Origin of the sequence: Microbulbifer agarilyticus, assembly GCF_019800665.1 — a bacterium.
GTDB classification, from domain to species: domain Bacteria; phylum Pseudomonadota; class Gammaproteobacteria; order Pseudomonadales; family Cellvibrionaceae; genus Microbulbifer; species Microbulbifer agarilyticus_C.
The window spans coordinates 115,344-173,014 of record NZ_JAHVKO010000004.1; the positions used below are offsets into that span (position 1 = coordinate 115,344).

General features: G+C 52.9%; 42 protein-coding genes (1 of these 42 only partly in view). 15 read left to right on the top strand and 27 right to left on the bottom strand.

Translation table 11 applies throughout. The annotated features are described in order from the left end of the window. On the bottom strand, positions 1–1,272 hold the 5' portion of the coding sequence (locus KUV22_RS09910) for an oligosaccharide flippase family protein (protein WP_222230692.1). The gene continues 108 nt to the left of window position 1, outside the view; the window shows 1,272 of its 1,380 coding nt (coding positions 1–1,272); the start codon lies at positions 1,270–1,272; its stop codon lies off the left edge, out of view. Positions 1,273–1,287: 15 nt separating this feature from the next. After that, positions 1,288–2,385 carry a glycosyltransferase family 4 protein gene (locus KUV22_RS09915; RefSeq protein ID WP_222230694.1) on the bottom strand — a complete coding sequence of 366 codons (1,098 nt, stop codon included), beginning with the start codon at positions 2,383–2,385 and terminating at the stop codon, positions 1,288–1,290. A 318-nt stretch (positions 2,386–2,703) separates the two neighbouring features. Between KUV22_RS09915 and KUV22_RS09920 the strand changes: the two genes are divergently transcribed. After that, on the top strand, positions 2,704–4,665 hold the full coding sequence (locus tag KUV22_RS09920) for a PKD domain-containing protein (RefSeq protein WP_222230696.1): 1,962 nt from the start codon (positions 2,704–2,706) through the stop codon (positions 4,663–4,665). A 60-nt stretch (positions 4,666–4,725) separates the two neighbouring features. On the opposite strand, the gene KUV22_RS09925 is transcribed toward KUV22_RS09920, so the two are convergent. Next, a complete protein-coding gene (locus tag KUV22_RS09925) occupies positions 4,726–6,618 on the bottom strand; it encodes an immunoglobulin-like domain-containing protein (protein WP_222230699.1) in 1,893 nt (630 codons plus the stop codon). Between the two features lie 632 nt (positions 6,619–7,250). Between KUV22_RS09925 and KUV22_RS09930 the strand changes: the two genes are divergently transcribed. Further along, entirely contained in the window at positions 7,251–8,441 is a 1,191-nt protein-coding gene (locus KUV22_RS09930) for a glycosyltransferase family 4 protein (RefSeq protein WP_222230702.1), read from the top strand. On the opposite strand, the gene KUV22_RS09935 is transcribed toward KUV22_RS09930, so the two are convergent. From KUV22_RS09935 to KUV22_RS09980, 10 genes are all read right to left on the bottom strand, one after another. Then, a complete protein-coding gene (locus KUV22_RS09935; RefSeq protein ID WP_222230705.1) occupies positions 8,428–9,786 on the bottom strand; it encodes a glycosyltransferase family 4 protein in 1,359 nt (452 codons plus the stop codon). The genes KUV22_RS09930 and KUV22_RS09935 overlap by 14 nt on opposite strands. An 11-nt stretch (positions 9,787–9,797) precedes the next feature. After that, positions 9,798–10,355 carry a hypothetical protein gene (locus tag KUV22_RS09940; protein WP_222230708.1) on the bottom strand — a complete coding sequence of 186 codons (558 nt, stop codon included), beginning with the start codon at positions 10,353–10,355 and terminating at the stop codon, positions 9,798–9,800. Positions 10,356–10,541: 186 nt separating this feature from the next. Continuing rightward, a complete protein-coding gene (locus tag KUV22_RS09945; RefSeq protein WP_222230710.1) occupies positions 10,542–11,819 on the bottom strand; it encodes a hypothetical protein in 1,278 nt (425 codons plus the stop codon). 98 nt (positions 11,820–11,917) lie between these two features. After that, the gene (locus KUV22_RS09950) at positions 11,918–13,183 is read right to left on the bottom strand and encodes a glycosyltransferase (RefSeq protein ID WP_222230713.1); all 1,266 of its coding nucleotides are present in this window, start codon (positions 13,181–13,183) and stop codon (positions 11,918–11,920) included. Between the two features lie 11 nt (positions 13,184–13,194). After that, positions 13,195–14,241 (bottom strand): glycosyltransferase family 2 protein, encoded by a 1,047-nt coding sequence (locus tag KUV22_RS09955; RefSeq protein ID WP_222230716.1) that lies wholly within the window; start codon positions 14,239–14,241, stop codon positions 13,195–13,197. Between the two features lie 9 nt (positions 14,242–14,250). Next, a complete protein-coding gene (locus KUV22_RS09960; protein WP_222230719.1) occupies positions 14,251–15,021 on the bottom strand; it encodes a WecB/TagA/CpsF family glycosyltransferase in 771 nt (256 codons plus the stop codon). A 9-nt stretch (positions 15,022–15,030) separates the two neighbouring features. Next, positions 15,031–16,122, bottom strand: coding sequence for a glycosyltransferase (locus KUV22_RS09965; RefSeq protein ID WP_222230721.1), 1,092 nt, complete (start codon positions 16,120–16,122; stop codon positions 15,031–15,033). Continuing rightward, positions 16,109–17,032, bottom strand: a complete 924-nt coding sequence (locus KUV22_RS09970) for a sulfotransferase family protein (protein WP_222230724.1) — start codon at positions 17,030–17,032, stop codon at positions 16,109–16,111. Before KUV22_RS09970 ends, KUV22_RS09965 begins: the two co-directional genes overlap by 14 nt. Beyond that, positions 17,029–18,030 carry a glycosyltransferase family 2 protein gene (locus KUV22_RS09975; protein WP_222230727.1) on the bottom strand — a complete coding sequence of 334 codons (1,002 nt, stop codon included), beginning with the start codon at positions 18,028–18,030 and terminating at the stop codon, positions 17,029–17,031. Before KUV22_RS09975 ends, KUV22_RS09970 begins: the two co-directional genes overlap by 4 nt. 915 nt (positions 18,031–18,945) lie before the next feature. Further along, positions 18,946–19,722, bottom strand: a complete 777-nt coding sequence (locus KUV22_RS09980; protein WP_222230729.1) for a ferredoxin--NADP reductase — start codon at positions 19,720–19,722, stop codon at positions 18,946–18,948. Between the two features lie 120 nt (positions 19,723–19,842). On the opposite strand from KUV22_RS09980, the gene KUV22_RS09985 reads away from it, so the two are divergent. Both KUV22_RS09985 and KUV22_RS09990 read left to right on the top strand, forming a co-directional pair. Then, positions 19,843–20,724, top strand: coding sequence for a LysR family transcriptional regulator (locus KUV22_RS09985; protein WP_222230731.1), 882 nt, complete (start codon positions 19,843–19,845; stop codon positions 20,722–20,724). Between the two features lie 166 nt (positions 20,725–20,890). Further along, on the top strand, positions 20,891–21,664 hold the full coding sequence (locus tag KUV22_RS09990; RefSeq protein WP_077399241.1) for a FadR/GntR family transcriptional regulator: 774 nt from the start codon (positions 20,891–20,893) through the stop codon (positions 21,662–21,664). 247 nt (positions 21,665–21,911) lie between these two features. Here the strand turns inward: KUV22_RS09990 and KUV22_RS09995 are convergent, their stop codons facing one another. Beyond that, positions 21,912–25,028: a TonB-dependent receptor gene (locus KUV22_RS09995; RefSeq protein ID WP_261319366.1), complete on the bottom strand. Its 3,117-nt coding sequence runs from the start codon at positions 25,026–25,028 to the stop codon at positions 21,912–21,914. Positions 25,029–25,464: 436 nt separating this feature from the next. Between KUV22_RS09995 and KUV22_RS10000 the strand changes: the two genes are divergently transcribed. The 9 genes from KUV22_RS10000 to KUV22_RS10040 all read left to right on the top strand — a co-directional run bounded on the left by KUV22_RS10000 (position 25,465) and on the right by KUV22_RS10040 (position 40,017). Next, on the top strand, positions 25,465–27,735 hold the full coding sequence (locus KUV22_RS10000; RefSeq protein ID WP_261319367.1) for a chondroitinase-B domain-containing protein: 2,271 nt from the start codon (positions 25,465–25,467) through the stop codon (positions 27,733–27,735). Between the two features lie 21 nt (positions 27,736–27,756). Next, positions 27,757–30,000 (top strand): alginate lyase family protein, encoded by a 2,244-nt coding sequence (locus tag KUV22_RS10005; protein WP_222230733.1) that lies wholly within the window; start codon positions 27,757–27,759, stop codon positions 29,998–30,000. A gap of 20 nt (positions 30,001–30,020) precedes the next feature. Further along, the gene (locus KUV22_RS10010) at positions 30,021–30,362 is read left to right on the top strand and encodes a cupin domain-containing protein (protein WP_222230735.1); all 342 of its coding nucleotides are present in this window, start codon (positions 30,021–30,023) and stop codon (positions 30,360–30,362) included. 14 nt (positions 30,363–30,376) lie between these two features. Then, entirely contained in the window at positions 30,377–31,672 is a 1,296-nt protein-coding gene (locus KUV22_RS10015) for an MFS transporter (RefSeq protein WP_261319368.1), read from the top strand. 61 nt (positions 31,673–31,733) lie between these two features. Next, complete coding sequence (locus KUV22_RS10020) at positions 31,734–32,483, top strand: SDR family NAD(P)-dependent oxidoreductase (protein WP_077399226.1); 750 nt, start codon at positions 31,734–31,736, stop codon at positions 32,481–32,483. Positions 32,484–32,531: 48 nt separating this feature from the next. Next, positions 32,532–33,500: a sugar kinase gene (locus KUV22_RS10025; RefSeq protein ID WP_222230737.1), complete on the top strand. Its 969-nt coding sequence runs from the start codon at positions 32,532–32,534 to the stop codon at positions 33,498–33,500. A 359-nt stretch (positions 33,501–33,859) separates the two neighbouring features. After that, a complete protein-coding gene (locus KUV22_RS10030) occupies positions 33,860–36,721 on the top strand; it encodes a TonB-dependent receptor (protein WP_222230738.1) in 2,862 nt (953 codons plus the stop codon). 240 nt (positions 36,722–36,961) lie between these two features. Next, on the top strand, positions 36,962–38,803 hold the full coding sequence (locus KUV22_RS10035; protein ID WP_261319369.1) for a polysaccharide lyase family 7 protein: 1,842 nt from the start codon (positions 36,962–36,964) through the stop codon (positions 38,801–38,803). Between the two features lie 149 nt (positions 38,804–38,952). After that, entirely contained in the window at positions 38,953–40,017 is a 1,065-nt protein-coding gene (locus KUV22_RS10040; RefSeq protein ID WP_222230741.1) for a polysaccharide lyase family 7 protein, read from the top strand. A 150-nt stretch (positions 40,018–40,167) separates the two neighbouring features. On the opposite strand, the gene KUV22_RS10045 is transcribed toward KUV22_RS10040, so the two are convergent. The 11 genes from KUV22_RS10045 to KUV22_RS10095 form a co-directional block, all read right to left on the bottom strand. Next, the gene (locus KUV22_RS10045; RefSeq protein WP_261319370.1) at positions 40,168–42,216 is read right to left on the bottom strand and encodes a M13 family metallopeptidase; all 2,049 of its coding nucleotides are present in this window, start codon (positions 42,214–42,216) and stop codon (positions 40,168–40,170) included. Positions 42,217–42,450: 234 nt separating this feature from the next. Beyond that, positions 42,451–43,137, bottom strand: a complete 687-nt coding sequence (locus KUV22_RS10050) for a hypothetical protein (RefSeq protein ID WP_222230743.1) — start codon at positions 43,135–43,137, stop codon at positions 42,451–42,453. Positions 43,138–43,179: 42 nt separating this feature from the next. Next, on the bottom strand, positions 43,180–43,674 hold the full coding sequence (locus tag KUV22_RS10055) for a hypothetical protein (RefSeq protein ID WP_222230746.1): 495 nt from the start codon (positions 43,672–43,674) through the stop codon (positions 43,180–43,182). Between the two features lie 157 nt (positions 43,675–43,831). Then, on the bottom strand, positions 43,832–45,538 hold the full coding sequence (locus KUV22_RS10060) for a M28 family metallopeptidase (protein WP_261319371.1): 1,707 nt from the start codon (positions 45,536–45,538) through the stop codon (positions 43,832–43,834). A gap of 87 nt (positions 45,539–45,625) precedes the next feature. Next, complete coding sequence (locus tag KUV22_RS10065; protein ID WP_222230747.1) at positions 45,626–46,375, bottom strand: hypothetical protein; 750 nt, start codon at positions 46,373–46,375, stop codon at positions 45,626–45,628. 109 nt (positions 46,376–46,484) lie between these two features. Then, positions 46,485–46,895 carry an ACT domain-containing protein gene (locus KUV22_RS10070; RefSeq protein WP_222230750.1) on the bottom strand — a complete coding sequence of 137 codons (411 nt, stop codon included), beginning with the start codon at positions 46,893–46,895 and terminating at the stop codon, positions 46,485–46,487. Beyond that, on the bottom strand, positions 46,892–47,776 hold the full coding sequence (locus tag KUV22_RS10075; protein ID WP_222230753.1) for a hypothetical protein: 885 nt from the start codon (positions 47,774–47,776) through the stop codon (positions 46,892–46,894). The genes KUV22_RS10070 and KUV22_RS10075 overlap by 4 nt, the downstream gene beginning before the upstream one ends. 172 nt (positions 47,777–47,948) lie before the next feature. Continuing rightward, positions 47,949–48,494, bottom strand: a complete 546-nt coding sequence (locus KUV22_RS10080) for a hypothetical protein (RefSeq protein WP_222230755.1) — start codon at positions 48,492–48,494, stop codon at positions 47,949–47,951. A gap of 172 nt (positions 48,495–48,666) precedes the next feature. Then, positions 48,667–49,899: a hypothetical protein gene (locus tag KUV22_RS10085; RefSeq protein ID WP_222230757.1), complete on the bottom strand. Its 1,233-nt coding sequence runs from the start codon at positions 49,897–49,899 to the stop codon at positions 48,667–48,669. Between the two features lie 125 nt (positions 49,900–50,024). Further along, entirely contained in the window at positions 50,025–50,702 is a 678-nt protein-coding gene (locus KUV22_RS10090; protein ID WP_222230759.1) for a thiol:disulfide interchange protein DsbA/DsbL, read from the bottom strand. Between the two features lie 193 nt (positions 50,703–50,895). Then, the gene (locus KUV22_RS10095) at positions 50,896–51,546 is read right to left on the bottom strand and encodes a c-type cytochrome (RefSeq protein ID WP_222230761.1); all 651 of its coding nucleotides are present in this window, start codon (positions 51,544–51,546) and stop codon (positions 50,896–50,898) included. A 135-nt stretch (positions 51,547–51,681) separates the two neighbouring features. Here KUV22_RS10095 and yihA point away from each other — a divergent pair, with 135 nt between their 5' ends. Continuing rightward, positions 51,682–52,338 carry a ribosome biogenesis GTP-binding protein YihA/YsxC gene (gene yihA, locus KUV22_RS10100; protein WP_222230763.1) on the top strand — a complete coding sequence of 219 codons (657 nt, stop codon included), beginning with the start codon at positions 51,682–51,684 and terminating at the stop codon, positions 52,336–52,338. 731 nt (positions 52,339–53,069) lie between these two features. Here yihA and polA read toward each other — a convergent pair. Then, a complete protein-coding gene (gene polA / locus KUV22_RS10105; protein ID WP_222230765.1) occupies positions 53,070–55,811 on the bottom strand; it encodes a DNA polymerase I in 2,742 nt (913 codons plus the stop codon). 232 nt (positions 55,812–56,043) lie between these two features. Between polA and KUV22_RS10110 the strand changes: the two genes are divergently transcribed. Then, entirely contained in the window at positions 56,044–56,634 is a 591-nt protein-coding gene (locus KUV22_RS10110; protein ID WP_222230767.1) for a hypothetical protein, read from the top strand. A 76-nt stretch (positions 56,635–56,710) separates the two neighbouring features. Here the strand turns inward: KUV22_RS10110 and KUV22_RS10115 are convergent, their stop codons facing one another. Further along, positions 56,711–57,619 carry a metal ABC transporter substrate-binding protein gene (locus tag KUV22_RS10115; protein WP_222230769.1) on the bottom strand — a complete coding sequence of 303 codons (909 nt, stop codon included), beginning with the start codon at positions 57,617–57,619 and terminating at the stop codon, positions 56,711–56,713. Positions 57,620–57,671 lie beyond the last annotated feature (52 nt).

Consider the following 57,671-nt stretch of genomic DNA (forward strand, 5'->3'; position numbering starts at 1 on the left):
GTACTTTAGATATAATTGCAGCGGAACTACCAGCAGCGGATATGTCCCTAGAAACATAACAGCGGCTGAAAACCCGTATTCGTATAAAACGAATGGCAATCCTATGGATATCAGTACCGCTCTGGAAATTGCCACCGGCAGCATCATCTTAGGCCTACCGTCGGCCTGATAAAATAGGCCCAAGCCGCGATATCGATCCGCGAGCAACCCAATTGCGAGTACCGCGAGAAAGGGACCGGCTTCTCTATAACGGGAGTCGTATAATATATTGATTATCTGTTCGCCACTTACAATAAGAAATCCGCATATACCACAAATGAAGAAATCTAGTGGCGACCGAAATCGATAGTAGGTTTTCTTGTAGTCTTCGTTATTTCGTACGGACGTACTAAGCGCTGGAAACATCACTTTTTGCATAATGCTATTCAACGCGCCACGCACTGAACTTACGACGAATATTGCAATGGCATATACGCCCATCTCTCTCGCAGAGATTTCGAATCCGAGGATCATGCGATCACCATTCAACACCCAATATGTGAGAAGTGAGCTCGCAAAGATCCATTTTCCGAAGTGGAATATTTCGCTGGCGTAATCCCAATTCCACTGCCACCGATTATTGGCACCCGGAAGAAAAATATATTCGGCCGATATTCTTACAACGCTCGAGACAATCGTACCCGCGACTAGCGCCCAGATAGAGGGCGATAAAGTAGCCCAGATGATCATTACAGCTATCGCGGATATTTGGGCAAACAAGTCAATGGACGTTATTCTTGTCAGCTGAAGATTTCGGTTGGAAACTGCCGATTTTGTTGACCGAAAGCCGCCTATTACAAGGCTCGCGGCGAGAATACTCAGCACAAGTGGCAGATCTGGATTCGCATAAACACTGTCCGCAGGTAATTTCGAGCTCGTTAGCCATAGAACAATTGCGATACCGCAGACAATTGCGGCAAGTGATACTCCGCGGAAGATCTGTAAAATCCAGGCAGTATTCAGAAAATCTGCACGCGTGCCAGATTTACTCTGAATAATACTCTTTTGGATGCCAACGTCAGTGAGCATCTGGATGCCAGCGATGACCACATTCGCCAAAGCCATGATTCCGAACATTTCCGGTGCCAGAAGGCGAGTCATTATGAGATTGCTGGAGAAGCGCAACACCTGGCCAGTGGCATAACCCCCAAACACCCAATAACTTGCCTTCCGAACCGTAGAACGGCCGAGACCTTTATCTTGTTGCTCTGCAACCGGGCTTACAACACTCACCTGATTACCCCTGATTCATGCGCAAACCGTCGACTCTGCGACGATGCGATCAAGTACGTTTTCAAACGTGCGTGCCGAATTTGTCCAACTACAGTCTCGCACCGATGCAACCGCAGCGGTTGACATCGCCTGCCATTCTGATGAATTCAACTGAAGAATACGTTCAATAGCATTGGCCTGGCCCGCAATATCATCAATATCATTCAAGTAGCCATTGTAGTCAGGCTTAATATATTCAGGCGCACAACCGCTGCGAGTAGCTATCACCGGGCAGCCGCATGCGAGCGCCTCAAGAACAGGCAGACCAAAACCTTCACTTCGGCTGCTAAAAATATAGGCGCGGCAGCTTGCGTATATTTCTCTCAGCTGATCACGACTTGGCAAAACGATGAATTCCACGCCATCCGGGAGAGTAATTTCTTCAGAGAGCGCCTTAGCACCAAACAACTTGAGTTTAATTTCAGGTGCACGCGCCCGGACTTTCTCAAATGCGGCTAGAGTGACATCAACACCCTTAAATGCAGATTCCGAATACATACTGCAAAACGTATTTTCGGAAGTTGCGGCACCTGCGGGACGAAAGAAATCCTTGTGCTCTACCGCATTCGGCACAAGATGCGTATCTTTATCGCCAAATTTATTTGCCATCACCGCCGCGAGCCATTCTGCGATGACTATCTTTGGAAGTTTGGTCTTATACGTGTTCCAAACACGCTCTAGGGGCTGTTCATCATGCGCCTCATAATGTTGGACGAAATAACACTGGATCCCTTTTTTTTCTGGAAGGTCGGCAATCCACTCGACGGTCTTCCACCAGGTCGCAATTAAGATATCGGCGTTGGGATATTTTCTGGGATCTGACAGCTTCTTTGGTGAAACAGTTTCTACCCGAACGTCCTTCAACCCGGAAAAGTGGGAATTCGCGAGGACCGTATTTCTATTTAAGCGCCCGGTTAAAAAACGTTTTGTTCGGTTCGCCAGTCCACCATACATATATCTGGGACATACGATCGTAACTTGATGGCCGGCATCGGAAAGAGCCTGCGCGTAGATAGCAACAACACGACACCCACCCGTCATGGAGGGTCTCGGAAATGCGAAGGTAATTTTCATCCGTGAATTCGCCTTGTGACTGACGTGTAATCTTATCGCTCGCAGTAGGCATGTGCAATTCAATCGATTTAGAGGGCCAGTATATTTTCTTAGTAAATATCACACACTGTTCACAGTCTTATGATCTAATCCGGTAGTACTATGCGTTTGTTAAGGACACCAAGTTAAATACCGACCGCAAGTCCATTGTGAGCTGTTCCCATCCTTTCGCTGGTTTGTCTCAACAGTCTCCGTTACGCGATGTTTGCCTCTCGTGATTTATATATACAACAGGGATTTTGGTGTTTGTTCGAAAACCACTAATAGGGATGCCCTTTCATGAAACATTTTTTCGCAATTAATTTAACTTGCGCACTATTAATTGGCTGCGGTGGTGGTGGCAGCGATTCCAACGGTGGCGATTCGCCCATCAATCGTCCGCCTGTTGCAGAGGCGGGCGCTAATCGCAGCACCAACCTTGGGCAAGCAGTATCCCTTGATGGGGCACAGAGTTCCGATCCCGACGGCGACACATTAAGTTTTACTTGGGAAATTGTTGCTACCGAAGACGGCTCAAATCCGAATCTTTCTTCACCAAATGGTGAAGTAACCAACTTCACTTCGGACGTTGCTGGTAGCTATGACATTCGTCTGACGGTAAATGACGGTTCTGCCTCCGATTCCGATATCGTCACTGTTGCAGTTTTGGATGCTGATACCCTCATTGCGGATGCAGGTACCGGCTATTTTGGCCCAGAGGGCGGGGAAATTCGCCTCGATGGTGGCGCCAGCGCGGCACCGACTGGTGGGATATTGAGTTACAGCTGGTCTATCGTCGCTGCACCGGCAACCTCGAGCGCAACACTTGCCGATTCGAATACAGTGAGCCCGACATTAGAGTCCCCCTCAATCGGAAGCTATCAAGTGCAACTTGTAGTAAGTACTGAGGATGGGGAAAGTGCAACGGATATCGCTAACGTGTTGATCGTGGATTTTCTGCCGATCATGCAATCCGTCGAGCATTACACGCAGATTCTGCCTTCAGATGATACGCGTATTGTCTATGTGAGTAAGTCGGGAGACGACGCGAACGATGGCCTGTCTTCAGAAACCCCCGTGCAAAGTATTCAACATGGTGTCAGCTTGCTGAGAGATGGTTTTCCGGATTGGCTTGCTTTAAAAAGCGGAGATACTTGGGAGACGGGTATCGGCGGCTGGGGAAAATCCGGTCGTAGCCCCGAAGAACCAATGGTTATTACCAGTTATGGCACGGGTGACAGTCGTCCATTACTTCGTACCCATGATAGAACTGGGCTTCGCTATCAAGGCGGTGGTGGAAGTCCTGAGTATGTAGATTATCTTGTGATTCACGGTCTGCACTTTTATGCAGCCTCACGGGATATAAACGATAACGACGCGTTTACAGGCGTATCTAATGATCGCGGCATAAGCTGGCTTCGTGGTACCAACGGCTTATTGGTGGAGGACAATGTTTTTCAACTTTACAAAGAAGGAATTGTTCTCCAAGAAACCGATGGATTCGATATTCGAAATGTCTTAATCAAAAACAACATCTTTTTAGATTCCTATCACACAGATGGTCACTCCCAAGGCATTTACCTGGCGAATACCGATCACGTGCGCATTGAGCGCAACGTGTTCGATCACATTGGCTGGAATGAAGATGTCTCGGGTGCAGTTAAAACGATTTTTAACCACAGCATCTACGTTCAAACCAGCAATCGAGATATCGAAGTCGTCGATAACATCATCACGCGTAGCTCGAGTCATGGTCTACAGCTACGCTCTGGCGGATTAATTGAAGGAAACGTCGCTGTACAGAACCCTATCGGACTAATGTTAGGTGGTGATAGTGCGACAGGTGATCCAGGCGTCATCAAGGACAATGTAGTTTTACATGGGAATGATATCGCTGCTGACGCAGTAAGAGGTTGGGGGATAGACGCTGCTTCGGGCATAGTTTCTGCGGAAGTCACCGGTAATATCATCGCCCACGAAGATAGCATTGCGGAGAACCCCCGTGCATTCAACACAACGTGGCTCACAGATGTCACCGAAAATGCGGTATTCAACTGGGGAGAACAATCGCAACCGGCCAGTAATTTCCGTAACCCGAACCTGACAATCGAAGATTTTGATACAATGGCCGGCGGGCGCGGTTCCATTGATTCGTTTATCGAGCAAGTTCGAACGCATTCGATGAGGAAGCCAAATTCTAATTATGATGTAGAGGAAATTCGCGACTACTTCAAGAATGCCTTTTCTGCACCAGCGCAATAGCCAGCTTCTATATTGACAATATAAGGCCACTCGGATGGTGGCCATATATTTTCTAGAAATCTATTTCGTTTTTTCTTCAAAGCCATCTCGAAAGAATTGCTTTAGGTTCTCGACTGAATACGCAGGGTTCCAAGTCAAGCGTGATTGTGTGCGCAGGCTGCTTATGAATGATTCATAGGTGCCAGTCCCGCCCATCAGCGCATCATATTCCTCGATGGTGCGGTCTGGATCCTGATAATTCATAGGATCATCCGTACCCTCTTCCCACTTATACACAATATTATCGATGTAGGTTGCATTCGGCGACTGCTTTATTGCGAAGCGATTACCAGAATCACTCATAACATGGGCAACGATATTATTTTCTACAATAGCATTATTCTCTGGATTAAAATCGATTCCCCATCCTCTTTTGGCATTATCACTATTAATATCGTTGCCATTTAATATGACATTATTGCGCACGATACCGTCATCGACACCATCATCGTTGAGGCCCAAGAGGATTGATATAGGGTTACGAATCAGGAAGTTACCTAGGATTTCGCCACCGGGGCGTAACTGCATTCCATGACTAGAGCTTCTTGAAATGATGTTGTTTTTTATTTCGACACCTACGTTACCCTTCTGGATATAGACAGAGTGGTTAAACTTGGTAGCCTCAGCTCCTGCGAGCTCTGGGTGCCATCCATTGTGATCAAAAATGTTTTCCTCAATCAGTACACCCTCCGTCTGGGCCAAATACATACCCTGAGAATGCGCACCAACAGCATACGAATCGACAATAATATTTCGCCGAATTACGACACCACTGATGTTTAAATTATCCAGATCATGCATTTGGATACCTTCTTTGTAGTGTTCGATATAGTTATCCTCGAACAGAAGGTACGTGGCTCCGCGAAACCAATTAATCCCCCGGTTGTTCGTCACCTCAACAAATGTCGACGCATCTGGATCGCGTGTTTGTGCATATAAATGCAGCCCACTAAAGACAAGATTATCAATGATCTGCGGTGAGCCGCCTCCACCGGATGCGCGCAAGCCATCTTTGGTACCGCTCATCAACAGCGGTCTTTTTGTGCCTTCACCGTAGGCAGTCACAACCATTGGTTCGGATGCGGAGCGTCCACTTTTTAGCCACTTCCCCAGCCCCTCTTGCCATTCATCACCAATCTTGAGCAACAGCCAGTCGGGGCTTCCATCTCTCAGTAAATCCTTCCCGCGAGTAATACTATTAACTGCTGTTTCAGGAGTCAGTCCGTCGTTTGCATTGTCCCCGGTGCTGCTGCTTACATAGATCAGACGCGAATCAGACGCGGGCAAAATAGTGGTAAAGCCCGCCTTTTCATTGGTGATTGGTATATGTGAGAAAGGGGAACCGACTTGCGTAACGGTTACCACTCGCGTCGTTTCTGCCGTTGCGCTGGCGGAATCTGTGACACTGTAAATCAGTTCGTAGGTGCCTGGCGCTGTGGTATCGACCTCTCCGGCGACATCAATTTGCGCATCAAGATTTCCGTCCTCTGTATCGTTCGCTGTCGCACCCGGATCCGAAAATTCTGTATTCTGCTCCACCTCTAGAGAGGCAGCTCCGTGCAAATTGATCGTAGGCGCGTTGTTTTCAGCGACATTTACCAGTCGCTCGATTGATGCGGATGCGCCATCGGAGTCCGTAACCTGATATCCAATGACGTAATTCCCCGGTACATTGGAAGTAATTGGTAAGCCGGAAACGACTATTTGATCGGTCAAATCCCCATCTTCATTATCGTTCGCTGTGGCACCCGTATCTTCGTACGCTTCACCGTGGTGCAGTTGGACATTGTTGGCACCAATCAGGCGAATCTCGGGTGGACTGTTGGTGTCCCCATCACCGGGGTCCGGTGGATTCCAGCCTCCGCACCCTGTACAAATGAGCATTATCAAAACGTACATTGAATACCTGGACATTCGTTACCTCGTCTCTCGCAGTACAAAAAGCAGAAAAAGTATGGGTTAGCCGCTTTTCTTTGCCAGATTAGGACGAGAATATTTGCTTCGATTTACACATTTTGTGAAACGATTTACTAATCGGTCACACCATTTTCCATTCTATAAGAACAAACTACTAGCTTGCATAACGCGCAAACCGTCAAAATAACTCAAACATTTGTCTCGATGTCACCTACCAGTGTGGTATCCATCGTGGATTAGACGCCTATGCTCACAAGCTCGTTACAGTTCGATGCTTGGTTTGGGCGGGCCGACAACGGTGTAACCCATCCGACAGCGCCATAGCAAAAACTAGCTACATGCACTCCGCGCGAATGCCCAATAATGATGCGCACTTACGCTATCAACTGCCGACCGAACCAATGATCTAGTCGGCATTATGGTATTATCCCATCCAACGTATATATCGATACGGGCTACACGAGACATTTAGTTTTCACTGGCCCATAAGGACCGACTTAATAGGAAATTACCTTCATTCCACTCCCGAGAAGGACGCATCTCAGGAGTATCGTGGTTTTAGTGCTATCGCGTGTTTTCTACGCAATGCGATAGCAGGCAGAAATTGATTATCAAACAAGGATGTTAAGATGCGTGACTGCAGTCGAATGGCAGTTCTTATCCCAGAATTTCCCGGGCAAACACATATTTTCTTTTGGCGTGAAATTCAGGCGCTCCGCGAAGCGGGCATCCATGTCGAAATCATATCCACGCGCAAACCTCGCGCAAAGAATTTTCACGAATTCTTTTCACAAGTTAGTGACACCTACTATCTTACGAAGCTCCCAATCATTGGGCTTATTGCGCACATGCTTCTAAATTTTCCTTGGTTGCTGCGTTCAGTATTATATTGCTTTCGGCTACGAGCCAATTTTTCGGAGAAGTTGCGCACCCTATTGTTTATTCCGCTTGCAGCAAATCTTCAGCTGTATTGCGAAGCAAAAGGGATAGGGCATATTCATGTCCATTCATCTGCAGATGCATCACATATAGTTGCGATCGGTGCCCTATCCGGTAAATTCACATACAGTGTCTGTATTCATGGCAATCTCAATCAGTATGGACAAAACCATCTAGAAAAGTTGTCAGGCACTTCTGCGATCATTACCGTAACAGAACCACTGCGTAGTGAAATTCTGGACGCACTCCCGAACTACCCTGAAGATCAAGTGCACGTTGTACCAATGGGCGTAAATCTGAGCAAATTTTTGCCCCGCACTTACGCGGAATTTGGCACGAAGCCAATCGTCTTGACCTCCGTAAGTCGGTTGGCGCATGTAAAAGGACACACTTATACACTTCAAGCATTAGCACAACTTCCAGAAAGCCTTAACTTCATTTACCAGATCGTCGGTGACGGCGAAATGCGAGAGAAGCTCGAACAGGAAGTAGATGAACTCGGACTCACGGACAAGGTTGTATTCCTGGGCTTCAAAAAAGAGCAGGAAGTTAACAAGATTTTGAAGGCAACAGATATTTTTGTATTAACAAGTTTTGGCTTCGGTGAAGCTGCACCTGTAGCAATTATGGAGGCAATGGCATGCGGTGTCGCTACCGTGTGCTCAATTATAGGTGGAACAAGAGACATGATTACGGACGGGCATGACGGCATGCTTGTTCGGCAAAAAGATGTTGAAGATATTAAACGGGCTATTCTATTCCTTCTGGAAAATAGCGCGCAAATAAAACTAATCTCGGAAAATGCCCGTGCCACCGCGGAAGAAAAATTTTGCCACCGTCGTGTTGCACACCGGCTAGCACAACATATCATCCCTGCGTAACCTGCTCGATAGGATCGATCTCAACCGACGTTATTGCTTGCCTATATATTTTTTCAAGCGCCGAGCCTTTATTTTTCCATGAATATAGCTCGGCTTGCTTCCTTGCCACCAATGCCATTTCGCAAAGTCTCTTGGGGTTCCTCTTCAACAACCTGATTTTCTCAGCCAGCTGCTGAACAACGTGCTCTCGGGATATTGGCTCTATCTTAAAACCACTATTTTCCGTCACGTATTCACCGATTCCGCCATTGTTTACGACGATACACGGTGTCCCTGCCGCCATAGATTCCATCACAACTGCTCCGCCAAATTCACGCACCGACGGAAAACAAAAAAGGTCTGCATCTTTGCACTCGGCGGGTACATCTGAATGCGGGATCCATCCCTTAAAATTTACCAGAGCCGTTAACTTATTATCCGCCACATAATCCATTAATTGTTTTTTCTGGGAGCCATCCCCAACGATAGTGAGCTGTAGATTTTTCTTATCCGTGTCGGAAATTTCTGACAGCGCTTCCAACACCATGTCACAACCCTTATATGGTTCCAGTCGACCCAAAAACAGGAGCTTGAATGTCGAGCTCGGATTATTGGACGTATCATTAGAGAAGCCACCTCTCTCCGCCCCTTCCCCATTTTGCGCAGTGGATGTATAGAACATTTCGTTAGCGGCATTTTCATACATCAAATGCATTTTGGCAGAATGTGATGGAAAAACATTTTTTAACCAGGAGTCTGTGTATGACGAGCCAGTCAAAATTACGTCAGCATTCTTGTATGTCGACCGGTAACCGGGCACCAGCCATGTACCAACACTGCGGATCCAATTGAAGTAACTAAACTCCTGTCTTCCAATGCTGCGAAAGGCTTCTGGATAGGGTACCCCGCCATTTACGGGACCGAGAATAAACTTCGCTTGTCGCTTAGATTTACGGCACGCCGCCGAAATAGAGTAAGGATATCGCGGCATAATTGGCGTCAACGCATGAACGATCTCATAATCACCATTGGCGACACTCTTTGAAAATGCTTTATCAACGAAACGGTCAAAGAAGAAATAGATCGGGAACTGCAACAGATGGCGTAGTGGCCAAACGGTCCGTCCGCGGAAAGTCGTAAGAAAGGCAATTAATTTGTAGTAGAACACCTCTGTGCGTGATTGCTTATAATAGGTAATGTCACTCGTATGTCCTGCACGTTCAAGTGCTTCCTTGTTACGACAGTGAGTTACCAAATGAACATCCGCGAATTGACTTGCCACCTTATAAAAATTGTAACCAACTAGGGGAACGGAGCTCAGCTCCGGATTACAACTCTCAATTACCAACAGTGCTTTAATTTTCATATTTAGCTGGCCTAGTGCTGAGTCATTCCGCTACGTATTCCAGTATTTATTACCGGCGCTCGTTTGCCGAATAGCCGCGTTGTCAACTTCGTTATCATCATAGTTACGATTTTTTTCGGATTAACGGGATAACGTGTTTTGGACGTAGCTTTAAGCCCGGTCAACCTGGATATGCTCTTGACAATCGCGGGGAATTTTTCATGATCCGTCAGTTCATCAAAGTGTACTTCCAAAACATCACTCGATACGCGACTCCAGTATTCAAAAAATTCTTCTACTTTTTCTTTATATAGATCAACATCATTTACCAGCCCCCACGACTGAGTTGATCGAAGCGTTTGGTCTAGCGGCCTACGCAATAGGATGACATGTGATTCCTTTACAAGCTTCTCGATTGTTGCGCGCATATTTTCAGGCGCAGCCTGGGGAAAATGGGTTTTGACTACGCACTCACCGATCTTCAAGCCATTATTTGCATATTTTTCCCGATTTACCTGACTTCTAAATAGCTGGTCAGCATCGACATATAAGGGCTTTTTAGCCAGCTCCGGAAAGTTATTCAACAGCAAGTCTATCGCCAAGTGTGTTCCAGAGCGCATAACGGACGCTACTATAATTGGTTTACCGCTGCTCCTGGGGATTATCCCAGGTGGGCACACTACACGCGGATTGGTAAAAGGCACTAAGTGTGTACCTATTGCATTTATAAGACTTCTAAACATATCCAAGATCTTTTAACAATTTCTCTGAAGACTTTATTGCACTGGAACTTGCACAGCCACCTTTCCAATTGTGGGTTCCCGAGCCGCAGATTCACGTCGACGCAATTTTCGAAACTTATGATTCGCACACATACCGATGGCAGCGCCATACATGAAGAACACCCAGTTGTGTTGTGACGCATTTGGAATCTGATCGACCATCAGCATTGCTATGATCACGCAAAAAGTTGCACATACCTGAGCATGTTGCGGATCACGAATCTTACTCAAAAACGCCTTGCCATTTTTTACTGCTAACATCGGTAGCCCAAGGAACACCAGGTAGCCAAGCAGGCCGAACTGGGTGAACTTGATAATCCAGTACCCGTCTGTAACCACGCCATCAATACGGTTACGGTCCCACCCTCCCCAACCAAACAGCATTTTCTCTTGGCCATGTGCAAGCATGATTTCTTCATGTTCAAACCGAAACCCTAATGAGCCAACCTTATCAGGTCCAAAAACAGCGGCGAGCTCCAATAGTTTGTCGTGAGGGATGTAATTAAACATGGCCAAAATTGGATAGAAAAATACGGCGGAAGCAAGAATATATGCGCCCATCGTCGATAGTCTTGACGGTAGGAACGCAAGCATAAGGAATCCAAGCGTTCCCAGGAGCCACGCCCCAACAGACTTACATATCAATAGGATAAATAATCCATACAGTACGAAGACAATGTTTGGCAGGATGAAGAATTTTTGTTTTGCTTTCCATAGTCCGGTCATTGCAAGCAAGACAACAACCGAAAAATTAGCAACCAATAGCCCGTGCCCCATAAATACGACCGGTCGATAACCCCCAAACCGGATCTGCTGATTAAACGCATGGGGGAAAAACCCATAGATCCATGTGTGCAGCTGTGGGCTCAGTAGCACTTCGATAATCATCAACGGCGAGTAGAGAGCGCCAGCAATTGCGACCAGCCTTAGGACCTTAATGCCATCTTTTATGTCCCTGACAAGACTTGACGCGAGGACAAATGGAACAAGTGCAAAACCCACCTGAAATGTCATTGAGATTAGGTCTTTAGGGGACAATGCGGGTTTCACCCGTACTCCAGTAAACACGGGATCAAGATTTGTAAGTACTGTGAGACTTGAAATTAGCAGGCCGGTAACAAGTAATAACTTGCTACCGAATGTCGGCGGAAAGCGAAACTGTACTTTTTTAATGAGAAAGCAGCCGATGAGTGCGCTGTACGCTGCAACATTTTGCTTGTCTATATTGGGCAAGATAGGAAGTACAAATGCGACCTTCTGAGGCAGAAACATATATGCCCCAAAAATCGTCCAGAACGTAGCCGTCAACGCACTATATTTTCTGTATAGAAGTAAGGATAGAAATGGCCATACTAAAACAGCCAATAATGCTATTGTATTTGGCATGGCTCAAGCTGGAGATTGATATCGAAATTGTCGCGTAAGATTCGCGTGTTTTTCGTGAGATTAAATTCTGACTCTACCTTTGATATCGCATTATTGATTTTCGTTACGCTGCTTTCTGGCGTCTCATTTACGATATTTTGGATTGAGACTGCCAAGGCACCTGCATCAGGTTCAGACAAGGTTCCGGTAATACCATCAACTACCAGCTCAGGGATTCCCGATACCGAAGTTGCAATTACCGGGACTCCACGCATCATCGCCTCCATTAACACGACCGGAATGCCATCCATATCGCCGTTGGAGTCCACTTTCCCGGGAAACACGAAGTAATCAATCTTTTCATACCAATTTGAAACAAGATCGTGCGGTAGGGCACCGCCGAATGAGACACTCTCTGTCAATCCATGACTTTGAACGAGAGCTTTAAGACTTTGCTCCAGTGGTCCATCACCCATGATCTCAAGCTTAATATTGGATTGGTGTGGCGATAGTTTTGCCATCGCATTGATCAATATATCCACACCTTTTTTTTCGACAAGCCGACCTAAAAAACCGAGGACAACCGCTCCACGTTCCTGATTAGATTGATCCCGTGGAGAAAATTGATCGGAGTCTACGCCGCATCGAACCAGCACCATTTTGTCCTCAGGAATGCCTTGGGACTTGAGTACTTGTATGTTGAAGGTAGAAATTGTTGCAACGAATTTCGCACGCTTCCCCTTCTGCCGCATGAGGTATGCACGTTGGAAAATGTCATTCGCGTGGGCGGTAAAGCTAAAGGGTGTATCCAGCAGCATACTGGTATACATTCCAATGTCGGTCGCGATATGCGAAAAATGACAATGAATATGATCGATATTCTCCATGAGCAACCTGTTGGAGAGATAACCAGCCACCAGGAATCGGTAGATCTGGCCTAAAGCACGCTTTGGGTCTTTAATGCAGAGCAGGCTATCCCCTAGACAACGTACCGCGCTCTTAAGGTAGGTTAGCGGGTACTTCGCCAGGAACTTTACGTTCTCAACTAATACATGGTGCAGTTTCTCCTCATACAGGTAGCGGCAATTTTTTGCTATTCGTACAACCTGTTCATCTGCACCACCAGTCTCTACCGAATGTAGTGAAAATGGGAGAACGGTTTTCCCCAGCTTTTCCAGCTCAATAATCTCGTTGTAGACGAAAGTACTGGACTTACCAGGTATTTCAGGAGCGATGTAGGCAATGCGCCCACTATTTTCTATCTGTGCCATGAGGTTCCTTGTCATGCCCCTCGCAGCAGGGATTTGTCGGTAGCGGACGTGGCTACATCGTTAGTATTTGTGTTTTCGGAATTCATCCGCGCTTGTAACAATGCATTTCCCGTGGCATTTGCATCGGGATTCCAGCGCCACGCATTGGTAGCTTCCAGGCGCTCCACCGCCCTATGTCTTCCGACAAGTAGTGAACGAGATTGATACCAGCGGATTTCTTTGATCAATTCTGGATCATCAAGCTGCTTATCTTTTCTAAATAACGCTTTTAGATAGCCGTAGTACATCGCAATGCCGCCGATGACGTATGGGTATTCGATAGCCCTAAACACACAGGTTGCGAGCATGTATAACCAGCCCGTCCCCATAAAATACTGGCCAAATCCGTGACGGGTACGGCCTGTCAGGACTCCGTGTTGGCTGGAACCCATCACGCGAAGATGTGTGAAATTGAGCTCTGGTTCATCCCAGCTCAACGCACGCCACCCCATCTCTCTACATTTGTGGCAATCAATTGCGTCCCACATGACTTCGCGCACAAACCCACCAATCTGTTCAAAGCATTGAATACGATAGAACTTCGTCATCCCTGCTGACATCTCGTCACCGCGGCGCTCACTGACCAGTTTGCCGTCTCGCTCGTTATAGGGTTTGCCACTGCAAGTACCAATTCGCGGGTCCGCCTCCATTTTTTCCATCAAGCGCTCGAAATATCGCGCGGGTAGTTCGAGATCCAGATCCAATTTACAGAGATAGCTGTACTTAGCTCGATCAATGGTTTTTAGGCCAGCATAGAAAGTATCGACAACCCCTGGACCGACGTTGCGATACCCACGGTTCTCGCGGGTTAAAATACGAATGAATGGGTACTTATTCGCATACTCAGCGAGAATTTCACTCGAGCCATCGGTGGACCCGTCATCGACAATGACCCAGAGCTTCGGTGGTGCTGTCTGCGCTACAACACTATCCAGTGTCCGCTGCATATATTCCGCTTCATCGCGACACGGCGAGATTATGACGTAATCCCTATTTTGCACTTGTACATTCCCTTGCATAAATTACATTCAGTTTGCTGCCGGTTCCGCAACACTCTGGGCCAGCATGCGATTAATTCGTGGTAGAACGAGGGCATTTTGGATATAACGTTTCGTGAGCCTTGTAGGATTTTGCAACAAGCGATAAAGCCATTCGAGGCGTGAGTGCTGCATCCACTTCGGTGCCCTTTTTTCCTTATCGGCAAGGAAAAGTATCGACGCCCCAATACATAGTGCAATACCGTGGAATCGAGCCTGCTGTTTTAGCATCAGAGCGAGCTTCTCCTGCTGGGGGGAGCCAACCGCAAGGAACACGAAATCTGGCTGTGCACCTAGAATATTATCGATAACTTTTTTTACTTCATCGCTCTTGTTTATAAATCCCATCGTCGGGTTATGGTGAGTTATCCCCAGATAGGGAAATCTATCCCGAACGATGTTGATGACATCATCCTCACCGCCAAGAATATATATGCGGTCCTTACTGTTTAGTTCGCTTTCAAATAGACGCCGCGTTAGGTCACTGCCAGTCACGACCTGCGGTATCTTGGTACCATGGCGATTGAGCAGAGCTTCTAGAATGCGACTGTCACAAAGTGACAAACTCGCATTGCGATAGATATGCTGAAGGCTTCCCGTGTCATCTTTTCTGGCGAGCCTGGCCAGGTGATCAACATTCGGGGTCACAATGTATCCCGCATGCTTGTTTCTCTGCATTTGACGAATATATTCAATGGCACTGTCCATACTCGCGGTATCAATGCGGCAAAGTCCAATATCGACTGAATGAATATGAGGCATTATTAATCTCTATTTATATTCGATAATCGCAGTTTTTCGCCCGGAGAACTGGCCCATGGCGAATTTCGTCACCCCAAAGAACTGCGGGATCTTTCCAATTTGTGTTAGCACACCGTAGACCAGAGAACGCCGAAATGAGTTTCTACGCTGTAGTTTTCGTATAAATATACGGAACGCCATTGCCGGGTAGACAAGAATTAGGAAGAGCGCGATTGGGGCAGAGAACGGATATATACTTATAATTAGAATTGGGAACACACACGCCCAGAAACAAATACTTGCGACTTCTCTAACACAATATGGATTTTGCTTGGTGGCGTGTAACGCACTGCGCGCAGCATAAGCAAATCCTGCGCGCTTATTTCGTAACCAGAATTGTCGGAAGCTTGTCATTGCTGCGTCATGCGAAGTCATTTCCTCCGCGATTCGCCAGATTTTCCAATTCTTTTTTCTCAGCCTAAAGCACATTTCGGGCTCTTCACCCGCGATCATTTCAGGGTTGAAGCCACCCACCGCGATTATCGCTTCCTTTCTCGCGAGAAAGTCACCGCCACAGGATTTTGTATCGCCTATTGGGGTATCCCATTCCATATCGCACAAAGCGTTATAAATAGTTCTCTGTGGATAGACTTCCCTTCTTCTCCCACATGTGATCGCCACATGTGGATTAACAGACAAAAAGGAAATCGCTTTCACTAACCAGCCGGGTTGTATGGCGCAATCGCCGTCAATGAACTGGATGTATTCAATATTTTGGTATTTTTCCAATAGATAGGCTAACCCGGTATTACGCGCACGCGCGGCGGTAAAACGCGTGGTCATATCGAGTTGTATAACGTCACTGCCTACGCTGTTCGCATACTCGACACTGCCGTCTGTTGAACCCGAGTCAACATACACAACTGGTGGCAAGTTAAGGTTGCTATCCTGATTCAGAGTGTCGTCGTTTTTATGCGCTTCAATTCCTGGGCTGATAGACTGGCGCTGCTCAAGTATTGAGTCGATACAACGGCGCAGCCGGTCTCCCTCATTCCTGCCGATAACGACAAATCCCAGAGTTGGTTCACCAAGCTTGTGTGCGTCATTGTTATGAGTAGGCATGTTCGCCCCCCACAGCAGTATCGTTTTGCTTCGTGCTCCAGTCCAAAGTATCTTCCACAACGCAATCTCTATAGTTGTCTACTGTAATTTCAGTACCCAGTAGATAACCAAGTTCTTCCAAATCACGATTTAATATGTGTTGAATCTTTCTAAGCGATGCTTCAGATAAAATAGGGCGTTTCTTCATCTGCAGACGTGATTTAACTGCGTTACGGAGTGCTCGCGGTACAAGAACTCTGCGTAGAAATTTTAGAACCGGATTTCCAATCAGGAATCTCGTTACAGGATTGGTGCGAAGGCGCTCAGAGGAAACATTGGTTTTAGACAAGTCATCTTGCCAGGTCACCTTACCGGTATAACCAATAAACTGTGCGATTCTCTCTAGTTCAGACTGTGGGTATGCTCTTAGCCGCTCGAAAAATACCGGCAGTATCTTGTCCCGGCCATATCGTTCAATAAATGGGCCCAACTGGCGTGCATAACAGCTATAGTTGACCAACTCCGAATGTTGCTCAATTGCCTGGTTAATATCGACCTTTATATTGTTACAGCTCCATTCGTGGATATATTGCGATATCAGACGCTCAATCGGGTGGCGCATTACATAGATGAGCTTTGCGTTGGGCAGTGACTCATAGAGTCTCTCAACGGTCTTTGGGTAAGTGGGAAGCTTGGTATAGTGGGTGCTTGCCTCACCAAGAATATCGTCCCTTTCGGCGCTCTCGAACAACCCTTTGTACCAGTCTGCACCCCGGGCATACTGTGCATCATCGCTAAAGAAATTTGGCTCCTTCAATTCGGGCATGTATATCCCATCAAGCTTACGCAGCTGCTCATAGATCGTCGTAGTTGCCGACTTCATGGACCCAATGATTACGAAATCTGGAAGAGTTTGCTTCTCTTGAATCATTGGTCTACCACTCGACTGCTTTTTCTTGGTGAGAAAGTAGTGGATGTCTGCGGGGCCAGGAAATCAATCCAGATATCATGCCATTCCCCTGGTATCCGGGGTCCAGGATATTTACCGCGCAGGCACTTCAGCATTCGGATGGCACGTCCGAAATACCACGCCAAATTCGCAATTAAGAGCCTTTTTTTGCCACCTAATAACATAAAATATCGAGTCCGTGACCGGTAGAAGTAGGCAGGTATACGTTTTTTGTTTTTAGCACTTTCTTTTACGCTGGAAGTACCACCACGCAGATGCACAACGCGGGCTCCCAACGCCTGTTCGATGGTATATCCTGCTTTCTGTATTCGTAGACAGTATTCAATGTCTTCGAAATACATAAAGAATTGCTCATCCATCAAGCCGATTTTTTTGATGACCTCTGCTCTCAGCAGGACACATGCAAAGCTTACCCAGTCAATCTGTTGCTCGGGTTCGTCAAGCTCTATAGGCGTATTTTTTCTACGCAGAATGTGTGAAATAAGTTGAATTTGTGCGCCGCGTATAAACTCACTGGTTACACCACGGCGTCGGAAGCGGCTGACCTGCGGCCTCCCGTCCAGATACTCAAGTCGGGGGCCAACTGCTGCGATTTTTGTGTCTCGTTGAATACGATCCATCAGGAGAGAAATAGCACCAGGACGAACGATCGTGTCGCTATTTAGCAACAAATAGAATTTCGCTCGAAGGCGCTTGATCCCGAGATTATTGCCGGCCGAAAACCCTCCATTGGCTGGAGATGCAAGTAAATGTACTTTTTCAGCAGTTGCCGCGTCAGTGCCGTCGATCCAGGCCTGGAGTGTTTCGATAGAGTGATCGCCAGAGGCATTATCAACCACGACCACGCCGGCACGGCTCGGTAGCTGTGGTACCAAGCTTTCCAGGCAATCTACGACGAGATCAGGTGTACGGTAGTTAACGATGACTACCGCAAGAGCTAAGGGAGCGCGACTTTCCATTGTCTGCTTCTATATGAGAGACCACTTCGCAAGGAAATGACCGAAATTCCATTTTAGTTATTGCAACGACTAGTGATCTTGGACTCGCAAAGTGCGTGCCAGTCCGTTCCATTCACTAGTAACTGGTGTATTGCTAGAGTTGGCCTTCCTATCCGGCCAGATAGCTACCTTTCAGTAATTTACATCCGGTGTACCCGAGCGCAGCGGTATCAATACCGTGCACTTTCCCCTGTCGCCGGTGCTGAAAGGTTCTCCAATACGAGATGCGGGTCACACTTTACCAAGAATTGATGACATTTCAAAAATTAACATCAAATAATGATTTATACGCCATGGTGGACATGCAAATAACTGAGAAAAATTTTGAGGGGATTAATGAAACAAGAATTCAAACTATCGAAAGTTAATAAAGCTGGCTCCCAATCGGTGCTACCTGGAAACCCCCGGTAAAGAAAACTGAAATTAAGGCTAGGTTTCACACACGTTTTACCCAGTGCAAAATTTCATGTGTGCCTGATCCAGACCAGTGAGAAAGATGGACTAAAGTCCCGAATCATTTCTTGCAGGTTTTGGAGTCTACTCGTTGTACATTTTGTACAAACTGGATGCATTACTCATCCAATACTGCCATTTACCGCGATCTGGTACGGTACAGCAACGTGCCCCCCCCTTGGCCATATCTTTTATTAATTCCAAGTCCAGTGGGTGGGTACAGGCTTTCTAGGCATAAAAAAACCACCCGAAGGTGGTTATCAAACAGGGTAAAACCCTTTCACTGGTGTGGTGCGGCCGATTCTTCGGCAGGGCACCGGGGTCGACACTTGGGAGTGGAGAAAACCTTTTCTGTCCTTGCGCAATCCCTCACGCAATCACTCCTAAGTACCGACGCCGCTGCCCTGCCCGGTCAGCAACTACTTACTTCTCAACGAATGCGCGCTCGATGACGTATTCGCGCGGGATACCGGCGCGGGTTTCGCTGAAGCCCCAGTCGTCGAGAATTTTGGTCAGGTCCTTGAGCATGGCCGGGGAGCCGCACAGCATAAAGCGGTCTTCTTCCACATTTGGCGTGGGCAGGCCGAGGTCGCTGAACATTTTGCCGGACAACATCAGGTCGGTGAGGCGGCCATTGTTGCGATAAGGCTCGCGGGTCACTGTGGGGTAATACAGCAGGCCGTTCTGCACCATTTCACCGAAGTACTCGTGCTCCGGCAGCTCCTTCTCGATGTAATCCTGATACGCCAGCTCGGACTTGAAGCGCACACCATGGGTCAGGATCACCTGGTCAAAGCGCTCATAAACATCCGGGTCCTTGATGATGCTCATAAATGGCGCCAGGCCGGTACCGGTGGACAGCAGCCACAGGCGCTTGCCCGGCAGCAGGTGATCGGCCACCAGGGTGCCGGTCGGCTTGCGGCTGACAAAGATTTCATCACCGGGCTTAATTTTCTGCAGCTGCGAGGTCAGCGGCCCATCCGGCACCTTAATACTGAAGAATTCCAGCTCGTCCTCATAATTGGCACTGGCAATGGAGTAGGCGCGCAGCAACGGGCGCCCATTGGGCTGCTCCAGCCCAATCATGGTGAAGTGCCCGTTTTCGAAGCGGAAACCGGGGTCACGACTGGTTTTGAAGCTAAACAGCGTGTCGTTCCAGTGATGGACCTCAAGCACCGTTTCTTTATTCAAATTAGACATAACAATAGAACCGCTTATTCCTCAATTTCTCGGTGCATTCTAATGCTGGCAAACCTATTGGCAAAATGGGATATTTTGATACTCGTTATCTAATTTATCGATACTCGGAGACTGGCACTTATGCGCTATTCCCTGCGCCAACTTGAAGTGTTTCTGGCCTGTGCCCATCACGAAAACGTCAGCCGCGCGGCGGAGAGCCTGAGTATGTCGCAGTCCGCGGCGTCCACCGCGTTGAAGGAATTTGAACAGCAGTTTGACCTGCGCCTGTTCGAACGCACTGGCAAGCGTTTGCGCTTGAACGAACTGGGCCGGCAGTTGTGGCCGCGTGCGGAAGAATTACTGGAGCGCGCGCGGGAGCTGGAAGCCACCCTGATGGTACACAGCGACCTCGGCCGCCTTAAGATCGGGGCCACCCTGACCATCGGCAACTACCTGGCTGCAGGCATTATGGCGCGCTACATGGAAGAGCAACCCGAGGCCCGGGTAGAACTCGAAGTTGCCAACACCGCGGCGATTGCCCAAGGCGTAGTGAACTTTGAACTGGATCTGGGTTTGATCGAAGGCGAACTGAATCATCCGGATCTGGAAATGATTCCGTGGCGGGAAGACGAGCAGGTGGTGTTCTGCGCACCGGACCACCCTCTGGCAAAGCACGCACAATTAAGTGACGAAGATTTGCGCGAGGCCACCTGGATTCTGCGGGAAACCGGTTCCGGTACCCGCCAGACCTTCGAACGCGCGCTTGCCGGATTACTGCCCGAACTCAACATTCGTCTGGAGCTGCAACACACCGAAGCAATCAAGCGCGCGGTAGAAGCAGGGCTCGGCATCAGCTGCCTTTCGCGGGTTTCCCTGACCGATGCGTTTCGGCGCGGCGCGCTGGTGGAATTGCCGGTGCCGCAGCGGGATTTCAGCCGTGAATTTTACTTTGTGCTGCACCGGCAAAAGTACCGCAGTGCCGGTATTGAGCGCTGGCTCGAGCTTTGCCAACAGGTGCAATAAAGACGGCAGAAATACACAGAAAAGCCCTATATCTCACGCACCGGAAATGGAGCTATCAACCCTAGCCATCTGGCCAATAAATATTGCCTGTAAGACCAATTGTGATAGACTCAGAAACGTATTTAGGCCTATTGGGCCAGCAAGACAACGATAGAATTTACGTGCTATGAAAAGCGATTTTTCTGGAAACTCCCGCCGCATTTATCAGCAGGTGGTAGAAAAAATGTTGACCCTTCTCGACAGTGGCGAGTACCCACCCGGTGTGCGCCTGCCATCCGAACGAGAGCTGTCAGAGATGTTCGAAGTAAGCCGCCCCAGTATTCGCGAAGCGATTATTGCGCTGGAAGTAATGGGCCGTGTTGCTGTGCGCACCGGTTCCGGGGTTTACGTCATCGAACCGGTTAATTCGTTTTCTGACTCCAAGGATTTCAGTCCGTTTGAATTGACCGAAGCACGTGTTCTTATTGAAGGTGAACTGGCAGCACTTGCGGCGACCATGATCACCGAAGAGCAACTGGAAGACCTGCGTCTTGCCTATCGCGATATGGTGCGCGAGAACGAGGAAGGCAACCTCACCTCTGAGCGCGCCGACCGCAAATTCCATGAAGTGATTTCCCGGGCGACCAATAACCGGGTCTTAATGAGCACCATCGACAAACTGTGGGATATCCAGGGGCACTCTCCGGAAATCCAAACCGTGCATAAGTCTGTGTGTAAAAAAGACGGACAAAAACGTTTGGCAGAACACAAAGCGATTCTGCAGGCACTGGAAAATCACGATCCCAATGCCGCGCGCAAGGCTATGCGCCTGCACTTCAACCGTTCATTGAATGCGCTGCACGATGCATCTGAAGCAAAAGCCGTTGAGGTGGTGCGTCGCGAAGTATCTGAACGCCGCAAACGTTTCTCCATCGATCGCCTGGGCGAGTCTGCCAACTAATCCGTTTCAGCACGCTATTCCAAAGGCCATTCCGTATTGCGGTATGGCCTTTTTTATTGCTTACCTTTTCTCAACCCATGATAAACACCCAAACGCCAGGCACAAAAAAGCCCGCACTAGGCGGGCGAATCATGTCCGACAGGCGGCACCTGGTCGGATGGAGAAGAGACAACCAATCAAACAAACCGAAACCTGCAGCCCTCTACCGGGGTATTAGACCGCAGGCTTCCTATGCCTTGGATAGCGCTTAGAACTTGGCTTTCAGGCCAAGGAATACACGCGGTCCGTAGCTATTCAGCTCACCCAGGTTATCGCGGGTGTAGAAGTACTGCTTCTTCGGCTCATCAAACAGGTTGATGGCTTCGAGGCTCAACTTCACATTGTCGGTCAGCTGGTAAGACGCCTTCGCTTCCCATACACCTACGTCGCCAACGAAACGCAGACGCGTGCCATTGCTGGTGTAAGGCTGGAAGTACTCGCTGCGGTACTTATAGATCAGGCTGGTGTCGAAATCGCCGATCTGGTAGTACAGCTGACCGGAGAATACGTTTTCGGAGAAGCCTGGGATGTTACCCGGCTCCAGAATACCGATATTCTCGGAGACAACGTTGCCGCTCTGATCCAGCACCACGGAATCACCGTAGTTGCTGTCTTCGAATTCGAAGTTGGAATCGGCGTAGTTGTAACTCGCCTTCACACCCAGACCACTCCAGTAACCCGGCAGGTAAGAGAAACGGTGAGTACCAGTCACTTCGAAACCAGTCAGAGTGCTAGTCTCGTCATCAGTACGAGTAATAAAGAAATCTGCAGCCAGAGTTTCTCCATCGACTTCAAAAGTCTCTACTACCTGTGCAGTTTCAAATCCACCCTGGAAGCGCTTGTGATAAACACCGAACGCCAGCATGGTGTCTTCGTTCGGGTACCACTCGATAGCAGTATCGAAGTTCCAGGAAGTCAGCGGCTTCATGTCTGGGTTACCGTCACCTTCCACACCATCGAGCAGGTCTGCAACGTCGAGGATGTCGTCGGAGCCATTGGTATCAAAAGTTCGCTTATATCCCAGATCGGATGGATCCGGACGGGACAGGCCACGATAAACCGCACCACGCACCAGCACATCTTCAGCTACATCTGCTACCACATTCAGGCTAGGCAGCACTTCGGTGTAGTCACCACCGGCACTTACGCGCTCCAGATCAGCACCATCAATGGTGTCCATGGAGTAGGTACCATCAGTGTTCATGGTAATAGTGTATGGCGTTCGGTAGCCAACGGATTCCACTTCAGTCTGCACGATACGCACACCAAAGTTACCGTTGATAGGCGTACCCGCCAGAGCACTACTGAAGTCAGCCATTACGTAGGCAGCAGTAGTGGTCTCAGTGACGTCAGTAACACTCGCACTTTTCTCTTCCAGCTCCGGGTAAGCAAAATCTTCACCAAGATGGGACAGGACCATGTCCGCAACACACTTGGTATCGAAAGTGGCCCACTCGTTCGCGGTGCCAGTAACGTTACCATCCTCATCAACCATCGTGATCAGGCTACCGTCACTTTCACTGTTTAGGAAGTCACTTTCAGGGAAGGATGCAATCGAGCATGCCTCGTTAATGGCAAGCAATGCTGCCTGATCTGCCGCTTCTACAACGGGATCATCGTCGTCGCGATCAATTTCATAAGTATCACGCGCGCTACCCAGGTCTACGTATTCCAGCTCGGAAAAACGCAGTCCACCACGCACCGCGGTAACAAATTCGCCGTCGAGTCGCAGGTCGAAATCCGTGCGGAAGGCTTCGTTGGTGTTACGACGGTCCACATCGTTATCGATACGCACCCGATACTCGTCTGAGAATAAGGAATGATCGTTAACATCAAAATCAGTGATAGTGTACTGACGGATCTCGGAATCCATGTCCCACTGAACACGCGCCCGAGAACCGCTGGTGGATTCACCGTAGATATCACGACTGTCCGACTGGGTGCGCAGCAGGATCTGGTTTTCGGTACGGGTAGTCTCAGAGAAAGAGTAATCTGCAGATACGGTCAGGTTATCGCTAAACGCATAGGAAACGTTAAGGCCATAACCCAAATAATCTTCCGCGCGCTCGTAAGTTTCACTGTTGGACTCGATTCCGGTGTCACCTTCCCAGTTCAGCACGGTACCGCTGTCGGTAACCACCAGTGAATCTGCAGTAACGCCAGCAGTAACACGCTTCATATTATTGAAGTTCAGATCGTGACGCTGTTCAGACTGCACACGCTCAGACTGCTGAAGATCAAAGTTGATGTCGGTTTTGTCATTGGGCTGGAACTGCAGCGCAACGAAAACGGAATCACGCTCATCCCGGGTATCGTTCTGACGGTAACCGTTGGAGCTAGTCGCGAAGGCATAGGGAATGCCATCACTGTATGCTCGACCAGTTTCTGGATTGACCTCGGTGCGATAACCCATATTGCTTTCGGAGAAGTCGCCATCACCGTCGTGGTCGTATGCACCATCTCCATTCTGGTCTTCACAATCACCGGAACTGTCGCGGTAGTAACCTTCGTTCGTTACGCTAGGGTCATTCAGACATGCCCAACGAGAAGAACCGGTAGGGCTGGAAGAGCGCATTTCAGATTCAGGCTGGGAAATATCGCTGCTCTGGAAGCCCAGAGAAACACCGAATGCCATGCCGTTATCGAATTCAAACTGGTCTACATAGCTCGCGGTACCGCGGAAGCCGGTATCGCCGGCCATCGGGTCATCGATGTTGGACTGGTTCGGGTTGATGTTCGCTTTGGCATCGATCTGGATACGCTGCTCGCCGTATTCCAGCGGCTTCAGAGTTTCCAGTTCGATCAGACCCGCTACACCACCTTCAATCAGGCTGGCGTCCTGGGTCTTGCGAATGGCAACTTTTTGCATCAGTTCAGAAGGGAACTGGGAAAAGTTTACTGAGCGGTCACCACTACCGTTGGTGGCAGCGCGGCCATTAAAGGTAGTAGCACTCAGGTAAGGGCCCATACCACGGATGGAGATTTCGGTTGCACCACCGTTTTCGCGGTGAGAAGAGGCACCGGTAACAGATTCCAGTGCTTCACCGATAGACAGTGCCGGCAGCTCACCGATTTCGGTGGCGGACAGGCCGTCTACGATTGTTACAGAGTTGCGCTTGATGTCGATGGTGGACTGGATTGTGGCGCGGGAACCGGTAACCACTACTTCTTCCAGAGCCTGGTCAGAAGATGCTGCTTCCTGACCGTGAACAGCACCTGCATAACCCACATAGGTAACTGCGGCGATAGCGCTTACAAGAAGCGACTTTTTAAAATTTTTCTCGTTAGCCATTACATCTCTCGCGTCTTTATTATTATCACGCATGATTACCCCCAAGGATGTCTGCGTTCGTTGATAGTAACAAGGGCGCCCTGTTATGGCGCCTTCTTCATCGCTCATCTCGCGGTTTTTTTTATCAGCCTATCGACCAGTAACAACCTCTTTTGGGTGGGCTGCCCGCGATCTGGCATGCACAAATTCTCACCCGCCTACACCCCAGTCAACCAATTTTCAGAAAAACTTCACATTTTGGACTGACCCCTGAACACTTTTTGTGCATCTTTCCGAAATATCCTGCGGAACGCACCAAAACCGCACAAAATTCTGACAACAACTGGTTAACCCGATTGGTTGACAATTATTTTTTACCAATTTAGTCTGGCCCCATAATAACCCCGCGATCCCGGCAAACGCACTTCGTTGGTGCAACTGGACATAGAAATTGCGGCCGACCAAACCCAGAAAAACAAAACAGGTGATCATGAGAGCTTCAGGAATCAAACCACTGCTGGCCGCCGCACTGCTGACTTGCGGGCAGGCATCCCTGTTTTGTGTTCAGGCGTCCGCTGAGGAATTCCTGGTACACGACCAAGCGGCGTACGCCAAAGTGGCTAAAAATCTCGAAGCCGGGGATACCGTAGTACTGGCGAATGGTGTTTGGAGTGATTTTGAAATCCTGTTCACCGGAAATGGCGAAGAGGGGAATCCAATTACCCTGACCGCGCAGGAAAAAGGCAAGGTCTTCATTAGTGGCCAGTCGAACCTGCGCCTCGCCGGTGAACATCTGGTGGTATCGGGGCTGGTGTTTAAGGACGGCTACACACCAAGCAGCGAAGTGGTGGCATTTCGTCGCAACAAGGAACACCTGGCGAATAATTCCCGGGTGACCGAAATCGTGATCGAAGACTTCAGCAAGCCAGAGCGTATGGAGTCGGATTACTGGGTAAGCATTTACGGCAAGAACAATCGCTTTGATCACAACCACCTTGCCGGCAAGCGCAACAAGGGTGTGACCATGGCGGTGCGGCTGAACAGCGAAGCCAGCCAGGAAAACCACCACCGGATCGACCACAACTATTTCGGCCCGCGCCCAGCCTTGGGCTCCAACGGTGGCGAGACCCTGCGCATCGGCACCAGCCACTACTCCCTGAGCGATTCGTTCACGGTGGTCGAGAACAATTACTTTGACCGCTGTGACGGCGAGGTGGAAATCATCTCCGTCAAATCCGGCAAAAATATTCTACGCAACAACACCTTTTTCGAATCACGTGGCACCCTGACCATGCGTCACGGCAACGGCAATCTGATCGAAGGCAACGTGTTTCTCGGCAATGGCGTAGATCACACTGGCGGTATCCGCGTGATCAACGCGGACCAGCGAGTGCGCAACAATTATCTCGAAGGTCTCACAGGCTATCGATTTGGGAGCGGGTTCACCGTAATGAACGGTGTTCCCAACTCTCCCATCAACCGTTACCACCGTGTGGTCAACGCGAACATTGAAAACAATAGCTTTATCAATGTGGAGCACATTCACCTGGCCGCAGGCGCCGACCAGGAACGCAGCGCGACACCGCAAGACTCAACGATCTCCGAAAACATTTTCTACAACGAGAATGGAAAATCACCCTTCTCCGTATTTGATGATATTTCCGGGATCACCTTTGCCAACAATGTGTCCAACGGGTTCGTCGACCAGAAGATTCACCAGGGTATCGAAAGCGGTGTGGAGAAGCTGCGCCGCGCAGCCAATGGGCTGCTCTATCCAGAGGACACATCCACTGCCAGAAAAGGCGCGAGTCGGGACCTTGCAGTCACCACCAAAGAGTTGACTGGCGTATCCTGGTATCCGAAATCAGAGCCGGTTACACCGTTCGATAGTGGTAAAACCACGCGTGTTAGCCCCGGCGAAGATGCACTGTTCGATGCTATTGAGCGCGCCGAAGATGGCGACACCCTGGTGCTGGAAAGCGGTAGCTACAATGCGCGCAAGCGCCTGTCCGTGAACAAGACGCTGACCATCAAGGCCAAGCGGCAGGGCAAGGTGACAATCACCGGCGAACGCCCGGTAATGTTTGAGATTCAGGACGGCGGCAGCCTGGCACTGGATGGCCTGGTGATCTCTGGCGCAAACAGCCCGGACAACGCTGGCAATATCCTGATCCGCACCGCGCCCTGGGGCATGCTGGAAAACTATCGCTTTTCCATGACCAATAGCCGCGTGGAAAATCTGGATATCAACCACTCGTATCACTTTTTCGACTCTGGCCATCGCGCTTTCGCGGACACCATCACCCTGGTGAACAATCACTTTGAAAATATTACCGGTGATCTGCTCAAGCTGAATAAAGAGAAAGATGACCTGGGTATCTACAACGCCGAGTATGTGACCGTCACTGGTAATACGTTTACTCAGGTACAGGGTGCCCTGGTTGATTTGTACCGCGGTGGCACCGATGAGAGCACTTTCGGTCCGCATCTCGATTTCAGCAACAACGTGGTCGCCGAGTCCTCGCAAGGCAAGCGCAATAAAGCGAAGGCGCTACTTAAGTTGCACGGCGTGCAGGTGTCCGATGTGCGTGACAACCGTATTGAAAGTAGTGCCGGCATTGTTGTCGAACACACGGTAGGTGAACCGGTGACCCGCATCGCCAATAACCAGTTTTTCAAGGCACCGCTGCCAGACGTGAAAGAACTGGTCGCGGAAGGTCCGCACACTGCGATTCTTGCCAATAACGAAGCTAAAAACTGATAAGAGCCAAGAAGTATTGCCATGTTTGCTCAATCCGTTTTCAACAAGCCAAAGACCCTCGCCGCCTGCATCGCACTGGCGGGTGGGGTCGCTGCGGCCGCGCTTGGCGTATATCCGCTATCCGCCAGTGCCGCTTCCCATCCAAACTTGGTGATCGATGCGGCCGATGTCGATGCCATGCAGGGTGCGGTGAAGGTTCCCGGGCGCTTCCGCAACGCATTTTTGTCGACCCAATCCTCTGTGGATAAGGCCCTGCAACAACCCTTTGTTGTACCAGTCCCCGCAGACGCTGGTGGTGGCTATACCCACGAGCAGCACAAGAAAAACTACCAGCTGATGTACAACGCCGGGGTGCTCTTTCAGATCACCCAGGATCCAAAGTACGCGGAACGCGTACGCGATATGCTGCTGGCCTATGCAGATTTGTACCCGACACTGCCGCTGCATCCGAAACGCCGCCCCGGTGCCGATAACCCCGGCAAGCTTTTCTGGCAGAGCCTGAACGAAGCGGTCTGGCTGGTCTACACCATCCAGGCCTATGACCTGATCCGGCCGGCCCTTAATGAAAGTGAGGCGGAAAAGATCGAACAGGGCGCGCTGCGCCCAGTGGTTAAGTTTTTGTCCGTAGATTCCCCGGCAACCTTTAATAAGGTGCACAACCACGGCACCTGGTTAACCGCCGGCGTGGGAATGGCCGGCTACGTGCTGGATGAGCCCGAGTGGGTGGAACAGGCACTGCTGGACCTGGATAAGGCTGGCAAGGGCGGCTTTCTGCGCCAGCTGAATACCCTGTTCTCCCCCGACGGCTACTACAACGAAGGCCCCTATTACCAGCGCTACGCGCTGATGCCATTTGTGACCTTCGCCAAGGCGATTGAAAACAACGAGCCGGAGCGGGGTATTTTCGAATACCGCGACGGCATCGTGATGAAGGCCATCGATACCACCATCCAGCTGAGCTACAACGGCCTGTTCTTCCCGCTGAACGACGCCATTAAAAGCAAAGGTATCGACACCTCTGAATTGGTCCTCGGTGTGACCATCGCCCACGGGGAATCTGCGAACCCGCAATTGCTCGATATTGCCGCGCAGCAAAACCAGGTTTTGCTTACCGGCGATGGCCTGAAAGTGGCGCAAGCGCTCGACGCGGGCAAACAGCAGCCCTATCAATTCAAAACTACCGCGTTCCGTGACGGCAAAGACGGCGATGAAGGTGCGCTGGTGGTGATGCGCCAGCAGGCCAATGGCGATCAGGCACTGGTATTCAAACCGGCTGCGCAGGGCCTGGGCCACGGTCACTTCGACAAATTGAGCTGGCAGTTTTATGACCGCGGCGCGGAGATTGTCACCGATTATGGTGCCGCGCGCTTCCTGAATGTCGAAGCGAAAAATGGCGGCCGCTACCTGCCGGAAAATGAGACCTGGGCAAAGCAAACCGTCGCGCACAATACCGTTGTGCTGGATGAAACGTCTCACTTTGACAACAACCTGCAATTTGCCAATCAGCACCACCCGACACTGAAGTTTTTCCATGCGGATGATCAGGTAAAAATCAGTGCAGCAGAAATTGACTCCGCATATCCCGGCGTCACGCTCACCCGCACCCTCGCGCTGGTGAACAACCCGGATGACCAATCCAGTTATGCGATTGACCTGTTCGCGGTGACATCCGGGAAAGCCCACCAGATTGATTTACCCGTGCACTACAGTGGCCAGCTGGTGGATACCAACTTCACGCTGCGCGGCTTCACCGATGGTATTTCGGCACTGGGTAAGAACAACGGATATCAGCACTTGTGGTTGAAAGCCACTGCCAAGCCCAGCGCTGGTCTGGCCCAGGTAACCTGGCTGAATGACAACGGTCGCTTCTACACCCAGTCGAGTTTGGTAGACGGAGATACCCAGTTGTTGTTCACCGAACTCGGTGCCAACGATCCTGACTTCAATTTGCGGTCAGAGAAATCGTTTATCGCTCGCCGCGAGAATTCGCAGGCACACACGTTCGTGAGTGTGCTGGAGCCACACGGTGAATACAATCCGGCCAAAGAATTTACCCTCGAGGCAGAGAGTGGCATCGAGGGACTGTCGCATAAGCAAGTTGGCGAAATAGAACTAGTGGCCATCGACAGAAAGAACGGCAGCACCCAACTACTGGCGTTTAACCGCAGTACCTCGACCAGCAGTGAACGCAAGAGCCAATTTGAATTCCGCGGTAATCGCTACGCATTTAGCGGCCGCGCCAAACTTTTCCAAATCACTAACTAACGGATTTAGCGGAGAACGATATGCCCGCAACTGACGCATTTGTCCAAGCCCAGGATGTCGAGGTCGAAGACCTCGGTGGTGGCATCAAGCGGCAGATCCTCGGCCACGATGACAACCTGATGATTGTCCGCGTTTGGTTTGAGGAAGGAAGCATCGGCTACGTACACAAGCACCCACACACACAGGTTAGCTATGTGGAAAGTGGTGAGTTTGAGGTCCAGGTCGATGGCCAAAAGAAGCTGCTGAAAGCAGGAGACAGTTTTTACATCGCACCGCACCTGGAACACGGTGCTGTGTGTAAAAAAGCCGGTGTATTGCTCGACACCTTCAGCCCTTACCGGGAAGATTTTCTGAATAACTAATCAGGATAATAATAATGAAGAACTTACGCTGGACCATTGTGTCCCTGGTGGCACTAGCCACCATTATTAACTACATCGACCGCACCGCGCTTTCCGTTATGTGGCCCGGCATTGCCGATGACCTCGGTATGGACAGCCACGACTACGCGAACATCATGAGTGTGTTCCTGATTGCCTACGCAATCGGTCAGGCCGTATTTGGTCGCGTCTTTGATGCGATCGGTACACGTCTCGGTTTTATGCTTTCCATTATCGTGTGGTCAGTGGCAATTGCCATGCATGCACTGGCGACTTCCGTGGCGTCCTTCAGCATTTTCCGTACGCTGCTTGGTTTCGGTGAGGCCGGTAACTGGCCGGGCGCAACCAAGGCCAACGCCGAATGGTTCCCGGCCAAAGAGCGTGCGCTGGCGCAGGGTATTTTCGGTGCAGGCGCTTCCGCCGGTAGCATCATTGCGCCGCCGCTGGTTGCCTTCCTGTATGCGTTCCTTGGCTGGCAGGCGACTTTTGTTGTCGTGGCGCTGCTCGGCTTCATCTGGCTGGTGCCCTGGATGATTATTTACAAGAGTGGTCCAGACGCGCACCCCTGGATTACCCAAGAAGAACGTGAGCTGATCCTTTCCGGACAAATTGCTCCTGAGAAAGATGAAGACGAGTATGTGCCGACACTGCGCGAGCTGCTGTCTCACCGTCAGAGCTGGAGCGTTATTTCCGCACGTTTCTTTATCGAGCCAATTTGGTGGCTGTTCGTGGCCTGGCTGCCACTGTACCTGAACGACAAATTCGGTTTTGACGTGAAGGCGATCGGTGCTTCCGCGTGGATCCCTTACTGCGGTGCCGCGGCTGGTGCGATCTTTGGCGGCTGGCTGTCCGGCAAGCTGATCAGCAGCGGCTGGAGCGTAAATAAATCCCGTAAGTTCGCCGTGGTTCTAGGTGGCTGTTGCATGTTGCCTGCACTGCTGGCAACCACCGTTGCAGCAACACCCGCAGCAGCACTCGCGCTGATCACCGTGATCCTGTTTGGTTTCCAGGCAGCGATCAACAATATCCAGACACTGCCAAGCGACTACTTCTCTGGCAAGAGCGTAGCCAGCCTCGCCGGTATCAGCGGCGCGGTCGGTGTTATCAGTGTAATCACTGCCATCCAGATGGTTCCGATCATCACCAACGATGGCACCTATTACCCACCCTTCTTCATTCTCGGCGCATCACTGGTGCCGCTGATGTTGATTTCTGTCCTGTTTGTTGGGGGGCGTATCGGGCCGGTACGCAGCAAGCAGGAAAAGAAGCAACTCGCTGAAGCAGCGAGCTAAGACAAACGTTGATCACTCTTCGAAAACTATTCGGACGAAAAAAATACAGTTAGGAGTAATTATGAAACTTCAAGGCAAAGTAGCCATCGTCAGCGGTGGGGCACGAGACATCGGCAAGGCGGTGTCTTTGAAGCTGGCAGCAGAGGGCGCGAAAGTAGTCGTGAACTACTTCAGCAATAGCCAGACTGCAGAGGAAACCCTGGCCGAAATCAAAGCGGCCGGTGGCGAAGCCATCATCGCACAAGGCGATATGACCAAGCAGGCGGATGTTGACGCAGTGGTTGCTGCAGCACAGGAAGCTTACGGCTCCAATATCGACGTTCTGGTAAACGTTGCTGGCGGTCTGGTTGAGCGTAAGACCCTCGGCGAAATGGACGAAGACTTCTTCAATAAAGTGATCGCGCTGAACCTGAACAGCACCTTCCTGCTGACCAAAGCGGTTGTTCCGCACATGGACGGCGGCGCTATCGTAAACCTGGCGTCCCAGGCTGGCCGTGACGGCGGTGGCCCCGGTGCTTCTGCCTACGCTACTTCCAAAGGTGCGGTAATGACCTTCACCCGCGCTATGGCGAAAGAGCTGGGTCCGCAGAACATTCGCGTTAACTCTCTGTGCCCGGGTATGATCAGCACGACCTTCCACGACGTCTTCACCAAAGATGCCGTACGTACCAACGTTGCCAATGCCACTCCGCTGAAGCGTGAAGGTAAAGCACCGGAAGTTGCTGACGCAGTTGCCTACCTGGCGTCTGACGAAGCTTCTTTCATCACCGGTACCAACATCGACATCAACGGTGGCCTGTTCTTCTCCTAAGCGGGAAGAACAGTCGAATAGAGTATTGCGGTAAACAGGCGGAACACCATGCACAAGCGCATAGCGGTCATCGGCGAGTGTATGCTCGAAATGAACCTCGGCGACGATTGTCGCAGCCATCACAGTGAGTCGCGCCTAAGCGCGGGGCTCGCTTTTGGTGGCGACACGCTAAATACAGCCTTGTATATGTCCAGGCTCGGCGCCAGCGTCGAATATGTGACAGCGCTCGGTGACGATCACCTGAGTGATTGGATGGTCCGCCAGTGGCAAGCCGAAGGGATCGGTTGCGAACTGGTAAAGCGCGAGGCGAACGGTACGCCCGGGCTTTACCTGATCGAGACCGACGCCAGCGGTGAGCGTACTTTCCACTACTGGCGAGATCGCGCACCGGCCAAGCGGCTGCTGGATAATCCACAGGCTGCCAAGCAACTCTTTGCAGAGCTGAAAGGCTTCGATGCGGTATACCTCTCCGGTATTTCCCTTGCGATTCTTTCCCCATATGGCCGCGAGTGCCTGTTCGAATTTCTGGCGGAATTCCGCCAGGGTGGTGGGCAGGTCATTTTTGACGGTAATTACCGGCCGCGGCTGTGGGGTAGCGAGACGCTCACACGCAAGGCGTATGAACAGGTACTGCGCTTGACGGATATTGCCCTGCCGACGTTTGAAGATGAACAGCTGTTGTTCGCCGATAGCGACACCGATGCCGCCCTGGCGCGCTTCCAGGAATATGGGGTCGGTGAAGTAGTGTTGAAGTTGGGCGCCGAGGGCTGCCTGATCGTACAGCCACATCGCGATCCAAAGCTGGTTCCCGCGAACAAGGTCACACCGGTCGATACAACTGCCGCGGGCGACTCATTTAATGCGGGCTACCTTGCCAGCCGTCTCGGCGGTAGCAGTGCCGAAGAGGCCGCCCTCTGCGGGCACAAACTGGCCAGCATCGTCATCCAACATCGCGGCGCCATCATCGCGCAAAGTGCGATGCCGGCAATGCCTGTTACTGAGGCGGACCCCGCATAAATATTTTGCGGTTTCCGTGCTCGAAAAAGCGGCTTTTTAGCCGCTTTTTTTTATGCCTGTAGATTTCCCAAATGCGTATATCCACCTCATACACACGGCACATCTATCAACCAAATTGGTTTGACCTCTTGATACTTCAAAGAGACACATCACAAAGTGATAAATAAATCGCATTTATCTTTACGCCCACTAAAACCAAAAAAATAGATATAAAACAAACATTTAAGTTAAATCTAACAAAATCTGTATGACCAATATAAAAACCAATGTGATTGACAGGTTTTTATGAATTGGTTTAACTCCGTCTGCTGCGAGCTAATAAAAATAAAATCGTTCTTACAATGAGAGGAAACTGTTAGATGGATAACTATAAGAAGTTTGATAAGCAGAGCGCTGTACGGGACCTCAGCGTGCTGATGCTCTCCGCCTCCGCCATGGCATTTGTGCCAATGACGTTTGCCCAATCGGATGAGTCCACCGTGATGGAAGAGGTGGTAGCAACCGGCATCCGTCACAGCATGGAAGCCGCCGCCGATGCCAAACGCGACGACGCACGAGTAGTCGATGCCGTAGTGGCAGAAGACATCGGTAAACTCCCCGATAACAACATCGCAGAAGCCCTGCAACGCGTTACTGGTGTTTCCATTAACCGCGACTTTGGTGTGGGCTCTGAAGTTTCTATTCGCGGTCTTACCCAGAACCGTGTAGAAGTAAATGGACGTTCCGTTCTCGGCGACAGCCGTAGCGGAATCGACTTCCAGGACTTCCCCGCCGCCTTCCTGGAAAAAGTGGAAGTAATCAAGTCACCGACCCCGGATATGACCGAAGGCGCGCTGGGCGGCACCATCAGCCTGAAAATGGCGCGCCCGCTGGACTTGGACGGCCCTCTCGCCGCGGTATCGGTACAGGGCGAATACGCCGATAAAGCTGATAACCTGGCACCCATCATGAGCTCAGGGGTAGGCAACACCTGGGATCTTGGCGACGCCGGCACCTTCGGCGCTATTGCGTCCCTGTCTTATCAGGATCGCGAGCTGCGTCGCGACGAATCCCTCTTGCAGTTGCAGGTAGGTGAGGTAGAAGGTCTGGCGCCCGCGCAAAATACCCCGAGCGGCAACTACGTATACGGCCGCGAGCACACCTTCAACCCGCGTACCGAAGAACGCGAGCGCACCGCAATCAACCTTTCTTTCCAGTGGGCACCCGCCTCTGAACAGGGCCAATTTTATCTGGACCTGAATTCCGTTGAACGCGCTGGCAGCCAGGAGACCTTCTCCCTACTGCATATCCTCGACACCCCGACCGTAATTCCTGGTGAAACCTACGAGGACGCAAACGGTCAGTTGCAAAACTTTATGTACGATGAAGTTCAGCCATTGCAAACCGCAGGCTCCAGCTTCCGCAATAGTGACTCGTTCAGCCATGCATTCGGTGGCGAGTGGGACTTCACCGACAAGCTGACAGTAAGCGGCGAATTTTCCTACGCTGAAGCCGACAGCTACACCCCCTTTTCCGAATTCCGCTTCCGCGGTATTGACCGTGCACTGGAAGGGCAAGGTGCCGAGGGCGAAAACAAGTGGCTGGTTCCGGTGACCTTCGAGAACAGCAACAACAGTGCACCGACGATTGATTTTGCCGACGGCTATGTATTTACCGATCAGCAAAACCAAGCGTTCCGCCGCTACGAAGACACCCGTACTTACATCAATAATGAAGAGACCGCGTTTAAGTTCGACGTAGAGTATGCCGAGCCGTTTGGTCTGGATTGGGTATCGTCGGTCAAGAGTGGTGTGCGTGTGACGTCCCGCGATTTCGAACAGAATCGCTATCAGTTCCGTATCACCAACATCTTCAAAAACCTGGAAGATGCGGACGGTAATCCCGACATCATCTGGATGGAAGACATCGCCGCCCAATTCCCGGACGTGATCAAAAACTACGATTTCAGTGGCGATGCGTTCGAACACACCGGTCGCAGCGGCGCCTATGACCTGGCCAAAGTGACCGCGTACGATGTGGGCCTGTTGCAGAACCAGCAGGCGACCTTTGACATCGTGCAGCAACTGCTGGCCGGCACCAATATGGAAATCAGCGGTAGCCTTGCGGACAACCTCGAGTACCAGGAAGGCAGCTACTCCGAAGTCAACGAAGAAACATCCGCGGCTTATATTCAGGCAAACCTCGACTTCGGCGATGTGCGTGCGATCGTCGGAGGACGCTATGTATCAACCGACATCAGTTCCAGCGCCTATCAAGAGGGTGAAATTGTTTCCGATGGCGCGAACTATGACGACTTCCTGCCTAGCCTGAACGTTACCTGGAGCCTGACCGACGATACCCAGCTGCGCTTCGCCGCCGCCAAGGTAATGCGCCGCGCGGACTTCAACGAGCTGAGCCCGGCCTACAACTATCGCGACGCGTACATCGCTGCCAGCCGCGGTAACCCGGAGCTGGAACCTTACCGTGCAACCCAGTACGACCTTGCTGCAGAGCATTACTGGGACAGCAACATGGTCTCCGCAACCCTGTTCTACAAGGATGTTGAGTCTTTCCTGACTCAGACATTTGAGTGTGAAAACCAGCCGGAAGTTGTCAGCACTCTGACCAACACCTCTGACTTCGACAAGATCTGCCTGTGGCAGGCGGATGGTATTCAGTACGCCAACGAGAACACACCTATTTCTGACATGGGTATTCTCACCGACTTCATCACCAACGGTGAAAACGGCAAGATTCAGGGCCTGGAACTGGGTTACCAGCAAGCCTTCGACTTCCTGCCCGGTCGCTGGTCTGGCCTGGGTATGAGTGCTAACTACACCTATGCGGATAGTGAAGACCCGAACGGTACGCCGCTGGAAGACATTTCCAAGAACACCTTCAATACGCAGTTCTACTACGAGTATGAAGGCCTCGGGATTCGCCTGGCTTACACCTACCGCGATCGCTTCCTCGACGAGGCGCAAACCAAGCGTGTCTTGCCATTGGGCGAACTCGTACTGGGCGCAGGTTCTGACGACCCAACCCTGGGTAACAACTACCGCGAAGACCTTTCGCAACTGGACCTCTCTGCTAGCTACGATGTGACCGATGACATCACCGTTATCGCGAACATCACTAACCTGACTGCAGAACCCACCATCAACACCGGTTCAAACGGTACCGCTTTCCAGATTATGGAAACGGACCGCCGTTACGTACTGGGCGTACGTGCGAAGTTCTAATTTAGGACGAGTACAAAAAGCTACTGGAATACGGTAGTGATTTTACAGTCGGCGGTTTTACACCGCCGGCTGTATGCGTTGACCAGATTTACCGCTCTTTTTCGCTATTTTCCCACACGCAGTAGATCGCATCGGACACAACCGGGGCCATTACCGTGGTTAGAAAATTCGGTAAACGACGCAGCGGTGGTTTTACGCTGCAAAATCGAAAACCCTACAAAAACATATAATGAGGGTCACATGAAACCAACATCTTTAGCGATGAAACTCAGTTATGCCGCAGTGCTGTCGACCTGTATTGCCAGTGCCAATGCATCCATTCTCAACCCCGGCTTCGAAAGCAGTTTCGAAAGCTGGACCGACATCGATCCTTCTGCCATTTCCAGCGTGGCCAATAGCGGGACAAAGTCTGCAAAAATTTCTGGTAGTGGCGGCCGCGTGGAACAGGATGTTCCGGTGGTATCCAATACCAACTATCGGTTAACCGCCTATGTACGCGGGGCTGGTACTTTAGGTGCGCAAGTAAGCGGTAGCACTTTCGATACCAGCGCGAGTAATTCCGACTGGCAGCCGGTGTCTGTGGAGTTCAATTCCGGTAGTGCCAGCAGCATCACCGTTTTCGGTACCTATAACGGCGCCGAAGGTCGTTTCGATGACTTTGCTCTGGAGAATCTCGGCTCAGGATCCAGCTCCTCCAGCTCTTCTAGCAGCTCTTCCAGTTCCGGTGGTGATAGCTGCACCTCCGGCAGCAACCTGCGAGTTATGGCGGCGACCGATGATGGCACCAATGACGGTAACGGACCGGAAAACGTGCTCGACGGTAGCTTTGCCACGCAATCTCGCTGGTCCTCGCAAGGTATCAAGTGGATCACACTGGACCTCGGCGCGGCGCAAACCGTGGAAGCGATTGATATTGCCTGGTACAAGGGCAATCAGCGCAGTAGCTTCTTCGAAGTAGAAACTTCAACGGACAATAGCAACTGGACCGTCGTGCTCTCTGGTGGCCAGTCGAGCGGTACCACTGCCGATATGGAACGCTATGACCTGGCCGACACCAGCGCGCGCTACGTTCGTGTCACTGGTAGCGGGAATACCAAGAACAATTGGAACAGTATTCTGGAAATCGATGTGATCGGCTGTGCTGGCGGTGGTAGCTCCAGCAGTTCTGGTGGCGGCTCGTCCAGCTCCAGCTCTTCAAGCTCCAGCAGTTCCGGTGGCAGCAGCGGTGGCTCCGGCTCCGGTGGCGGTCTGGACCCGAACCTGCCCCCGTCCAGCAACTTTGACCTAAGTGCCTGGTATCTGAGTGTACCGACCGACAACAACGGTGATGGCAAAGCGGATTCCATCAAGGAAAATGAACTGAATGCTGGCTACGCCGACGGTACTTACTTCTATACCGCAGCGGATGGCGGCATGGTGTTCCGTTGCCCGATTGACGGCTACAAAACCTCAACCAGCACCTCGTACACCCGCACCGAGCTGCGTGAAATGCTGCGTCGCGGCGATACCAGTATTGCCACCCAGGGTGTAAACGCCAACAACTGGGTGTTCGGTTCTGCACCGCAAGAAGCGCGTGATGCGGCCGGTGGTGTTGACGGCATACTGCGTGCGACTCTGTCTGTCGACCATGTCACCACGACCGGCGACAGTGGCCAGGTTGGTCGCGTGATCGTTGGCCAGATCCATGCCAACAACGACGAGCCCCTGCGTCTCTACTACCGCAAACTGCCCGGCCACAGCAAAGGCTCCGTGTATATGGCACACGAACCGAACGGCGGCAGCGACAGCTGGTACGACATGATTGGTAGCCGCTCCAGCAGCGCTTCCGATCCTGCCGACGGTATCGCACTGGGTGAAAAATGGAGCTACGAAGTGAAGGTTGTCGGTAATACCCTGACCGTGACTGTCTCCCGCGAAGGCAAGGCAGACGTGGTACAGGTGGTGGATATGAGCAACAGTGGTTATGACGTTGCCGACCAGTACCAGTACTTCAAAGCCGGTGTGTACAACCAGAACAACACCGGCAATGGCAGCGATTACGTACAGGCTACCTTCTACGCGTTGGAACAGTCTCACAACTAATCCAAAGCAGCCTTTCTAAATCGCGTGAAATGGGCGGCCCGCCCCAAGCATCGAACGGCCGCCCAGCAGAAGCTTCCCGGAGCAGGTGAGAGCCACTTCCCCGCCGCTCCGGGCTTTTTCATTTTGGGAAGACCAGAGGCCGATACAAAATGTCGTTAAGGATTCTTCGTGCTGTTTGGAAGCAATTCCTTGGTCTGTCGATCTTCTTACTTGTATTGACTGGTTGTAGTGGTGGCGGAGATACCGGTAGCAATAACACCAGCTCTTCGAGTTCAAGTTCCAGTTCAAGCTCTAGTTCCAGCGGCGGTTCCAGTAGCTCGAGCAGTTCTGGTGGCAGCTCCGGTGCCGATTCCACCCCATACGGTAATCTAGACCCCCTCTTACCACCCTCCAGCAATTTTGATCTCGCCGACTGGTATCTCAGCGTACCAAGTGACAACGATGGCAACGGAAAGTCCGACACCATTAGCGAAAATGAACTGAGTAGTGGATACGGTAATAGCGACTATTTCTTTACCGGGGACGATGGCGGCATGGTGTTTCGCTGCCCAGTTGCCGGGTTCAAAACTTCCACGAATACCTCCTATACCCGCACGGAACTACGGGAGATGCTGCGCCGGGGCGATACCAGCATAAAAACCCAGGGTGTAAATAAGAACAACTGGGTTTTCGGTTCAGCGCCAGAGAGTGCACGTAACGCCGCAGGTGGCGTCGACGGCACATTGCGTGCAACACTCGCAGTAAATCATGTCACTACCACCGGTGAGGCATATCAGATCGGCCGCGTTATCGTCGGCCAGATCCATGCCAACGACGATGAACCGGTGCGGCTTTATTACCGCAAACTTCCGCAAAACACCAAAGGTGCCATCTATATCGCCCATGAAATAAAAGGGGGCGAGGATATGTGGTTCGAAATGATCGGTAGCCGCGCTAACGACGCAGTAAATCCTGAAGACGGGATCGCACTGGATGAGTTATTCAGTTATGAGATTAAGGTGGTCAGTAATACGCTTACTGTGACCATCATCCGGGAAGGAAAAGACGATGTGGTACAAGTGGTGGATGTGAGCAGCAGTGGCTACGACGTCGATGATCAGTATCAATACTTTAAGGCTGGGGTGTATAACCAGAACAACAGCGGTGACGATACCGATTATGTACAGGCTACTTTTTATGCTTTGAAGAATAGCCACGATGGTTATGCTTTTTGAGATCAGGCATAGCCACTAATGTCGGCATAAATTTATTGTCGGAATTTGTATTCGATATATGAAAAAAGCGAACCAGAAATATGGTTCGCTTTTTATTTGAAGGTTAATGTGGGCAGAACCCCGCATTAACCGACCAATACAGCCAAAAAATTACCAGATTTTCACACGCTGCTCCGGGTCGAGGTAAAGGGCATCGCCTTCCTTGACACCAAACGCACTATAAAACTCCGGCACGTTGCGCACAGCACCGTTGATGCGAAACTCGGACGGTGCATGGGGATCTGTGTTAATCAGGTTGCGCATTGCCTCTTCACGATATTTACCCTGGAAAATCTGCCCATAACCCAGGAACACACGCTGCTCACCGGTAAATCCATCGAGCACCGGCGCTTCTTTTCCATCAAGGGACATTTGATACGCAAGGAGCCCAATACTCAGACCACCCAGATCACCGATGTTCTCACCGAGGGTAAACTCGCCGTTAATATGGAGATCGTCAAAGGGTGCGAAAGCACTGTACTGATCAATCAGCTGTGCAGTGCGGGCTTTGAATTCGGATTTATCTTCTTCCGTCCACCAGTTGCGCAGTACACCGTTACCGTCGAAGGTGCTACCGGAATCATCGAAGCCATGGCCGATTTCGTGGCCGATCACTGCGCCAATACCGCCGTAATTCACGGCATCATCCGCTTCCATATTGAAAAATGGTGGCTGCAAAATTGCGGCGGGAAATACAATTTCGTTTAAAGGTGGGTTGTAGTATGCGTTTACCGTCTGGGGCGTCATGGCCCACTCATGCTTGGCAACCGGCCCTTTTTGTTTCTCCAGCATTTCGGCGTAGTTGAACAGTGCGGACCGCTGCATATTGCCATACAGATCGTCACCACTGATAGTAAGTGCAGAATAGTCTCGCCATTTATCCGGGTAGCCGATTTTCGGGGTGAACTTGGAAAGCTTGTCGAGGGCTTCCTGCTTGGTCGCTTCGCCCATCCAGTCGAGTTCCTTGATACTAACCTCATAGGCTTTGATCAGGTTGGCAACCAGTTCCTGCATACGCGCTTTGGCTTCCGGCGGGAAGTGCTCTTTTACGTATACCTTGCCGACAACTTCACCCAGGTGCTCGTTCACGAGGTTCACGCCACGACGCCATAGCTGGCGCGGCTCTTCCACACCGTGCAAAGTGCGACTGTTAAAGTCAAAATGCTGGGCATAGATGGCCTCATCGAGATAAGGCGCGGCATGGCGTGCAGCGCTCCACTTCAGGTAAGGCTTCCAGGCGTCGATACTGGTCTCGCTGATAATGGCATCCAGTTCTCGCATATAATCGAGCTGGGTCACCACCAGATTTTCCAGCTCAGTAATACCTGCCGTGGCCACAAACCCCTGCCAGTTAAAATTGGGCATCAATTCCGGCAACTCAGCCAATGCCACCGGGTTGTACAGCGCAACCATGTCCCGGGTCTTTTCCTTCTTCATGTGTTGCGCGGCGAGCGTCAATTCGAGATCGTAAATGTGCTGTGCGACTTGACCACTGGATTCTTCACTGCTGATGCCGGTGAGCGTCAACATTTTGGCGATATGCTCCAGATAGGCGGCGCGCACCTGCTCCGACTTCTCGCCCTCTTTGAAGTAGTACTCACGATCCGGCATACCCAGGCCACCCTGCCAGGCGTAAATCATGTATACATTAGGATCCTTAAAGTCCGCGTACTGGCCGACGGTAAAAGGCAGGTCGTGTCCCAGCTTATTAGCCTGGGCAAAATAGACAGCGAGCTCCGCATGGCTAGACACTTCATCAATGCGTGCGAAACTTTCGATGAGCGGCTGCGCCCCAAGCGCATTGCGCGTTTCCAGATCCATAAATGAGCGGTACAGGCCACCCACCTTCTGCTGGTCGCTACCATCCTCATGACTGGCTGCCGCAGACTCTTCGATAATTTTTCGCACATGCTCTTGTGCCTGGTCGCGCAGGATATGGAAACTACCGTAAGTGGCCTTGTCGGCGGGGATCTCGGTATTCGCAAGCCAGTTGCCGTTCACATAGGCGTTAAAGTCATCGCCCGGGCGCACGCTGGTATCCATATTTTCCAGGTTGATCCCGGATTTTAGCGCCGCTGTCTGGGGCTGCGGGCTTTCTACTTTCTGTTCACATCCTGCTATTGCCAGCAGGAGTGTGCTGATTACAAAGGCTTTTTTCATTATTTTTTCCTATTCAGGATCTTCTTCCCTGTCAGTACAGGCACATTATTTGTACTACTTCTCGATAGTCTCACAGGTGCAAGTGTTGTGCCTACCGGTGTGCGTTTTGCGGTAATGGGTTTGCGACGGGGCGAATTAACGGCATAAAAAAAGCGAGCCTCTTGAGAGACTCGCTTTGCGGTCGTACACGGGGCAACGGCTCAAGCCTTCACTCCGCCCTACCAAAAACCGGGATTACTCCTCGGTCTTTTCCGCCAGAATGGTTGGCGCTTCGCCACGCTGCTCTGGGTGAGTCCACGCAGGCAGCAGGTTCTTGGCAATGGCCTGGCTGGCAATGTACGGATATTTCGCCTTCAGGGCTTCCATATCCGCATCGTAGTTATCGGTAATGCTGACTTCGAAGGTACCGTTGGAGAAGCCCGCTACCGCCTGGTCGATCAGCGGAATAACTGCACCAGCGCGTGGAGCATCGCCTTCGCGCGGCTTGATGGTGGCGGTGATGTTACCAACGTATACCACTTCATTCGCCGGCACGTCGATTTCGTATTCAAACGGCAGGTCGGCCATTGCATTGATCAACAACGGAACCTGACGCATGAAACGGGCCAGCTTAATGGTTGCCTTACCGGGGGCCACGTCCATGCTGATAAAGTACTCCTTACCGCCCTTATCCAGATCTGCGATCAGGGTAGGTTTGGTAAAGGAATAGTCTTTTTCGTTCTGGTTTACGAATACAGCAAGCAGGTTCGGCTGATGGCTGGGCTTGTTGTCGTTACGAATAGATAGCTTCGCCACCAGGATACTTTTCTCAGAAGTATCGATTGCGGCAACTTTGTCGTTCAACGGCATTTTGCTGACGCTTGCACAACCAGCAAACGCAACCACGGTTAACATCAAAACTACACGAGAGAGTACTTTCATAGATAACCCCAAAATTATTATTGGTGTGTTTAGGAAACGAAATTAGTTCAGCGGAATCAGCTGCGCTTTGGCTTCGTCAGTCAACTGGTGAACGGAAGCGATGGACAGGGTCTCAAGACCGGTAGCCGCAGTTACAGGAGCCAGGGAAACGTTGGCGGATTCCGGCAGCTTCCACATAGCGCCAGTGGCCGGGTCAACAATCAGCATACCGATCAGACCGCCGAACAGGATGTTACCGATGTACCAGCCGTCCATACCGGCGCTCAACTGGAAGCTCTGCTCTTCGAAACCGGCCATCTGGAACTTCACCACATAGCTCGCGGAGGAGAAGAAGCCGTCAGAGGCAGACAGGGTGATGGTGTCTGGAGTAACGCCGGTGTGAACATCGAAGCCAGCTTCATTCACAACAACAAAGTTGGCACCCGCCGGGTTGCTGTTGATGGTTACAGGGTAATTACTGTCACTGAGGATGCTCGCACAACCAGATACCAGCCCGAGACCCGCAATTGCCGCCACTAAAGTAATTTTTTTGAACATGATGAAGCCTTAACAATATTGTTTTTGTATCGTTCGCTGGACGAATGCTCCGCCAGCGGTCGGCAAGGCTATCACGAAATCTGGTAAGTAGGTCCCAAATAGCTATTACATGTCATTACAGGCAAGTATTGCTCACATTTTAATCAAAACTTGTTTCTTACTCTTTAGCAAACAACTCGCCAAAAAAATCACCGCGATTCCAGTGCGGTTTCTGCGCGGAATCCGCCACCTTGCGCGCGATTGCATAATTGACTTCCGCAAACTGCTGCGCCGCAACGTAGTTGACCCCTGCATCCGCCTTGTCGCTGGGACTGTGATAGTGATTACGCAGGAACTGGATCTGCGCGCGCGCCCCGTCGACCTCGCCGTCGATAGGCTCGCGGCCGGTGATCAGGTAAATCGCCGGGATGCCCTGGCGTACGAAACTGTAATGGTCGCTGCGCACAAAGATGACCTGCTCGGGCATGGGGTCTGGGCTGAGCTTGAGACCTGTGTGGCGGGCCGCGCGGGCGGCGGTTTTACCCAGGCTCGAATGCTCGGCACCGAAGGCGATTACATCGCGGAACGGATACAGCAACATCGGCATGTCGAGGTTGATGTTGGCCACCATGGACTTGGGGGCAACCGGCGGGTGCTGGGCAAAGTAGTCGGAGCCGAGCAGACCCTCTTCTTCCGCAGTTACCGCCACAAACAGAATCGAACGTCTGGGCGCGCGGTCCGCGGCAGCAAACAGCCGTGCCACTTCCAACATCACGGCGATGCCGGCGGCATTATCCTGTGCGCCGTTGTTAATAAGCCCCGAGCCGGGCTCAATGCCAATGTGATCCAGGTGCGCAGAAAAGATGATGTACTCGTGTTTGAGCTTGGGGTCGCGCCCCGGCAGCAGTCCGACCACGTTCGGGCTGGAGATACGCTGGTGCTTGGCGCTGCTGGTGAGGGTGGCGGTATACGGCAGGGCAAATCCCTGCGGTACCAGGCCGTTCTCAATTTCGGTGAAGATGGTATCGAGACTGCGCGTGGCGCCCATAAATAATTGCTTGGCAGCCGGGATATCGAGCATGACGCCCGGTTGCAGGCGCTCGATGCTGTTACCGGGCGTGCCGTCGGCACGCAGCCAGTCCCAGCGCGGGTCCTGCACATGCTTGGCAGAAGCGGCAAACGCGCGGCGCAGCTCGCGCATGGGCGTATTCAGGCTAATGGTGCCGACTGCTCCACGACGCGCGGCCGTCTGCTGTTTGGTGCGGTTGGAAGCGAAGTGGGCACCCACCTCATTCGGCAGGTACTGGGGGCGACCAGAGAGGTATACGACTATTTTTCCCTGCACATCCAGCCCGGCATAGTCGTCGATGCCATAGGCGGGCGCATCGATACCGTAGCCAACAAACATCAGGGCAGCGGTCGTCGCACTGTCCCGATGTGCCGTGGATGGGGAACCGAGAAAATCCGCCCCCAGGTCAAAGGTAATGTCACCTTCACGGCTATGTAGCACCAGTGTTGCCGCACCTTCCCCCCAAAGCGCTTTACGCAGGGGCACCTGCTGGAAGTAGTCATCACCGGTGATGGAAGTCAGCCCGAGCTTGGCAAATCGGTCTGCCACATAATCTGCTGCCTGCTGATAACCAGCAGAACCGGTTTCCCGCCCCCGCAGACGGTCGTCTGCCAGAAATTCCACATCCGCACGCATGCTGTCCATGTCGGCACGGGGTGTCTCTGGCAGCGGCGCGAGACCGACGCAGGCACTCAGTAATCCTGTAAGCAGGAAGGAAACAAGCCATGCTACCGGGCGATATGGTTGCGGTACTTTTATAGAGTTTGCGCGGATCGCACTTTTGACGGTTGCGCGGATGGCACTGAAGCGGGACATACTGGGCTCATTCTAATGCTCGAATCGCCAACAGCTTATCACGACGCCGCACGCGACACCGGCGATTGCTCAACACAGGTTTTGCGATCAATGCCGCGTATTGAGCGATGCGGAGAAACGCGCGGATACGGCGCGCTCGGCGAGTTCGTGGGCACGGTCAGCACAGAAATCGCCGTGACCGGCAAGCATATGCTGAAACGGAAGATCGAGCAGTCGCGCAAAGTCGGTGGCGAGCCAGCGCTGAGAGTTTTCCCCTTCCGGGGTGGCACGGCGGCACCAGGCCGGCGATACCTGCATCCCTCGATGCATGCCGCTCAGGCGCAGCGCCCAGCGTCCGGCCCAGTTACAGGCCGTCCAGCTGCTCCAGTATTGCAGTGAGTCCCCGGTAAGCAGCAGCCCCCCGGAGTTGGGGACATACAGTGCCGCCTCCGGAATCTCGCTGTGGCTAAATTCAAATACCTGGCCATCCGGCACCGGACAGCGGCCACCCTCCTTCAGGAATTCGTCAGCAGCTGGGACTGGGTAATAGTCGGAGTGGTGCTGTCGCCAGAAAAATACATTAAAGCGATCGCGATAGTAGAGATCATCGCAACCAAAGAAATATCCGAGACGCACCGCCTGGCGTACATTGCCGAGATCGCACAGGCGCTCTTCCTGCAAGCGGCCGAGACGTATCGGGTTGACCAGCAGCAAATCGTCACCGCTGCGCACGATGCCCATATTGCGATTGACCAGCACTCCCGGTGCAACCCGGGCCTGGCCGCGCACCACAAAAAAATCCGGCAACAACTGGCGGATTGGGCCGTGGGGCAGTGGCGGCGGATAGGCGATATGCATGGTCGGCAGCGCACTCCTCTTTAAAAATTTCTTAGGCGCGCTCCCTGCCATCGGCGAACCCCGCCCAGACCTACAAGTCTGGACGGAGAATAGAAAAGGTCTCTACTTCCTAGGAGTACTGCAAACGGTTACTGATGCCATAGAGGATCTGCATCGCACGTGTGGCGTCGCGGGCACGTACCAGAATGTGCTCGTGATAGCGCGCAGAAACCACATTGGCCTGAATCCCGGCATCGGCGAGTTCACGCAAAATTGTGGCGGTGAGTCCGGGCGCTTCCACACCGTCAACGAACTGCAGGGTAATCTGGCGGTAGTCGTCACTGACCGGTAACTGTCCCTGCTCGGCAAGGTGCTTTGGCAGTAACGCCGTAATACCTTCTCGCTCGCGAAAAATACACCGGCAATGCGCCAGGTGTTCCCTCAACTGGGGCTCATCCAGCACACACAAACCCAGTACTTCGCGATCGAGAATCGGGGTCAGCCGCAATAACAGCTGGTCGATTTTTACCTGTGCATTCATCGGCGGTCTCTCCTGGATTTGTCTTTCACCCGCGCCTTGGCGGATTTACTTTTTGATGATGTTTTCTGGCCGGGAACTTTGCCCTTGGGCTCATCCACTGCCGGGCCAAAGTCTTCACCGGTAAATTCCGGCTCCCCTTCTACCGGGGTGGTATCGACCAGTTGTTCGTGTTCGCTCTGTTGTGCCTCCTGTTCCCAGCGGTCCAGCGCCAGGTCGATATCTTTTTCCACATCCATGCGCGGGAAAATCGGACAGGGAGCGTTTTTTTCCGGGTTGTGCCAGCCGGACAGGGGCGCGACGAAAACCACCAGGGATTTATGCAGGTAGTTGCGACCGATACTGGCTTCGGTCCAGGTGGTCTGCCAGGCAAACTTGCCTTTTACGGCGTAATCACTCTCGTAGGATTTGAGCGTGAGGAAATAGGGATAAACGCGACCGCCCCGGCACACAATACGGCGCTCGGTTTTGATATTGGCCATCTGGGTATGCGGATCGAAATACCAGCTTATGTCGTAGCCATAGGCAAATTGCATTTCATCGCCGTGACGATTGAACGCATAGGAGCGACCGGTGCCGTCTTTGTTCAGGCTCCACACGTGCTGCGCTTCGCCGTCGCGGGAAATCAACCAATTTCCCACCCACTGCTCGGCCTGCAAACGCGACTCCACCTCCCAGCCGGGATACTGGCCCGGTTGCTCGCGGGTGGAATTCTGCGGTGATTGTTTAGGTTGCAGCTCCTTGGAAGGGCCAGGAGCGGAAGAAGAACCAGCTGCAGAATCTTGTGCCGAAACCACCGCTGTCGATGACAACAATACGACGCCCGCCGCGATCAGCGTGTGTCTGCTGGTGACCAGTAGCTTGTGAATAAAGCGTTGCTGCATGACTGCCAGGCTCCGCTTGCGCTTTATTCTTCCCTGAGATGAATACCTGTCCCTATGGCCTGGGCCGCAAACTTCCTTTCCCGGCCGCAGGCTGGACGCCTTCTTTGCCAGCACGCTGGTCTGTACTTTGATCAGTACCACTTTGATCAGCACTGCCTTGTGCGCTCTGGCTTCAATTGCCGGCCGAGGCGGTCTGCGGGGTCTCTTTGCGATCGCGATCGTACAGGTTGGGACACTCGGCGCCATGATTAGGCGTTTCCCAATCGGCGAGACGGCGCTGGAAGGCCAGGATACCGCCGTTGTGCTGGCGCCAATGACGCCCGTCGATCACGTTGAAGTCTAGGGTGACCGCGCTCCAACCGGTAAATTGCGCGTACACCATGCCGCTGTTGCAGTGCAGCGTGCCGCCGGTGCGGATACGCACCGTATCGCCGTTGATGCGCCAGGAAATCGCAAAACCATGGGTTAATTGACCGTCAGCACGGAAGCCGTGTGCAAAGCCGGTGCCGTCGGCGTGGAGCTGCCAAACCAGCTGCTCATCCCCCTGCCCCACCACCAGCCAGTTGCCGACCCAGCTTTTGGCCGCAGCCTGGTTGCCGGTCTGCTCCTGTGCGGAGGCGAATGCGGGGAGAATCAGGAACACTGCAAAGGTCAGGGCATAGGATTGCAGCAGGGATACGAGAACGGGACGGAAGGACAACTGACGCAACAACTTCATGCGGCACTCTTCTCTGTTGGGTTCAACGACAGGCGGTTATTTGCACAACCTAATTAAAAGCCTAGTCGTAAATCTCAACAGTGGCAGCGAATGCGACAATTTTCTTTGTTTTCGCGTCAAACCAGCCTAAGAGGCTATATGGTCACCCACCAAAGGGATCGGCGTTGCTAACCTACCTTATGCGCCGGCGACGCAAGCCAAGCCACAACAACAGCCCGAGCGCCAGCGCGGCAACAAACAGTATTCCCGCCCACACATAGATGACGCTGCTGCTGGTGGGCTGCAATAACTCCCTGCCCTTCACCACACTGGCGAGTAAGCGCTGGAACTGCTCGATCACCTCATTGGCCGGTGCGCGCGCGAGAATGGCCTCGCGCAACGCCTGCCACTGTTGATCGAGCTGGGTTGCGAGCGCCGGATCGCGTTCGGCCAATTGCGCGCGCGCCGGCAGATAGCCGCTGCGCAGGGCCAGCATCAGTTTGTGGTAGGCACCTGCCGGGTCGCCACCGCGATAGGCAATCTGCGCCAGATAGATCAGGCCCGCGGCCCGGGCCAGCGGGTGCTGCAATGCGCGGGTCTGCTCCGGGTGGGCGCGCCACCACATCAGCGACGCGCGCGCCGGCTCGGGAAGCTCTGAAGGGCGCAACACCGCCATGCCCGGAAGGCCGACCAGTGCCGGGTACTGCTCGGCAAGTTTGCGTGATGGCGCCACCTGTGGCGCGCTGAAGCTGGCCACCTTGACCGCCAGCGCCCAACGCTGGCGACTGCTGAGGTCACCGTCCACGGCCTCGTCGTGGGCATCGTTACGGGTAGGCTCCAGCACATTGTAAAAGTCGTACAGACTCAGGTTCACCATGCGCGCGGGATCATTCAGGGCCCGCTCCGGTTGCTCGGCAATACCGTCTTCGCCATGACACTGCTGGCAGCGGTCGCGATACAGAGCGTTGGCCTCACTCGCAGCGGGCAGGGGCTCGGCCGGGGAGCGGGGCAATTGATAGAGGGCGGCCAGGCGGTCTGCGGCTGTGTTGGCGCGGCGCCGCACCAGGTCCGCGGCGTCTTTGCCAGAAATTGCCGCTTGCAGCGACTGCAGCGTATTGAGCAGCTGGGCCCGCCCCGGCCTGTCGGGGAGCCCCGCCACCAGATCGGCGGCCAGTTCCGCGTTTTCGCGAGTCTGTCGATACAGTCCGCGATCCCGCACACTGCCCTCGGAGACCGCCTCCGGATAATCCACCGCGACAAATGACAGCAGGCTCACCGCGCGCGCCGCAATATCCACGGGTGTCTGCTGCTCGGGCAGCTGTTCTTCGATCGCCTGCTCCTCAGGAATCTGCGCCACGGCCAGCAGCCACCCACCCCAAAGGCTGAGCAGCAGAGCAATCGATACTGGCGGGGGCAAGTTGCGCATTCTGGCACTGGCGAAATTGGTGGCGGTACCCATTGTTAGCCTAGCAGTGAGGCGGCGCAGGGATACTCAGGCATAAAAAAACCCCGCGGTTGCGGGGTTGTGCGAGCGGTGCGAGTTGGGCGCGATCAGCCCTTCTCGGCGCGCTCTTTTTCTACCAGGAAGTCCACCACGTCCAGCATGATTTGCTGACCGTTGGACTTGCCCTTGATACCCGGCAGCGAGGTGCTGATGCGGTATTTGCCGGCAACAACCATTTCCGGGGTGCCGGTCAGTTTGTAGGCACGCTGTTTCGCCTGGCCCTGCTTGACCTTGCTGTTGATCGCGAAGCCATTCATCAGCTTCACCGCTTTGGCGCCGTCGGCACCGGCATCGTTGAACAGCGCTTCGATAGCCGCATCATCGGCTTTCCAGTCGCGACCGTCGCGGGTAGCGAACATTTTGCGCTGCTGGGCGATGGCGGCGAAGATCGGGTCGTGCACCTTGTCCAGTACACCCATGGCGTCTGCGACGTAGAACATACGCGCGTGGATCTCCATCACCGGCTGCCAGATGGCCGGGATCTTTTTCAGCGCCACATCGGCGGGCATGGTTTTCTGCCACTTTTTCAGCGGAGACTCAAAGTGGTAGCAGTGGCCACAGCCGTACCAGAAAAGCTCGGTCACTTCGATCTTGCTGTCGTCATCCTGGGCAACGGCCTGCGGCAGTACTTCGTAGTGCTGACCGGCCTTGAATTTGCCCGGGGCTTCCTGGGCGCAGGCTGCCAGGCTCAGCAGCATGGTAAAGAGTGCGACGACGGCTTTCATAAAGGGTTACTCCAAAAATTTATTCTGTGTGCCTGCATCAGCATGGCCCCATTATGCTCGGGCTCAGCTGACTCCTGGCTGAATATAGACCGCGGAAATTATTGAAGTTCCCGACGGTCGGTGCAAGCTGGGTTCGGCAGGCGGAAACAAAAAGGCCGGTCAGTGACCGGCCTTTCTCGCAACTGCCTACCGATTACTCGGTCAGGCCCGCTACGTAGTTCGCAACCGCCTTGATTTCGGCGTCGGACAGCTGGCGAGCCACGGTGCGCATGGTACGGGTATCACCGTCGTTGGCACGGGTGCCTTCACGGAAAGCCTTCAGCTGCTTCTCCACGTATTCTGCGTACTGGCCGGACAGGCGCGGGTAAGCCGCGGGCGCGTTGCCCAGGCCGGTCGGTGAGTGACAACCCATGCACGCGGGGACACCGGTTTCGCTGTTGCCAGCGCGGTAGATCTCGCGACCCAGCGCCAGGCCGTCCACGTTATCGCCATTGTTCAGCATCACGGAGAAGGCGGTGGAACCGGAAATCTGGATGTTCTGCGACGCGTAGAAGGCGGCGATATCCTGCAGGTCCTGATCGGTCATGTTGTCGAGCTGGCCGGTCATTTCTGGAATGGACCGCGCACCGCTCTTCACGTCACGCAACTGCTTGAGCAGGTACTTGTCGCCGAGGCCGGCGATTTTCGGGAAGGTCGGTGCCGGGCTATTGCCGTCCGCACCGTGGCAGGCTACGCAGGCAGCGGCCTTGGTCTGCCCTGCACTGGCGTCACCGGCAGCGTGTCCCATCTGGGCAAAAGCGATCATCCCCAAAGCCAGAGCGGCCTTCTTTATAATGCTGTTCATACGTCGTCCTGTTGCGCGCTGAAGTTTTGCACCCATCTTCGCTGCTGGCGGCACCCAAACGCCCTTAAACCATCAGCGACGATAAAACCGCGGCATTATATACTTGCGCGCCATCTGAGTGTACCGGGAAGTCCCATGTCTGAAGCCAATGTTAAACGAATCAATTTCCGCCACGCTGAATTTCTGATCAGCGCACCCACCCTGGCGGAATGCCCGGTGGATTTTGGCGCCGAAGTGGCCTTCGCCGGCCGCTCCAATGCCGGCAAGTCCAGTGCGATCAACGCACTCACCGACAACAATAAGTTGGCACGGACCTCCAAGACGCCCGGACGCACCCAGTTGATCAACTTCTTCAGCCTGAGCGAGTCCCAGCGTCTGGTCGATCTGCCGGGCTACGGCTACGCCAAGGTGGCACGCGCGATGAAGGACGAATGGCAACGCAATCTGGCGTTTTATCTGGAGAACCGCCAGTGCCTGAAGGGGCTGGTACTGTTAATGGACATTCGCCAGCCGCTGAAAGAATTCGATTTGCAGATGCTGAACTGGGCGGTCAAGTCCGGCCTGCCCGCACATATCCTGCTGACCAAGGCCGACAAACTAAAAAATGGCCCCGCCAACAACACGCGCTTTGCCGTAGAGAAGGAATTGAAGGCGCTGGAGCTGGACCACAACGTTACGGTACAGATCTTCTCCGCCCCCAAGCGCAAGGGCCTCGACAAGCTGGAGCGTCAGTTGAATCAATGGCTGGCCCTGCCGCAGGACGACACCGAGGCAGAACAGGCAGACGGGTGAATTGCACCGCCAAATTTCGTCTAGACTGAATGTAAGCCGCTTGTTTTTTAGCCAACCCCAGGGCGATGAGCAGCTCACAGGATGTTTTCCCGGGTCTCACTGGCCTGGGCCACGCAGTAACGTTTAACGCGTTACGTTCAAGAAATTGCTTTCAAGACAGGGACTTTCCAGCAACTTGGAGGCAAAAAAAAGCCGGCAGATTGCAGCTGCCGGCTAGGGGTCAGTGCCCTTGGGGAGGGGCACTTAGGAGCTGCGCCCAGGGGGACGGGCGCAACCTTGGGTTCTCACCCAAATTCCACTGCATCCATTGCGATGCCTTCAAACCAAATCCTATAGTCCAAAGACTAAGCTGGGCCTGAAAGGTTCCCCACTCTTTTTTCGCGATTCGGACGCCGCAACTGTATCCCACCCATCGCCGTTTTGCGGGCAAAAAATTCTGTTTCTGAGACTTTATTCCTCGCAGCGCGTCAAAAAACTCTGTTTCCGCTTATTTAATAATCAGGTCCTTTTGACGCGCACTGAGCGCCTCAGCCGCCTCACCCGAGCTACAGGAATAAAAATTCAGGCAAAAAAAAGCCCCGATGGGGGTATCTTCGGGGCGAGGGGCTTCTGACTAAGCTTTGGGGATGATGTTGCAATCCAACGATCTTGTTTAGTTAGAGGGGCCCCCTATCGAGTAGTTCCGCGGAAATTGAAAAAATCGCAAAAATTTTGAAAAAACTTCTGCCGGCTCAGTGCGCCTCGTCCCAGTTGGCACCCTCACCCAGGTCGGCAATCAGCGGTACATCCAGCTCGGCCGCAGCCTGCATCAACTCCGGAATCCGCTGCACCACAAGCTCACGCTCATCGGCCGGTACTTCCAGTACCAGTTCATCGTGTACCTGCATGATCAAACGGGTCTGCAGCTGTTCCTCGCGCAGCCACGCATCCACGCTAATCATTGCGCGCTTGATGATGTCGGCCGCGGTACCCTGCATGGGCGCGTTGATCGCGGTGCGCTCCGCAGCCTGACGCTGCATGCCGTTGCGGGAATTGATTTCCGGCAAATACAGGCGGCGACCGAACAGGGTCTCCACGTAGCCCTTGTCGGCGGCCTGTTTGCGCGTATTTTCCATATACGCAAGCACGCCCGGGTAGCGCGCGAAATAGCGGTCGATATAGGTCTGGGCGTCCGCGCGCGGGATATCCAGCTGCTTGGCCAAGCCAAACGCGCTCATGCCGTAGATCAGGCCAAAGTTAATCGCCTTGGCACGGCGGCGCTGCTCGTCGGTTACCTCGTCCACCGGCACCTCGAACACCTCCGCGGCGGTCGCGCGGTGAATATCCGCCCCGTGGGCAAAGGCATCCAGCAGCCCCTTGTCACCGGACAGGTGCGCCATGATACGCAATTCAATCTGCGAGTAATCCGCAGCCACAATCGCACTGCCACCATTGATGCGCGGGTCGGCGACAAATGCCTGGCGAATGCGCCGGCCCTCTTCGGTGCGGATCGGGATGTTTTGCAGGTTAGGGTCCGAGGATGACAGGCGCCCGGTTGCCGCCACCGCCTGATGATAGGAGGTGTGCACCCGCCCGGTCGCCGGGTCGATCATCTGCGGCAGCTTGTCGGTATAGGTGTTCTTGAGCTTGGCCATGCCGCGGTACTGCATAATCAGCGCCGGCAACTTGTGCGAAAGTGCCAGTTCCTGCAATACCGGTTCGGCGGTAGACGGTGCCCCTTTCGGGGTTTTTTTGATCACCGGAATTTCCAGCTTTTCAAACAGGATCGCACCCAGCTGCTTGGTGGAGCCGAGATTGAATTCCTCGCCGGCCTCGTCGTACGCCTGCTGTTCCAGCGCGCGCATTTTCTTGTCCAGCTCGTCGGACTGCTGTTTCAGCATCGCCGCATCAATGTAGGCACCGTTGCGCTCGATGTGCGTCAGCACCGGCACCAGCGGCATTTCAATCTCATCGAGCACCTTTTCCAGGCTCGGCTCTTGCGCCAGACGGCCGCTCAGCTCCTGGTGCAGACGCAGGGTAATGTCCGCATCTTCCGCCGCGTACGGGCCGGCCTTGTCCAGCTCGATCTGGTTAAAGGTCAGCTGTTTGGCGCCCTTGCCGGCAATGTCTTCGAACTTGATCGTGGCTTCGCCCAGGTATTTCTGCGCGAGGCTGTCCATATCGTGACGGCTGCCGGTGCTGTTGAGCACATAGGATTCGAGCATGGTGTCGCGGGCAATACCGCGCAGCTCGATATCGTAGTTGGCGAGAATGTGGCTGTCGTACTTGAGGTTCTGGCCGACCTTTTTGTAGTCGGCACTCTCGAGAATGGGTTTCAGCTTGGCCAGCGCCCGATCAAAATCGATCTGTGCCGGTGCACCCATATAGTCGTGGGCCAGGGGCAGATAGGCGGCCTCGCCGGCTTCCACCGCAAAGCTCACGCCCACCAGTTTGGCCTGCATATAGTTGAGGCTGGTGGTTTCGGTATCGAAGGCAAACAGGTCCGCCTGCTTCAGCTTTTCCAGCCAGGCATCCAGCTCTTTCTCGTCGAGGATAATACTGTAGTTGCGTTCTACCGCGGCCGCAGCCGCGGTGGCTGCCTCGCCGTCGCCACCCAGTTCGTCGACCCAGCTGCGAAACTCCATTTCGGAAAACAGTTCGCGCAGTTTGTCGGTGTCCGGTTCGCTGTTGGCGAGGGTCTGCGGCTGGTAGTCCATCTCCACGTCGGTCTTGATGGTGGCCAACACGTAGGACATATCCGCCGCGTCCTTGTGCTCTTCCATCTTCTTGGCCAAGGTCTTTGAGCCGCGGAAGCCGAGCGGCGCAATGCCGTCGAGATTGGCGTAGATATCCTTGAGGCTGCCAAGCCCCTGCAGCAGCGCCAACGCAGTTTTCTCACCCACACCGGGAACCCCCGGGATGTTATCCACCTTGTCGCCCATCAGCGCGAGGAAGTCGATGATCAGCTCCGGGCCCACACCGAACTTGGCTTTCACTCCCTCCACATCCATGACTGTATTGGACATGGTGTTCACCAGAGTCACGCCGGGGCGCACCAGCTGGGCCATATCCTTGTCGCCGGTGGAGATGATCACGTCCATGCCCTGCTCTGCACCCTGCAGCGCCAGGGTGCCAATGACGTCGTCTGCCTCAACCCCATCGATGACCAGCCGCGGCAGGCCCATGGCATCGATGATGTCGTGAATCGGCTGGATCTGCGCGCGCAGGTCATCGGGCATCGGCGGGCGGTGCGACTTGTATTCCTCGAACAGCTCATCGCGGAAGGTTTTGCCTTTGGCGTCAAAAACTACCACCACCGGGCTGTCCGGGTGCTCCTTAAGGTGCTTGCGCAGCATGGAGATCACCCCGCGCACGGCGCCGGTAGGCTGGCCGGCGCTGGTCGCCAGCGGCGGCAGGGCGTGGAAAGCGCGGTAAAGGTAGGAAGAGCCGTCCACCAGGATCAGTGGCGCAGAAGAGGTCTTATCGTTGCTCATAGACAAATAGAAATTCGGTTGGCGATGACAGATAGATGAATGCGATGTGGCGCAGTTTGCGCAGGGCGACAGGATACCTGCCTTGAGAAATTTTCGCTCGTACAGCGGCGGCGGAAGTTGCCTCGCCCGACTCCATTTGTCGATGCCGCCGCGCGAGTCATCGCAGTGTCACCCCCACTCAGGCAACAGCTTCTAGGCTTGCAATAGGGAAGTTGCAGAGAGGCATGAAAAAATGAAATCCCGCATATTGATCCACCTCGCGGTGGTTTGGGGGCTCGCCGGCGCCGCTGTCGCGCACGGTCAGGCACCCACCGCCACTGAGGAAACCACAAATGGCTCTGCTTACGCGGCGGAGACCATGGAACACGTGGAGGCCACCGCGTATCCGGTGCCGGAGTTGATCGCTGAAGAAGAAGTGAGCGACAACAAGTACCTTATCCAGGAACAGCACCGCGAGCAGTACCGTCAGGAAATGCTGCGTGATCCAAACCGAAAGGCCCTGCTCAACAATGTACGCAGCATGCAGCAGCAGCAGGTGGAGGCGTTGATGCGCGAGGCGGAGGAGCAGCTGGCACAACAGCAGGCACCGCAGGAAACGCCGACGCAGGAAGAGCTGGAAACATCCGCGGCGGACGCCGCAACCACTGAGCAAGCGCCCGCAGAGGCGCTCACTCAGTCGGTGTCCGATTCGTCAGAGTCAACGGGTGAAACATCGCTTACCCCAGCCGTATTGCCAGAGCAGGAAGCCGACCGGGAAACACCAGCTAATGAAATACAGCTGGAGCAAGAGCAGGCAAACACCTCGGAGGAGGAACCCAGCTGAACCGTGCACGCGTCCGCAACCAACGCCTGCCATCAACACCCGCAATCAAGGGCTGCGATCAGGCGCAAACGTTAGGCTAGGCGCTACGATCAGGAATAGTACTCAGGCAGCGGCGCGCATCCGCCAGCAGCTTTTCCATCAGCGCACGATAGCCCGCATCTTGCGGCAGCGTACTTCCCAGAGGGTCCAGAGCCTGGTAGCCCAAATTCAGATGACTGGCGGTCTGTCGATCGCGGTCGTTGGCGGGGACCTCACCAAACAGGCAGCCGACCGGCCCACCATTCCCTTCACTTCGAATCTTGTCCAGCATAGTGCGCGCGCCATGGGCCTGCTTTGACCCACCGCTGAGGCTTTCCACCGTCACTCCGGCGGGACCGAAGAACTGACTGTACGCCTTGTGCGTGGAGACGATGGGCACATCTTTATACGCCCACAGCGCACGATCCTGAACCTTTTGCAGATTGGCCATGGCGCGCGAGAAATCGCGGGCGCGCTGGCGGTAGCCCTCGGACTGTTGCGGATCCAGGGTGCTGAGTCGATTGGCGATTTGCGCGGCGATTGCCGCGGCATTGCGCGGGCGCAACCACAGGTGTGGGTCGGCGGGATCCGAGTCATCGAATTCAAACAGGGTGGTATCGTTCAGCAATGGTAATTGCCGCTCTGCAGAAACCAGCGCCATCTGTCGAGCGAGTACCGACTCCAGCGCGGGCCCCATCCACACCACCAGCGGCGCGCCCTCGATGGTCAGGCGGTCATTCACTGAAGGCGCGTAATGATGGGGATCGCCGCCCTGCACCAACAGGCGGACTTCGGCTGCGTCCCCCGCGACTTCGCGCGCGAGCATCGCCAGCGGCGCAATACTCGCAACAACCACCAGCTTTTCAGAACTGTCAGCATCCGGGGACTTTGTGCCACAACCAACACTCGCGATTGACGCAAAAATCAACGCGAGCGCGATAACAAAACCCAATGGCTTCTCGAACATATGTAAACGAACCAACAGTACCAAACTCAGACCAAAACTAGGCGACCGGGAT

Excerpts from the sequence above, each read along its gene's own strand:
- KUV22_RS10065 (WP_222230747.1), bottom strand. The coding sequence starts at position 46,375 with ATGCATATCGCCTATCCGCCGCCACTGCCCCACGGCCCAATCCGCCAG.
- KUV22_RS09965 (WP_222230721.1), bottom strand. The coding sequence starts at position 16,122 with ATGCCTACTCATAACAATGACGCACACAAGCTTGGTGAACCAACTCTG.
- KUV22_RS10115 (WP_222230769.1), bottom strand. The coding sequence starts at position 57,619 with ATGTTCGAGAAGCCATTGGGTTTTGTTATCGCGCTCGCGTTGATTTTT.
- polA (WP_222230765.1), bottom strand. The coding sequence starts at position 55,811 with ATGAGCAACGATAAGACCTCTTCTGCGCCACTGATCCTGGTGGACGGC.
- KUV22_RS10000 (WP_261319367.1), top strand. The coding sequence starts at position 25,465 with ATGAGAGCTTCAGGAATCAAACCACTGCTGGCCGCCGCACTGCTGACT.
- KUV22_RS09930 (WP_222230702.1), top strand. The coding sequence starts at position 7,251 with ATGCGTGACTGCAGTCGAATGGCAGTTCTTATCCCAGAATTTCCCGGG.
- KUV22_RS10040 (WP_222230741.1), top strand. The coding sequence starts at position 38,953 with ATGTCGTTAAGGATTCTTCGTGCTGTTTGGAAGCAATTCCTTGGTCTG.
- KUV22_RS10110 (WP_222230767.1), top strand. The coding sequence starts at position 56,044 with ATGAAATCCCGCATATTGATCCACCTCGCGGTGGTTTGGGGGCTCGCC.
- KUV22_RS10055 (WP_222230746.1), bottom strand. The coding sequence starts at position 43,674 with ATGTTCAAAAAAATTACTTTAGTGGCGGCAATTGCGGGTCTCGGGCTG.
- KUV22_RS09915 (WP_222230694.1), bottom strand. The coding sequence starts at position 2,385 with ATGAAAATTACCTTCGCATTTCCGAGACCCTCCATGACGGGTGGGTGT.
- KUV22_RS10005 (WP_222230733.1), top strand. The coding sequence starts at position 27,757 with ATGTTTGCTCAATCCGTTTTCAACAAGCCAAAGACCCTCGCCGCCTGC.
- KUV22_RS09970 (WP_222230724.1), bottom strand. The coding sequence starts at position 17,032 with ATGATTCAAGAGAAGCAAACTCTTCCAGATTTCGTAATCATTGGGTCC.
- yihA (WP_222230763.1), top strand. The coding sequence starts at position 51,682 with ATGTCTGAAGCCAATGTTAAACGAATCAATTTCCGCCACGCTGAATTT.
- KUV22_RS09945 (WP_222230710.1), bottom strand. The coding sequence starts at position 11,819 with ATGTTTCTGCCTCAGAAGGTCGCATTTGTACTTCCTATCTTGCCCAAT.
- KUV22_RS09960 (WP_222230719.1), bottom strand. The coding sequence starts at position 15,021 with ATGCCTCATATTCATTCAGTCGATATTGGACTTTGCCGCATTGATACC.
- KUV22_RS10060 (WP_261319371.1), bottom strand. The coding sequence starts at position 45,538 with ATGTCCCGCTTCAGTGCCATCCGCGCAACCGTCAAAAGTGCGATCCGC.
- KUV22_RS10085 (WP_222230757.1), bottom strand. The coding sequence starts at position 49,899 with ATGCGCAACTTGCCCCCGCCAGTATCGATTGCTCTGCTGCTCAGCCTT.
- KUV22_RS09920 (WP_222230696.1), top strand. The coding sequence starts at position 2,704 with ATGAAACATTTTTTCGCAATTAATTTAACTTGCGCACTATTAATTGGC.
- KUV22_RS10020 (WP_077399226.1), top strand. The coding sequence starts at position 31,734 with ATGAAACTTCAAGGCAAAGTAGCCATCGTCAGCGGTGGGGCACGAGAC.
- KUV22_RS10015 (WP_261319368.1), top strand. The coding sequence starts at position 30,377 with ATGAAGAACTTACGCTGGACCATTGTGTCCCTGGTGGCACTAGCCACC.
- KUV22_RS10045 (WP_261319370.1), bottom strand. The coding sequence starts at position 42,216 with ATGAAAAAAGCCTTTGTAATCAGCACACTCCTGCTGGCAATAGCAGGA.
- KUV22_RS09995 (WP_261319366.1), bottom strand. The coding sequence starts at position 25,028 with ATGCGTGATAATAATAAAGACGCGAGAGATGTAATGGCTAACGAGAAA.
- KUV22_RS10010 (WP_222230735.1), top strand. The coding sequence starts at position 30,021 with ATGCCCGCAACTGACGCATTTGTCCAAGCCCAGGATGTCGAGGTCGAA.
- KUV22_RS10030 (WP_222230738.1), top strand. The coding sequence starts at position 33,860 with ATGGATAACTATAAGAAGTTTGATAAGCAGAGCGCTGTACGGGACCTC.
- KUV22_RS09985 (WP_222230731.1), top strand. The coding sequence starts at position 19,843 with ATGCGCTATTCCCTGCGCCAACTTGAAGTGTTTCTGGCCTGTGCCCAT.
- KUV22_RS09925 (WP_222230699.1), bottom strand. The coding sequence starts at position 6,618 with ATGTCCAGGTATTCAATGTACGTTTTGATAATGCTCATTTGTACAGGG.
- KUV22_RS09980 (WP_222230729.1), bottom strand. The coding sequence starts at position 19,722 with ATGTCTAATTTGAATAAAGAAACGGTGCTTGAGGTCCATCACTGGAAC.
- KUV22_RS10070 (WP_222230750.1), bottom strand. The coding sequence starts at position 46,895 with ATGAATGCACAGGTAAAAATCGACCAGCTGTTATTGCGGCTGACCCCG.
- KUV22_RS09955 (WP_222230716.1), bottom strand. The coding sequence starts at position 14,241 with ATGCAAGGGAATGTACAAGTGCAAAATAGGGATTACGTCATAATCTCG.
- KUV22_RS10090 (WP_222230759.1), bottom strand. The coding sequence starts at position 50,702 with ATGAAAGCCGTCGTCGCACTCTTTACCATGCTGCTGAGCCTGGCAGCC.
- KUV22_RS10035 (WP_261319369.1), top strand. The coding sequence starts at position 36,962 with ATGAAACCAACATCTTTAGCGATGAAACTCAGTTATGCCGCAGTGCTG.
- KUV22_RS09975 (WP_222230727.1), bottom strand. The coding sequence starts at position 18,030 with ATGGAAAGTCGCGCTCCCTTAGCTCTTGCGGTAGTCATCGTTAACTAC.
- KUV22_RS10095 (WP_222230761.1), bottom strand. The coding sequence starts at position 51,546 with ATGAACAGCATTATAAAGAAGGCCGCTCTGGCTTTGGGGATGATCGCT.
- KUV22_RS10075 (WP_222230753.1), bottom strand. The coding sequence starts at position 47,776 with ATGCAGCAACGCTTTATTCACAAGCTACTGGTCACCAGCAGACACACG.
- KUV22_RS09990 (WP_077399241.1), top strand. The coding sequence starts at position 20,891 with ATGAAAAGCGATTTTTCTGGAAACTCCCGCCGCATTTATCAGCAGGTG.
- KUV22_RS10025 (WP_222230737.1), top strand. The coding sequence starts at position 32,532 with ATGCACAAGCGCATAGCGGTCATCGGCGAGTGTATGCTCGAAATGAAC.
- KUV22_RS10080 (WP_222230755.1), bottom strand. The coding sequence starts at position 48,494 with ATGAAGTTGTTGCGTCAGTTGTCCTTCCGTCCCGTTCTCGTATCCCTG.
- KUV22_RS09950 (WP_222230713.1), bottom strand. The coding sequence starts at position 13,183 with ATGGCACAGATAGAAAATAGTGGGCGCATTGCCTACATCGCTCCTGAA.
- KUV22_RS09935 (WP_222230705.1), bottom strand. The coding sequence starts at position 9,786 with ATGAAAATTAAAGCACTGTTGGTAATTGAGAGTTGTAATCCGGAGCTG.
- KUV22_RS10050 (WP_222230743.1), bottom strand. The coding sequence starts at position 43,137 with ATGAAAGTACTCTCTCGTGTAGTTTTGATGTTAACCGTGGTTGCGTTT.